Origin of the sequence: Streptomyces sp. NPDC057253 (assembly GCF_042669125.1) — a bacterium.
Lineage (GTDB): Bacteria > Actinomycetota > Actinomycetes > Streptomycetales > Streptomycetaceae > Streptomyces.
This window is the reverse complement of the sequence record NZ_JBHUXV010000065.1, coordinates 1-53,731: the sequence shown is the minus strand read 5'-3', so window position 1 is coordinate 53,731 and position 53,731 is coordinate 1. Positions and strand designations below refer to the sequence as shown.

Annotated in this window: 41 protein-coding genes and 5 tRNA genes; 28 read left to right on the top strand and 18 right to left on the bottom strand. The window is 71.0% G+C overall.

Annotation, left to right across the window (positions count from 1 at the left end; translation table 11 throughout):
* Positions 1-17: 17 nt before the first annotated feature.
* Positions 18-1,448: a cytosine permease gene (locus tag ACFULQ_RS29945; protein ID WP_383549777.1), complete on the bottom strand. Its 1,431-nt coding sequence runs from the start codon at positions 1,446-1,448 to the stop codon at positions 18-20.
* Positions 1,449-1,562: 114 nt separating this feature from the next.
* On the opposite strand from ACFULQ_RS29945, the gene ureA reads away from it, so the two are divergent.
* The 8 genes from ureA (at position 1,563) to cimA (ending at position 11,128) form a co-directional block, all read left to right on the top strand.
* On the top strand, positions 1,563-2,294 hold the full coding sequence (gene ureA / locus ACFULQ_RS29940; protein ID WP_383549774.1) for an urease subunit gamma: 732 nt from the start codon (positions 1,563-1,565) through the stop codon (positions 2,292-2,294).
* Positions 2,291-4,000 (top strand): urease subunit alpha, encoded by a 1,710-nt coding sequence (locus tag ACFULQ_RS29935; RefSeq protein WP_383549771.1) that lies wholly within the window; start codon positions 2,291-2,293, stop codon positions 3,998-4,000. Before ureA ends, ACFULQ_RS29935 begins: the two co-directional genes overlap by 4 nt.
* A gap of 16 nt (positions 4,001-4,016) precedes the next feature.
* On the top strand, positions 4,017-5,042 hold the full coding sequence (locus ACFULQ_RS29930; protein WP_383549768.1) for an agmatine/peptidylarginine deiminase: 1,026 nt from the start codon (positions 4,017-4,019) through the stop codon (positions 5,040-5,042).
* A 9-nt stretch (positions 5,043-5,051) separates the two neighbouring features.
* Positions 5,052-5,213 (top strand): hypothetical protein, encoded by a 162-nt coding sequence (locus ACFULQ_RS29925; protein ID WP_383549766.1) that lies wholly within the window; start codon positions 5,052-5,054, stop codon positions 5,211-5,213.
* Positions 5,214-5,266: 53 nt separating this feature from the next.
* Positions 5,267-5,812 carry a TetR/AcrR family transcriptional regulator gene (locus ACFULQ_RS29920; protein ID WP_383549780.1) on the top strand — a complete coding sequence of 182 codons (546 nt, stop codon included), beginning with the start codon at positions 5,267-5,269 and terminating at the stop codon, positions 5,810-5,812.
* A 123-nt stretch (positions 5,813-5,935) separates the two neighbouring features.
* Positions 5,936-7,972, top strand: coding sequence for a hypothetical protein (locus tag ACFULQ_RS29915; RefSeq protein WP_383549762.1), 2,037 nt, complete (start codon positions 5,936-5,938; stop codon positions 7,970-7,972).
* Between the two features lie 48 nt (positions 7,973-8,020).
* A complete protein-coding gene (locus tag ACFULQ_RS29910; protein ID WP_383549760.1) occupies positions 8,021-9,214 on the top strand; it encodes a TolB family protein in 1,194 nt (397 codons plus the stop codon).
* Positions 9,215-9,523: 309 nt separating this feature from the next.
* Positions 9,524-11,128, top strand: a complete 1,605-nt coding sequence (gene cimA, locus ACFULQ_RS29905; RefSeq protein WP_383549757.1) for a citramalate synthase — start codon at positions 9,524-9,526, stop codon at positions 11,126-11,128.
* A gap of 22 nt (positions 11,129-11,150) precedes the next feature.
* On the opposite strand, the gene ACFULQ_RS29900 is transcribed toward cimA, so the two are convergent.
* Positions 11,151-11,642, bottom strand: a complete 492-nt coding sequence (locus ACFULQ_RS29900) for a hypothetical protein (protein WP_383549755.1) — start codon at positions 11,640-11,642, stop codon at positions 11,151-11,153.
* A 183-nt stretch (positions 11,643-11,825) separates the two neighbouring features.
* On the opposite strand from ACFULQ_RS29900, the gene ACFULQ_RS29895 reads away from it, so the two are divergent.
* Positions 11,826-14,840, top strand: coding sequence for a glycoside hydrolase family 3 N-terminal domain-containing protein (locus ACFULQ_RS29895; protein WP_383549753.1), 3,015 nt, complete (start codon positions 11,826-11,828; stop codon positions 14,838-14,840).
* A gap of 92 nt (positions 14,841-14,932) precedes the next feature.
* Positions 14,933-16,315, top strand: coding sequence for a hypothetical protein (locus tag ACFULQ_RS29890; RefSeq protein ID WP_383549750.1), 1,383 nt, complete (start codon positions 14,933-14,935; stop codon positions 16,313-16,315).
* A gap of 152 nt (positions 16,316-16,467) precedes the next feature.
* Here ACFULQ_RS29890 and ACFULQ_RS29885 read toward each other — a convergent pair whose 3' ends face one another.
* A complete protein-coding gene (locus tag ACFULQ_RS29885) occupies positions 16,468-17,250 on the bottom strand; it encodes a serine protease (RefSeq protein ID WP_383549748.1) in 783 nt (260 codons plus the stop codon).
* Positions 17,251-17,393: 143 nt separating this feature from the next.
* Positions 17,394-18,701 carry a glycosyltransferase 87 family protein gene (locus tag ACFULQ_RS29880; RefSeq protein ID WP_383549745.1) on the bottom strand — a complete coding sequence of 436 codons (1,308 nt, stop codon included), beginning with the start codon at positions 18,699-18,701 and terminating at the stop codon, positions 17,394-17,396.
* A 252-nt stretch (positions 18,702-18,953) separates the two neighbouring features.
* Between ACFULQ_RS29880 and ACFULQ_RS29875 the strand changes: the two genes are divergently transcribed.
* Complete coding sequence (locus tag ACFULQ_RS29875; RefSeq protein ID WP_383549742.1) at positions 18,954-22,787, top strand: DNA-binding protein; 3,834 nt, start codon at positions 18,954-18,956, stop codon at positions 22,785-22,787.
* A 16-nt stretch (positions 22,788-22,803) separates the two neighbouring features.
* Here the strand turns inward: ACFULQ_RS29875 and ACFULQ_RS29870 are convergent, their stop codons facing one another.
* Positions 22,804-23,358, bottom strand: a complete 555-nt coding sequence (locus ACFULQ_RS29870; protein WP_383549739.1) for a YceI family protein — start codon at positions 23,356-23,358, stop codon at positions 22,804-22,806.
* A 135-nt stretch (positions 23,359-23,493) separates the two neighbouring features.
* On the opposite strand from ACFULQ_RS29870, the gene ACFULQ_RS29865 reads away from it, so the two are divergent.
* From ACFULQ_RS29865 to ACFULQ_RS29855, 3 genes are all read left to right on the top strand, one after another.
* Entirely contained in the window at positions 23,494-25,821 is a 2,328-nt protein-coding gene (locus ACFULQ_RS29865) for a polysaccharide lyase 8 family protein (protein ID WP_383549736.1), read from the top strand.
* A gap of 151 nt (positions 25,822-25,972) precedes the next feature.
* Positions 25,973-27,568: an acyl-CoA carboxylase subunit beta gene (locus ACFULQ_RS29860; protein WP_383549733.1), complete on the top strand. Its 1,596-nt coding sequence runs from the start codon at positions 25,973-25,975 to the stop codon at positions 27,566-27,568.
* A gap of 57 nt (positions 27,569-27,625) precedes the next feature.
* Positions 27,626-27,817, top strand: coding sequence for an acyl-CoA carboxylase subunit epsilon (locus ACFULQ_RS29855; protein ID WP_383549730.1), 192 nt, complete (start codon positions 27,626-27,628; stop codon positions 27,815-27,817).
* A gap of 57 nt (positions 27,818-27,874) precedes the next feature.
* Here the strand turns inward: ACFULQ_RS29855 and ACFULQ_RS29850 are convergent, their stop codons facing one another.
* The 9 genes from ACFULQ_RS29850 to ACFULQ_RS29810 form a co-directional block, all read right to left on the bottom strand.
* Positions 27,875-31,039 carry an NACHT domain-containing protein gene (locus tag ACFULQ_RS29850; RefSeq protein ID WP_383549728.1) on the bottom strand — a complete coding sequence of 1,055 codons (3,165 nt, stop codon included), beginning with the start codon at positions 31,037-31,039 and terminating at the stop codon, positions 27,875-27,877.
* A gap of 106 nt (positions 31,040-31,145) precedes the next feature.
* Entirely contained in the window at positions 31,146-31,727 is a 582-nt protein-coding gene (locus tag ACFULQ_RS29845; RefSeq protein WP_026248371.1) for an ATP/GTP-binding protein, read from the bottom strand.
* Positions 31,708-32,280 (bottom strand): DUF742 domain-containing protein, encoded by a 573-nt coding sequence (locus tag ACFULQ_RS29840; RefSeq protein WP_383549725.1) that lies wholly within the window; start codon positions 32,278-32,280, stop codon positions 31,708-31,710. Before ACFULQ_RS29840 ends, ACFULQ_RS29845 begins: the two co-directional genes overlap by 20 nt.
* A gap of 96 nt (positions 32,281-32,376) precedes the next feature.
* Positions 32,377-32,790, bottom strand: a complete 414-nt coding sequence (locus ACFULQ_RS29835) for a roadblock/LC7 domain-containing protein (protein ID WP_004983065.1) — start codon at positions 32,788-32,790, stop codon at positions 32,377-32,379.
* 10 nt (positions 32,791-32,800) lie between these two features.
* Positions 32,801-36,088 carry a nitrate- and nitrite sensing domain-containing protein gene (locus ACFULQ_RS29830; protein WP_383549722.1) on the bottom strand — a complete coding sequence of 1,096 codons (3,288 nt, stop codon included), beginning with the start codon at positions 36,086-36,088 and terminating at the stop codon, positions 32,801-32,803.
* A gap of 401 nt (positions 36,089-36,489) precedes the next feature.
* Complete coding sequence (locus ACFULQ_RS29825) at positions 36,490-37,065, bottom strand: ATP/GTP-binding protein (RefSeq protein WP_007384912.1); 576 nt, start codon at positions 37,063-37,065, stop codon at positions 36,490-36,492.
* A complete protein-coding gene (locus ACFULQ_RS29820) occupies positions 37,046-37,444 on the bottom strand; it encodes a DUF742 domain-containing protein (protein WP_003973454.1) in 399 nt (132 codons plus the stop codon). Before ACFULQ_RS29820 ends, ACFULQ_RS29825 begins: the two co-directional genes overlap by 20 nt.
* A 110-nt stretch (positions 37,445-37,554) precedes the next feature.
* On the bottom strand, positions 37,555-37,968 hold the full coding sequence (locus tag ACFULQ_RS29815) for a roadblock/LC7 domain-containing protein (RefSeq protein WP_003993189.1): 414 nt from the start codon (positions 37,966-37,968) through the stop codon (positions 37,555-37,557).
* Between the two features lie 9 nt (positions 37,969-37,977).
* Complete coding sequence (locus tag ACFULQ_RS29810; RefSeq protein ID WP_383549719.1) at positions 37,978-41,787, bottom strand: nitrate- and nitrite sensing domain-containing protein; 3,810 nt, start codon at positions 41,785-41,787, stop codon at positions 37,978-37,980.
* Between the two features lie 566 nt (positions 41,788-42,353).
* Between ACFULQ_RS29810 and ACFULQ_RS29805 the strand changes: the two genes are divergently transcribed.
* Positions 42,354-42,539 carry a hypothetical protein gene (locus ACFULQ_RS29805; protein WP_020138705.1) on the top strand — a complete coding sequence of 62 codons (186 nt, stop codon included), beginning with the start codon at positions 42,354-42,356 and terminating at the stop codon, positions 42,537-42,539.
* Between the two features lie 60 nt (positions 42,540-42,599).
* On the opposite strand, the gene ACFULQ_RS29800 is transcribed toward ACFULQ_RS29805, so the two are convergent.
* Complete coding sequence (locus ACFULQ_RS29800) at positions 42,600-43,508, bottom strand: hypothetical protein (protein ID WP_383549716.1); 909 nt, start codon at positions 43,506-43,508, stop codon at positions 42,600-42,602.
* Between the two features lie 123 nt (positions 43,509-43,631).
* Positions 43,632-43,994, bottom strand: coding sequence for a hypothetical protein (locus ACFULQ_RS29795; RefSeq protein WP_383549713.1), 363 nt, complete (start codon positions 43,992-43,994; stop codon positions 43,632-43,634).
* Between the two features lie 331 nt (positions 43,995-44,325).
* On the opposite strand from ACFULQ_RS29795, the gene ACFULQ_RS29790 reads away from it, so the two are divergent.
* The 8 genes from ACFULQ_RS29790 to ACFULQ_RS29755 all read left to right on the top strand — a co-directional run bounded on the left by ACFULQ_RS29790 (position 44,326) and on the right by ACFULQ_RS29755 (position 48,051).
* The gene (locus ACFULQ_RS29790) at positions 44,326-45,111 is read left to right on the top strand and encodes a fumarylacetoacetate hydrolase family protein (RefSeq protein ID WP_383549710.1); all 786 of its coding nucleotides are present in this window, start codon (positions 44,326-44,328) and stop codon (positions 45,109-45,111) included.
* On the top strand, positions 45,095-46,582 hold the full coding sequence (gene gltX / locus ACFULQ_RS29785; protein WP_383549707.1) for a glutamate--tRNA ligase: 1,488 nt from the start codon (positions 45,095-45,097) through the stop codon (positions 46,580-46,582). The genes ACFULQ_RS29790 and gltX overlap by 17 nt, the downstream gene beginning before the upstream one ends.
* A gap of 102 nt (positions 46,583-46,684) precedes the next feature.
* Positions 46,685-47,416, top strand: a complete 732-nt coding sequence (locus ACFULQ_RS29780) for an HAD family hydrolase (RefSeq protein WP_383549704.1) — start codon at positions 46,685-46,687, stop codon at positions 47,414-47,416.
* Between the two features lie 92 nt (positions 47,417-47,508).
* Positions 47,509-47,580 (top strand) — tRNA-Gln (locus ACFULQ_RS29775).
* 56 nt (positions 47,581-47,636) lie between these two features.
* Positions 47,637-47,709: transfer RNA gene (locus ACFULQ_RS29770), tRNA-Glu, on the top strand.
* Positions 47,710-47,771: 62 nt separating this feature from the next.
* Positions 47,772-47,844, top strand: a tRNA-Glu gene (locus tag ACFULQ_RS29765).
* Positions 47,845-47,864: 20 nt separating this feature from the next.
* Positions 47,865-47,936, top strand: a tRNA-Gln gene (locus ACFULQ_RS29760).
* Between the two features lie 42 nt (positions 47,937-47,978).
* Positions 47,979-48,051 (top strand) — tRNA-Glu (locus ACFULQ_RS29755).
* Between the two features lie 49 nt (positions 48,052-48,100).
* On the opposite strand, the gene ACFULQ_RS29750 is transcribed toward ACFULQ_RS29755, so the two are convergent.
* Positions 48,101-48,745, bottom strand: coding sequence for a MerR family transcriptional regulator (locus ACFULQ_RS29750; protein WP_383549701.1), 645 nt, complete (start codon positions 48,743-48,745; stop codon positions 48,101-48,103).
* 79 nt (positions 48,746-48,824) lie between these two features.
* Between ACFULQ_RS29750 and ACFULQ_RS29745 the strand changes: the two genes are divergently transcribed.
* Complete coding sequence (locus tag ACFULQ_RS29745) at positions 48,825-49,331, top strand: DUF4188 domain-containing protein (RefSeq protein WP_383549698.1); 507 nt, start codon at positions 48,825-48,827, stop codon at positions 49,329-49,331.
* Between the two features lie 141 nt (positions 49,332-49,472).
* Here ACFULQ_RS29745 and ndgR read toward each other — a convergent pair whose 3' ends face one another.
* Positions 49,473-50,189 (bottom strand): IclR family transcriptional regulator NdgR, encoded by a 717-nt coding sequence (ndgR, locus tag ACFULQ_RS29740; protein WP_015036427.1) that lies wholly within the window; start codon positions 50,187-50,189, stop codon positions 49,473-49,475.
* Positions 50,190-50,379: 190 nt separating this feature from the next.
* Here ndgR and leuC point away from each other — a divergent pair, with 190 nt between their 5' ends.
* From leuC to ACFULQ_RS29720, 4 genes are all read left to right on the top strand, one after another.
* Positions 50,380-51,804, top strand: a complete 1,425-nt coding sequence (gene leuC / locus ACFULQ_RS29735; RefSeq protein ID WP_383549696.1) for a 3-isopropylmalate dehydratase large subunit — start codon at positions 50,380-50,382, stop codon at positions 51,802-51,804.
* 6 nt (positions 51,805-51,810) lie between these two features.
* Positions 51,811-52,404 carry a 3-isopropylmalate dehydratase small subunit gene (gene leuD / locus ACFULQ_RS29730; protein ID WP_383549693.1) on the top strand — a complete coding sequence of 198 codons (594 nt, stop codon included), beginning with the start codon at positions 51,811-51,813 and terminating at the stop codon, positions 52,402-52,404.
* Between the two features lie 300 nt (positions 52,405-52,704).
* Entirely contained in the window at positions 52,705-52,935 is a 231-nt protein-coding gene (locus tag ACFULQ_RS29725; protein ID WP_028809826.1) for a hypothetical protein, read from the top strand.
* A gap of 136 nt (positions 52,936-53,071) precedes the next feature.
* Positions 53,072-53,722, top strand: coding sequence for an HU family DNA-binding protein (locus tag ACFULQ_RS29720; RefSeq protein ID WP_383549690.1), 651 nt, complete (start codon positions 53,072-53,074; stop codon positions 53,720-53,722).
* The last annotated feature ends 9 nt before the right edge of the window (positions 53,723-53,731 follow it).

Here is a 53,731-nt window from a genome sequence, read left to right as displayed (position 1 = left end):
GCCCCCCCTTTCGGGGCCTACCGCTTCGTCCGGGCCGCGGCGGCCACGGGTTCCGCGGCGGCCCGCGGGTGTTCCCCGCGCGACAGCAGCAGATACACGGCCCCGCCGACCAGCCCCGACAGCAGGAAGCTGCAGTCCACCCCGCCGGTCAGCGACAGCAGCGGCCCCTCGTACGACGGCAGCGAGACCGCCAGCAGGCCCACGCCGGCGCCCAGCGCCCAGGACACCGTCGCCGGGAGGTTCCAGCCGCCGCGGTACCAGTAGATCCCGCCCCGGGAGCGGCGGTTGAAGACCTGGAGGGCCTCCGGGTCGTAGACGCCCCGGCAGCGGGCGAAGCCGATGAGGGTGACGACGGCCCAGGGGGTGCCGATCGCCGTCAGCAGCAGCACGAAGGACGTCATCGCGTCCTGCGCCGACGACCGGTAGTGCCCGACGAAGACACAGGCCGTCGCGACCACGGCGACGGTGTACGTCGCGGTCGCCCGGGACGCGCGCGGCAGGATCGCGTCCAGGTCGAGGCCCATGGAGTAGAGCATCAGCCCCGCGTTGCCGACCGACCCTGCGGAGGCGGCCAGCAGCAGCGGGACCAGGTACCAGGCGGGGGACGCCGACACCAGGGGGCCCGCGTAGTCCGCCGCCGCGCGTGCCGCGTACGCCGTGAAGGTGCCGAAGAGCTGGGGGACCAGGAGACCCGCGACGAGGCCCAGCCAGGTGGCGTGCAGGACGCGGCGTGAGGTGTGGCGGGCCGGGGAGATGTAGCGGGTGTAGTCGCCGAGGAGCGTGATGAAGGCGACGGGACCGGACAGCCCCGCCGCCACCAGCGCCAGCAGCCAGGTAGGCCAGAAGCCGCCCAGCAGGTACCCGCCTGCCTCCGGCAGCGCGGCGGTGGTGAAGTGCGGGGCGTAGGCGAGGACACCGAGGACCAGCAGGGCCGTCATCCCGACCGCCAGCACCCGGGACATCGCCAGCAGCACGCGGTAGCCGTACACCGCGCCCGCGACGGTCGCCGCGGCGAGCAGCCCGTAGACGACGCCGTACGACCATCCGCTCGCCGGGAGCCCGGTCAGCCGGCCCAGCGTCCCCACCATCACGTCGCCGCCGATCCACACCGTCAGGGCGGTGTAGCCGAGGGCCAGCAGGAGGCCGACGACCGAGCCGACCAGTCTGCCGCGCACGCCGAACTGGGCGCCGGAGGACGTCGACAGGTTGGTCGCCGTGCGCAGGGAGATCAGGGCGAGCGGGGCCGTGAGGGCGGTGCCGAGCAGGGTGCCCGCCACGATCGCGCTCACCGAGGCCCACCAGCCCAGGCCGAAGGACGGCGGCAGCCAGCCGAAGACGATCACGCCCAGGCAGAGGTTGGAGCCGAGCAGGATCGAGACGAGGTCGCGGGGGCCGCTGGTGCGTTCCTCCTCGGGGACGGTGTCGACTCCGCGCTGTTCCATCGGCATGCTGGTCTCCCTTTGTTAGAGCGACGTTCAATGTGGGGCGCTTCTGGCTCTGCCGTCAACCTTTCCGTCGAGGGATTTTTATGTTTAGAGTGATGCTCTAAAGAAGGGAACGGCATGCGGCTGACCCCTACCGAACGCGACCGGCTGCTGCTCTTCGGCGCCGCCGAGCTGGCCCGGGCCCGCAGGGCGCGCGGACTGCGGCTGAACGTCCCGGAGGCGACCGCGCTCATCGCGGACACCGTCTGCGAGGCCGCCCGGGACGGGGTGCGGCTGGCCGAGGCCGTGCAGCGGGCGCGGTCGGTGCTCGGGCCGGACGACGTGCTGCCCGGCGTCGCGGACGTCGTCACCGAGGTGCATGTCGAGGCGGTCTTCGAGGACGGCTCGCGGCTCGCGGTCGTGAGCGATCCGATCGGCGGCGGGCTCGGCGACACGGCCCCGGGCGCGCTGCTGCCGGGACCGGTCCACCAGGAGCCCGAGCCGGTCGTACGGCTGACCGTCACCAACACGGCCGGCGTGCCCGTCTCCGTGACGTCCCACTTCCACTTCTTCGAGGCCAACCCCCGGCTCGACTTCGAGCGGGCCGCGGCCTACGGCATGCGGCTCGCCGTCCCCGCCGGGTCCTCGGTGCGCTTCGGTCCGGGCGAGAGCGTCGAGGTCGGCCTGCTGCCGATCGGGGGCGAGCGGATCGCCATCGGCTTCGCCGGACTCGTGGACGGGGCGCTGGACGCCCCGGGCGCGAGGGAGGAGGCCCTGCGGAGGGCCGCCGCCTGCGGATATCTGGGGGTTCGCGACGAGGACGACGAGGACGACGAGGACGACGAGGACGACGAGGAGGCCGTGCGATGAGCCGTCCTGGAGGGCACCCCGCCGAAGCCCGGCGGCTCACGCCCCACGAGTACGCCGCCGCTCACGGCCCCCGTGCCGGTGACCGGATCCGGCTCGGGGACTCCGGGCTGGTGGTCCGGGTCGAGGAGGACTCGCAGCGGTACGGCGACGAGTTCCTCGCGGGGTTCGGGAAGACCGCGCGGGACGGGCTGCACCTCAAGGCCGCCGCCGTGCGCGAGACCTGTGACGTGGTCGTCAGCAATGTCGTCGTGATCGACGCCGTGCTGGGGATCCGCAAGGTCTCCATCGGCATCCGGGAAGGGCGGATCTGTGCCGTCGGGCGGGCCGGGAACCCCGACACCCTCGACGGGGTGGACGTCGTCGTCGGCACCGGCACGTCGATCGTGTCCGGCGAGGGGCTCATCGCCACCGCCGGAGCCGTCGACACCCATGTCCATCTGCTCTCGCCGCGGATCATGGAGGCCTCGCTGGCGTCCGGGGTGACCACCGTCATCGGGCAGGAGTTCGGGCCCGTGTGGGGCGTCGGGGTCAACTCGCCCTGGGCTCTGCGGCATGCCTTCAGCGCCTTCGACGCCTGGCCCGTCAACATCGGCTTCCTGGGCCGGGGTTCGTCCTCCCACGAGGCGCCCCTCATAGAGGCCCTCGCGGAAGGCGGCGCCTCCGGCTTCAAGGTGCACGAGGACATGGGCGCCCACACCCGCGCCCTGGACACCGCCCTGCGCGTCGCCGAGGAACACGACGTCCAAGTCGCCCTGCACAGCGACGGGTTGAACGAGTGCCTGTCCGTCGAGGACACCCTGCGCGTGCTGGAGGGCCGCACCATCCACGCCTTCCACATCGAGGGCTGCGGCGGCGGTCATGTGCCCAACGTCCTGAAGATGGCAGGCGTCCCGAACGTCATCGGCTCCTCCACCAACCCGACCCTGCCCTTCGGCCGGGACGCCGTCGCCGAGCACTACGGCATGATCGTCTCCGTCCACGGCCTCAAGCCCGACCTGCCCGGCGACGCCGCCCTGGCCCGTGACCGCATCCGCGCCGGGACCATGGGCGCCGAGGACGTGCTGCACGACCTGGGCGCGATCGGCATCACCTCGTCGGACGCGCAGGGCATGGGACGCGCGGGGGAGACGGTCCGCCGTACCTTCGCGATGGCCGGGAAGATGAAGACCGAGTTCGGCGCGCCCGACGAGCACGACAACGAACGCGTCCTGCGCTACATCGCCAAGCTGACCATCAACCCGGCCATCGCCCACGGCCTCGCGCACGAGGTGGGGTCCATCGAGGTGGGCAAGCTGGCCGACCTCGTGCTGTGGCGACCGGAGTACTTCGGCGCCAAGCCGCAGCTGGTCCTGAAGTCGGGCTTCCCGGCCTACGGCGTGGTCGGCGACCCCGGTGCGGCCACCGACACCTGTGAACCCCTCGTCCTGGGACCGCAGTTCGGGGCGCACGGTGCCACCCCCGCCGAGATCTCCGTCGCCTTCGTCGCGGGGGCCGCCCTCGACCAGGGCCACGACCTGATGCCGACCCGCAGGAGAAGGGTCGCGGTCCGCGGCACCCGGGGCATCGGTCCGGCCGACCTGCGCCTCAACTCCCGTACCGGAGCGGTGGACGTGGACCAGCGCACGGGCCTGGTGACGCTGGACGGCGAACCGATCCGCTCCGAACCGGCCGAGTCCGTCTCCCTCAACCGCCTGTACTTCCTCTAGGACCCGTGGACCTGTGATGACCTACCGCATGCCCCCCGAGTGGGCCCCGCACGAGCGCACCTGGATGGCCTGGCCCGGCCCCAACCCCACCTTCACCGACGACGAGGAGCTGGCCGCGGCCCGCACCGCCTGGGCCTCGGTCGCCCGCGCGGTGCGCCGCTTCGAACCGGTGACGATGGTGCACGGCCCCGGCCACGCCGACTCCGCGCGCGAACTGCTCGGTCCGGACGTCGAGTTGGTGGAGCGCGAGCTGGACGATGCGTGGATGCGGGACATCGGCCCGACCTTCGTCCATGACGAGGAGGGGCAACTGGCCGCCGTGGACTGGGTGTTCAACGGCTGGGGCGGCCAGGACTGGGCCCGCTGGGAGCACGACTCCAAGATCGCCCGGCAGGTCGCCGACCTCGCCGGGGTGCCGGTGCTGAGCAGCGCACTGGTGAACGAGGGCGGCGCGATCCACGTCGACGGCGAGGGCACCGTCCTGCTCACCGACACCGTCCAGCTCGGCGCCGGGCGCAACCCCGGCTGGACCCGGGAGCGGGTCGAGGCGGAGATCCACGCCAGGCTCGGCACCACCAAGGCGATCTGGCTCCCGCGCGGCCTTTCCGGCGACTACGGCAGGTACGGCACCCAGGGCCACGTCGACATCGTGGCCGCCTTCGCCCGGCCGGGCGTGGTCGTGGCCCACGTCCAGCCGGACCCCGCGCACCCGGACCACGAGGTGACCAGGGAGGTCGTAGGCCTGCTGAAGTCGGCGACCGACGCGCGGGGGCGGCGCCTGGAGGTCGTCGAGGTGCCCGCCCCGACCGTGCTGGAGGCCGACGGCGACTGGGTCGACTACTCCTACATCAACCACTACCTCTGCAACGGCGGTGTGGTGCTGTGCGGTTTCGACGACCCCCGCGACGAGCTCGCGGTCGGAATCTTCCGGCGGCTGTTCCCCGAGCGGACGGTCACGCTGGTCGACGCGCGGACCGTCTTCGCGGGCGGGGGCGGCATCCACTGCATCACTCAGCAGCAGCCGAAGGCCGCGGTCAGGTAGAACGTACGCGTGAACGTACTGCTCTGCGCCACCTGCGGAACCCGGCCGACCGAGCCGGTCCGGCGGCTCGACGCGATGTCCGAGTACCCCGGCCGGGACGGACTCCCGGGCTGCAGCCGCTGCGAGACCCGGCTCGTCGCCGGTGCCGTGCGGGTGGAGGGTGCCGCGTGAGCACCCGCCGCCGCACGCCCGCCCCGCCTCGCGAGGACGTCCTGGCCGCCGCCATGGGGATGATCGCCGAGCGCGGACTGGAGAAGCTCACCATGGCGGCCCTCGGGCGGGCGGTCGGCATGAGCAGCGGCCACCTTCTCTACTACTTCCGCTCCAAGGACGAGCTGCTGCTCCAGGCCCTGGAGTGGAGCGAGGGACGGCTCGGCGCCGAGCGCGGCCGGCTGCTCACCCGCACGGCGACCGCCCGCGCCCGGCTCGACGCGTACGTCGACCTGTACGTCCCGGACGGCCACCGCGACCCGCACTGGACCCTCTGGCTGGAGGTCTGGAACCGCTCGCAGAACGCCGACGCCGACGCCCGCGACCGGCAGGCCGCCATCGAGGGCGCCTGGCACCGCGACCTGGTCGCGCTGCTCGCGGAGGGGATCTCGCGAGGGGAGTTCCGGACCGTCGACCCGGACCGCTTCGCGAGCCGGCTGCGGGCCCTGCTCGACGGTTTCTCCATCCATGTGGCGATCGGGCTGCGCGGCACCGACCGGGGGACGATTCTCGGCCACGTACGGGAGTTCCTCGACGAGAGCCTCCTCGCGGACGCGTGACCTCGCGCCCGGGTTGTACGCAATAAGGCCGATTGACCCTGTGGTCGGTGGTGCGTTTGCCTCGTGGGGAGCCCTCGGCGCGGGGCCGGGGGTAATGCGTCAACGGGGATCACAGGGGGGAACATGTCCAGAGCCGCCGTATGCCTCTTAGGCGCGGCCCTGCTCGTCACGCTCACCGCACCCACCGGGACCACCGCATCCGCACCGCGGGGACCGCACGGCCCCCGGGTGGACCGGGTCAGCACCGCCGCCGACGGCGGCCAGGCCGACGGGGCCTCGGGCGACGCCTCGATCAGCGCCGACGGCCGTACCGTCGCGTTCGTGTCCACCGCGGCGAGCTTCGGCTGCGGCCACTTCACTCCGTGTCTGCTGGTGAAGGACGTGCGCGACGGCGGGCTCACCCGGATCGACCTCGGCGACGGCCACACGTACGACTCGCCGGCGCCGAGCGCCGACGGCGGCCGTGTCGCCTTCTCCGCCGGCACCCGCTTCCTGGCCCCCTACCTGTACGACCGTGCCACCGGCCGCGCGGAGAAGCTGTGGCCCCAGGATCCGCCCGGCTTCAACGAATTGGGCCGGGCGCAGTCCATCAGCCCGGACGGCACGCACGTCGCGTACACCCTCGGCAACCGCAACGGGGATCAGAGCAGCCGCCTGCTGTACGTCCGCGACACGGCCACCGGCACCGACACCCTGATCTCGGCGGCCGAGGAGGGCCAGAAGAACGGGGCCTCGGTGAGCGGTGACGGCACGCGGGTCGCGTACGGACTCCGGGTCGACGACGAGCAGGATCCCGCCGACGTCTACGTCAGGGACCGCCGGACGGGCGAGCGGACCCAGGTGGACACCGGCCTCGGAGCCGCCACCCTGGTCCGCGTCACCGCGGACGGCCGCCGGGTCCTCCTCCACGCCGAGGGCGGCCTGTACGTCCACGACCTGCGCACGGGCCAGTCGCGGCGGGTGGCCGACGGGATCCCCGGCGCGGCCACGGCGGACGGCCGGTACGTGGTCGTCGACGGCGAGGACGGCACGCGCGTGCGTGATCTGCGCACCGGGGCCCGCGGGGCCGCTCTCCCGTGGGCCGCGCAGGTGCTGGACGACGCGCTGGCCGCCAAGGGCCGTGCGGTGGTGTTCGGTTCGGCCGCCTCCCACCTGGTGCCGGGCGACACCAACAGGGAGTCCGACGTGTTCGTGTTCTCCGGCGAGCTGGGCAGGAACCCGGCGCCGGTGCCGTCCGTCACCGAGCGGGTCGGCGGGCCGAGCGGCGCCTCCCGCGACCCGGTGATGGGGGAGAACAAGGTCGTCTCCTTCACGTCCGAGGGCGATGTGTTCGTGAACACCCCCGTGGGCGTCTCGCAGGTCAACTCGGCCGGGCAGAGGCCTTCTTCCGAGGGCAGCCCCTGCTCCAGCGGGCGCATGGTCGGCTATTCGGGACCGTACGGCCCCGACGGCGGCCCGGCGGTCCACGTCCGCAACCGCGCGGTCGGCAAGCTCACAGGCATCGCCTCCTACCAGGGCGTCCGCTTCACCCGGGTGGGACAGCCCGTGGTCGACCCCAGCTGCCAGTGGCTCACCTACGTGGCGACCCTGCCCGCGACCGACGCCGACCCGCACCCCCGACCCCGCGTCTACCGCTTCAAGTTCAACGGAGGCGACACCGACGTGGTCAGCGCCCCCACGAACGAGCCGGCCGGCAACCCGGCCATCACCTACGACGGCCGGTACATCGCCTTCGAGCAGGGCGACCGCGTCCACGTCCGCGACCTCGACACCGGGGCCCTGACGGAGCTCGGTCCCGGCTCGGCCCCGTCGATCAGCGCGGACGGCCGCAAGGTGGCCTTCCAGCAGGGCTCCCGGGCCGTCGTCCGCGACCTGGACACCGGCACCACGATCCGGGTCAAGGGCACCCAGCCCTCGCTCGCCGGAGACGGCACGGCTCTGGCGTACACCTCGGGCCGCTCCGTGTACTGGCTCCAACTGGCCACCGGAAAGCGGCAGTTGATCAGCGTGGACCGCTGGGGCGGTCGGAACGACCTCCCGGCCGGGCACCCGTCCGTCAACGCCGACGGCACGGTCGTCGCGTTCGAGTCGGCCTCACCCGATCTGGTGGAAGGGGACACGAACGGGGTGACGGACGTCTTCCTGCGGACAGTGCAGTGACCAGCAGCGACAGCGATGACCAGCAACGACCACAACGGGGGAACAACCATGCACAGCAAGAAGCACCTGGTGGGGATCGCCGTCGCGGCCCTCGCCGTCGCGGCGCTCAGCGCGCCGGCCGCGAGCGCCGGGCCCACGGGCCCGTACACCGAGCCGGTCAGCGTGACACCGGAGGGCAGGGCGGGAGGCGGTGCTTCCCACAACGCCGTCATCAGCCGCAACGGCCGCTACGTGTTCTTCACTTCTGAGGCCGAGAACCTGGACCCGGCCGTGGCGCACGGCGGGATGTACATCCGCGACCTGCGCACCGGGAAGGTCAGGTTCTCCGGGTTCGGCGGTGTCGTGGCGGTCCTGAACGACGGGCGCTATGCCTACACCTGGGCCGACGACGTCGTGCTCAACGACCCGCGCACGGGCAAGGAGGAGAAGTTCGGCATCGAGATCCCCGAGGGGTACGAGGGGCTGATCGGCGAGGTCTCCATCAGTCCGAACGCCCGCTACGCCGTCTTCACCCTCCAGGAGACCGGCGCGGGCCCGGTCGTCTTCCTGCGCGACCGGATCGCCGGCACCACCGAGCGGATCAGCCAACCGAAACCGACCTGGGAACCCCGCGCGGCCGGCTCGCCGACGGTCAGCGACGACGGGCGGCGGATCGTCTACCAGTACAACTACAGCAACGGCCCGCGCGGCGACGACTGGGGCGACATCTGGATGTACGACCGCACCACGCGCGCGTACACCCAGATCGACCGTTCCTTCGACGGCTCGGGGACCCAGCGGGAGTCGCTGGAGCCGTCCATCAGCGGCGACGGCCGTACGGTCGTCTTCGAGTCGGCGGACACCCACCTGGTGCCCGGCGACACCGACGGCAGTTGGAACGTGTTCGTGCACACCGTCGCCACGGGCGCCAACCAGCGCCTCCAGGCCCCCGGTGACGCCCCCGCCCACGTCTACACCCGGGACCCGGCCGTCAGCGCGGACGGCCGGTACGTCACCTTCACGGGCCGGGTCGACGGCCTGCCCGGCGGCACCCGCAACCCGGTCCACCTGCGGGACCTGAAGAAGGGGACGACGGTCCTGGTCGCCCCGGGCCCGTCCGGCGATCCGGTATCGGCCCAGGTCGAGCCGGGGGGCATCGCCGACGGAGGCCGACGCGTGGCGTTCGTCTCCTGGGACGGGACCCTGATCCCGGGCGGGGACACCAACGACGAGCGGGACGTGTTCGTACGACACCTGCGATGACCAGCACAGTGTTCGCATCCTGAGACGGAGGGTGAGCACGGGGGCGGTCTGTGCCAGACTGCCCCCGTGCTCTCGTTCGCCATGATTATTGGCAGCAGGCGCGCCGGTCCGCAGTGACCACCACGTACGACCAGGTACGGGTGGACACCGTCGTCCTCGACCCGCGCGCAGACCTCTCGCACCCGCGAGGGGTTTTTCGCTTTTTCTGGCCCACCCGCAGCCGGAGGCGAGAGCGCGAGGGAGTATGTGGGGCGGTGGAGCCGGTCATTCCGGTACGACCGAGATCCAATCCTCAGGAGCCTTCAGACCATGACCGCAACCAGCGAGCTCGACGATCAGTTCCACGTCTTCGACACCACCCTGCGCGACGGCGCCCAGCGGGAGGGCATCAACCTCACTGTCGCGGACAAGCTGGCCATCGCACGGCACCTGGACGACTTCGGCGTGGGCTTCATCGAGGGCGGCTGGCCCGGCGCCAACCCGCGGGACACCGAGTTCTTCGCCCGGGCCCGTCAGGAGATCGACTTCAGGCACGCCCAGCTGGTCGCCTTCGGCGCGACCCGCCGGGCCGGGGCGAAGGCCTCCGAGGACCCGCAGGTCAGGGCGTTGCTGGACTCGGGCGCCGAGGTGATCACCCTGGTCGCCAAGTCCCACGACCGGCACGTGGAGCTCGCGCTCAGGACCACCCTGGACGAGAACCTGGAGATGGTCCGGGACACGGTGTCCTTCCTGACGGCCGAGGGCCGCCGCGTCTTCGTGGACTGCGAGCACTTCTTCGACGGCTACCGCGCGAACCCCGAGTACGCGAAGGCCGTCGTACGGGCCGCCTCGGAGGCCGGCGCGTCCGTCGTGATCCTCTGCGACACCAACGGCGGCATGCTCCCGGCCCAGGTCCAGGCGGTCGTCGCCACGGTCCTCGCCGACACCGGCGCCCGCCTCGGCATCCACGCCCAGGACGACACGGGCTGCGCGGTCGCCAACACCCTCGCCGCGGTCGACGCGGGCGCCACCCACGTCCAGTGCACGGCCAACGGCTACGGCGAGCGGGTCGGCAACGCCAACCTCTTCCCGGTGGTCGCGGCCCTGGAGCTGAAGTACGGCAAGAAGGTCCTCCCCGACGGCAGGCTCCGCGAGATGACGAGGATCTCGCACGCCATCGCCGAGGTCGTGAACCTGACCCCCTCCACCCACCAGCCCTACGTCGGCGTCTCGGCCTTCGCCCACAAGGCGGGCCTGCACGCCTCCGCGATCAAGGTCGACCCCGACCTCTACCAGCACATCGACCCCGAGCAGGTCGGCAACACCATGCGGATGCTGGTCTCCGACATGGCGGGCCGCGCCTCGATCGAGCTCAAGGGCAAGGAACTCGGCGTCGACCTCGGCGGCGACCGCGAGCTGGTCGGCCGGGTGGTGGAGCGGGTCAAGGAGCGCGAGCTCAAGGGCTACACGTACGAGGCGGCCGACGCCTCCTTCGAACTGCTGCTGCGCGCCGAGGTCCAGGGCAAGCCGCTGAAGTACTTCGCCGTCGAGTCCTGGCGCGCGATCGTCGAGGACCGCCCCGACGGCACCCACGCCAACGAGGCCACGGTGAAGCTCTTCGCCAAGGGCGAGCGGATCGTGGCCACGGCGGAGGGCAACGGCCCGGTCAACGCCCTCGACCGCGCCCTGCGCGTGGCCCTGGAGAAGATCTACCCGCAGCTCGCCAAGCTCGACCTCGTCGACTACAAAGTCCGCATCCTGGAGGGCGTGCACGGCACCCAGTCCACGACCCGCGTCCTCATCTCCACGTCCGACGGCTCGGGCGAGTGGTCGACGGTGGGCGTCGCGGAGAACGTGATCGCCGCGTCCTGGCAGGCGCTGGAGGATGCCTACACGTACGGCCTGCTGCGGGCCGGGGTGGAGCCGGCGGAGTAACTCCGTCGGTTCGGCAGTCGATTCAGCACGAGTCCTCGGCGAGCTTCTCGAACTCGCCGAGGCTCATCGCCCGCCCGTCGGCCCAGACCTGACGGGGTTTCAGTGCGGCGAGGTCGGCGGCCGTGAAGGTGACGATGCCGGTGTACTCGTAGTTGAACTCGTCCTTGCCGAACGCGAGTTGGTACGTGTGGCCGGGCAACAGCCGCTGCTCGCCGACCGGGAGGACATGCCAGTCGGCCGGCGGGGAGAACAGCGGAAACCCGGCGTCGACGAGTCGCCGGCTGCCCCGGGCCTCCCAGCCGGACACGCTCCGCTCGGAGTCCTCCTGACCGGAAGGCATGCCGTCCAGGGACGGCCCCCGCACCAGATCGTCCCCGCACGGCCGCAGCAGGACCTCCACGGCCCCCGCGTCATCGACCCGCACCGCGACCAGCGGCAGGTCCTCCGCACCGCACCCGCTCAACAGCCCCATGGCGGCGACCGCACCGGCCACCGCTGCCCATCCCCGTCTCATCGGTCCAGCACACCAGCGGCCGTGCCGCCGTACGACCACCGTTGCGCACCGATCGCATCGCGGTCCCGCAACGCTTCCGGCACCCAATGGCTGACGCGGTGTCTTGACGGACCTGCGTGGCCTCAGTTCACTCACGCCGTGAGGTAAGTCCTGTGTGAACACCTGAGAGTCGAGGGAAGGTCCATGCGAAGAACCGCCCTGCTCGTCTCCGCCGCGTTGCTCACCTCCCTGCTGCCCATGGCGGTCGCCCGCGCCGCCGCCGACGATCCGCCGCCGATCCCCGTCGACCGCTTCGAGGGCGAGGTCCCCTTCGCCGACCCGCCCGCGGGCGGCCTCTTCACCTGGGGCAGCGACAACGACGACCGGCCCGCCCTCCAGTTCACCGCCCGGCCGGACGCTCCCGAGGGCGACAAGGTCCTCGCCGGCACCTACGACATCAGCGGCTACGGCGGCTTCACCCACGACTTCGCCTTCGCCGAGCCCGCCCACGACTGGTCCGCCCGCAAGGGCATCCGCTTCTGGTGGGACGGCCAGAACAACGGCAGGACGACGGCCTTCGAGCTCAAGGACGGCGGCGCCGACGGCGAGGCCTCCGAGCTGTGGACGACCTCCTTCGTCGACGACTTCACCGGCTGGAAGCGGATCGAGATCCCCTTCACCGACTTCGTGTACCGCACCGACTACCAGCCCGTCGGCGGCATCGACCACGTCCTCGGGCTCACCGAGACCTGGGGCTACGCCGTCACCCTCCCCGTCGGCGCACCCGGCCGATTCGCCATGGACGGCGTCGAGTTGTACGGCAGGGCCGACCAGTCCCTGCGCGCGAGCGTGACCACCGACTCCGCCGTCCGTCCGGTGCGGGAGGGCGGGACCGCACAGATCGAGGTCACCGTCGCCACCACCGGTTCCGCCCCCCTCGACGAGCCCGTGACCGTCGCCTACGAGACGGCCGGCGGCACCGCCACTCCCGGCAAGGACTACACCCCCGTCTCCGGCACCCTCACCTTCCCGGCCGGCACGGCCTCCGGCGCCACCCGGACCATCCAGGTGCCGACCCTCGGGGACAAGGGCGCGGAGTCCGCCGAGACCATCCCCGTCAAGCTCACCGTCACCGGCGCCAAGGCCCCCGCCGAGACCCCGCAGGTCGTCATCGACGCGCACGGGCTGCCGTATCTGAACAGCAGACTCCCCGTGAAGAAGCGCGTCGCCGACCTCCTGTCCCGGATGAGCCTCGAGGAGAAGGCCGGCCAGATGACCCAGGCCGAGCGCGGAGCCGTCGGGACCGGCGCCGACGTCACCGCCCAGGATCTCGGCTCGCTGCTCTCCGGCGGTGGCTCGACCCCCACGCCCAACACCCCCGAGGCCTGGGCGAGGATGATCGACTCCTTCCAGCTGCGGACGCGGGCCACACGGTTCCAGATCCCGCTCATCTACGGCGTCGACGCGGTCCACGGTCACAACAACCTGGTCGGCGCCACCGTGATGCCCCACAACATCGGTCTGGGCGCCACCCGGGATCCCCGACTCGTCCAGCGGACAGGGGCCGTCACCGCCGCCGAGGTCCGCGCCACCGGCGTCCCCTGGGACTTCGCGCCCTGTCTGTGCGTCACCCGCGACGAACGCTGGGGCCGCTCCTACGAGTCCTTCGGCGAGGACCCGGCCCTCGTCGAGTCCCTGGAGACGGTCATCCAGGGCCTCCAGGGCGCCAGGAACGGCACGGATCTCGACCGCAACGACAAGGTCCTCGCCACCGCCAAGCACTTCGTCGGCGACGGCGGCACCGCCTACGGCTCCTCCACGACGGGGACGTACACCATCGACCAGGGCGTCACGACGGTCACCCGGCAGCAGCTCGAAGCCGTCCATCTCGCCCCGTACCAGGAGGCCGTGGAGCGTGGCGTCGGCACGGTCATGCCGTCGTACTCCTCGCTCGACGTCGTCGGCGACGGCCTCGGCCCGGTCAAGATGCACGCCCGGGCCGACATGATCAACTCAGTCCTGAAACAGAGGCTGGGCTTCGACGGCTTCGTCATCAGCGACTGGAACGGCATCGACCAGATCCCCGGCGACTACGCCTCGGACGTCCGGACCTCGGTCAACGCCGGCGTCGACATGGTCATGGCGCCCTACAGCTACAAGGACTTCCACACCGCGCTCGTCGCGGAGGTGCGGGCCGGGCGGGTCGGCGAGCAGCGGATCGACGACGCCGTCTCCCGCATCCTCACGCAGAAGTTCCGCCTCGGCCTCTTCGAGAAGCCGTACGCCGACACCAGCGGCGCCTCGAAGATCGGTTCCGCCGGGCACCGGGCCGTGGCGCGCGAGGCGGCGGCCGCGTCGCAGGTGCTGCTGAAGAACTCGGGGAACGTGCTGCCGCTGAAGAAGTCCCAGAAGGTGTACGTCGCCGGGTCCAACGCCGACGACATCGGCAACCAGTCCGGCGGCTGGACCGTCACCTGGCAGGGCTCGTCCGGCGACATCACCCCCGGCACGACCGTCCTGGAGGCGATGCGCGCGAACTCCCCTTCCCTGACGTACTCCAAGGACGCCTCCGCCCCGCTGAGCGGCTACGACGTCGGCGTGGTCGTCGTCGGCGAGACCCCGTACGCCGAGGGCGTCGGGGACGTGGGCAACGGCCACGACCTCGCGCTGTCCGCCGCCGACCGGGCCGCTGTCGACAAGGTGTGCGCGGCGATGAGGTGCGCGGTGCTGATCGTCTCCGGCCGGCCGCAGCTCGTCGGCGACCTGCTCGGCGACATCGACGCCCTGGTCGCCTCCTGGCTGCCGGGCACCGAGGGCGACGGCGTCGCTGACGTCCTGTACGGCAGGCGGCCCTTCACCGGCCGGCTGCCCGTCACCTGGCCCAGGTCGCAGGCCCAGCTGCCGATCAACGTCGGCGACCCGTCGTACGACCCTGAGTTCCCGTACGGCTGGGGCCTGACCACGCTCACCCAGGTCCCGCGGGGCGGGGAGAGCACGCTGAAGGCGCTCGGGGCAGCGGCGCGGGCGGCCGAGCGGGCCGGGGCCGACGGGACGGGCCGGGCGCTGGTCGCCGAGGCCCGGCTGATCGTCCAGCAGAGGGCGGAGCGGCGGATGACGGCCGCGGTGGCGGGGCCCTTCGCCGACGCCGAGCACCTGCTGCTGACCGGACGTTACGCGGAGGCGGTGGCGAAGCTGACGCAGGCGTACCGGGCGGCCTGAGAGGAGGCGGCCGGAGAGGAAGGGACCCGCGGTCCGGGCGGCGGGTCCCTTCGCGGAGGTCTCTTTCGGGAGGCTTCGGGTAGCGTCGAAGTATGAAGGCCAGCGCGCAGGCCGCAGTACGGGCCCGAAGCCTCCCGGGGCTGCTCCTCACCCTGGTGGTGGCGGCCCTGGCCGTCCTGTCGACGGCCGCCCCCTCGGCCTCGGCCCCGTCCGTCACCAGTGTCTCGGAGATCGGCCAGGCCCTCCGCAAGAACCCCGTCTACGTCGATCCGGCCGCCGCGGCCCAGCTGTCCGCCAAGGACGCGGACGCCCTGGCGGACCGGATCGCCAAGGCGGACCGGCCGCTGTTCGTCGCGGTGCTGCCCGCCGACTACCCGAAGCAGGACCTCTTCACCAAGCTGCGCACGGCGACCGGCATCACCGGCCTGTACGCGGTCCGCCTGGGCGACGCCTTCGACGCCCGGGCCGACTCCGTGGTCCTGCCGAACGCGGCCGTACGCAACCTGGTGACCACCGTCAAGGGCGAGGACACCCGTACCCAGCTGACCGACTTCACCGCCGCCGCGCTCACCAACATGGGCGGTTCGGCCCCGTCGACCTGGGGATCCGCGCAGGACGACGGCGGCGGGGTGTCCAGCGCCGCGCTCATCACCGTCGGCGCGGTCCTGGTGGCGGGCGGCGCCGGCGCGTACACGCTGGTGCGCCGCAACCGGCGCCGGCACGCCGAGGAGCAGCGGGCCGCGCTGGAGAAGCTGAGCGTGGTGGTGGACGAGGACATCACGGCGTTCGGCGAGGAACTGGACCGCCTGGACTTCCACCCGGCCGAGGCGGGCGCCGACGACGCGATGCGCGCCGACTACGAACGGGCGCTGGACGCCTACGAGCAGGCGAAGTCGCTCATGGCGGCGGCCGCGCGACCCGAGGACGTGCGGGCGGTCACCCAGGCCCTGGAGGACGGCCGCTTCTCGCTGGCCCAGCTAGCCGCCCGCCGCGAGGGCCGTCCGCTGCCCGAGCGCAGGGTGCCCTGCTTCTTCGACCCCCGCCACGGTCCCTCCGTCACCGACGCCACGTGGACACCGCCGGGCGGCGCCGCGCGCGAGGTGCCGGTCTGCGCGGCCGACGCGACGCGCCTGGCCGACGGCCGCGACCCGGTGATGCGCGAGGTCGACACCGACCGGGGCCGCCGCCCGTACTGGGACGCGGGCCCGGCCTACGGCCCCTGGGCGGGCGGCTACTTCGGCGGCGGCATCCTCCCCGGCCTGCTCTTCGGCACGGTCCTCGGCTCCATGATGGCCACCCCGGCCTACGCGGCCGACTACGGCTCCGGCTACGGCGACTTCGGCGGCGGCTACGAGGGCGGCGACCTCTCCGGCTCGGACTTCGACACGGGGGACTTCGGAGGCTTCGGGGGAGGGGACTTCGGGGGTGGCGGGGACTTCGGCGGGGGCGGGGATTTCGGCGGTGGCGGCTTCTGATTTCAGCCCCTCCGGCGTTTGAGGAGCGGGGGCCCGGGGGCGGCGCCCCCTGGAGGACGGGACGGGACGGGTAGGGGCGGCGGGGGCGAAACCCGCAGGCCCGGCACACCACGCACCGGACCCGCGGACCGCCGTACGAGAACCCCGTCACCTCACAGCGACGCCGCCGCGGAGGCGATCGCCGAGGCGAACGTGGACACCTCGGTGTAGACCCCGGGCGCGTTCGGCCGAGCACAGCCGATCCCCCAGCTCACGATCCCGACCTGGATCCACGCGTTGTTCGCGTCCCGCCGGAACATCGGCCCGCCGGAGTCCCCCTGACAGGTGTCCACCCCACCGGCCGCGTACCCCGCGCAGATCTCCTCGCTCGCGATGAGCCCGCTGTACCCGCTGTAGGACCGGCACGTGGCGTCGCTGACGAACGGCACGGTCGCCTTGAGCAGGTACCGCTGCTGGGCACCGCCCTGCGTGGCCGCGCCCCAGCCGGCGACGGTGAAGGTGCCGGTGTTGTACTGCGTGGTGGTGGCGATGTTCAGCGTCGGCAGGTTGATGGGCTGGGCGAGCTTGATGAGGGCCCAGTCCTTGCCGTCGCCGTTGTAGCCCGGGGCCTGGTAGACGTACGTCGACCTGACCTGGACCCGGCCGCTGGTGGACTGGAGGTCCACGACACCGGCGGTGGCGGTGATGCTGGTGTTGGCGCCGGTGCCGTTCACGCAGTGCGCGGCGGTCAGCACGATCTGCTGGGTGTACAGGGCTCCGCCGCAGCCCATGGAGAGCCGGACCATGAACGGGAACTCGCCCTGCGCGGCGCGGGTACCGCCGACCACGGGCGAGGGGGCGGCCTGCGCGGCCGAGACGGGCTGGAGACTGGCGATCGCGAGCGCGGCGGCTCCGACCGCCAGACATCTCTTGAGAGCCGTGACGAGTTTCTTCACCGTGATGCCTTCCAGGTGGGGGGTGGCATGACGAGCTCATGCCAAATCTGGGCAGCAAAGCGATGCCCAATTTCTGACATGGGCCGGTCAAATCTGCTGATGGATTATGAGAATCCTGTGAACTCACGCACAAGGGGCGCGATTCAGCCAAGCGCCTCCGCGTCGAGCCACCGGTCTTCGCCGTGTGCCGGACCCAGCGCCGTGTACCGGAACCAGCCCGCGAGGACCAAGGGCAGGACGAGGTAGCCGAAGCGGGTTGCCGGGAGGAGGCAGATGGCGAGGGTCAGGCCCACGGCCAGCCGGTTCGCCGCCGCGCGGACGGTCCGGGGTGGCCGTATCAGCAGCGACACCGTCACCCCCACGGCGGCGGCGACGAGTCCCGCCGTCGCCAGCGCGGTGCCGTCCGGGGTGTACACGGCCAGCAGACGGCCCGGCAGCGGGCTGGTCGCCGGTGAGCGGACGCCGCCCTCGCCCAGCGGGAAGAGCACCACGTGCTCGACGAAGGCATGCGGGTCGGCGAGGGCGACCGGCACGACCGCCGCGGCCGCGACCGACAGCGCGGCCACCGCCGCCCGCAGCGCCGGGCCGCGGCCCGCGGTGACCGCGAGCAGCACCAGCCCCACCGGCAGCAGCGGCCAGGCCGTCCACTTCAGCGCGGCCGCCGCGCCCATCGCCACCCCGGCCGCCGTGCCCGAGCCGCCCCGGCCCGCCAGCGCCAGCCCCAGGCACATCAGCCCGACCACCGGCAGATCCACCCCGCCGACGGCCAGCGGCAGGGCCACCGCGGGGAAGGCGGCGAGCAGCAGGACGGAATGCACCGGGGCGGGGCCGGAGCCCGCGGCGAGACGCCACCGTACGGCGTCCCCGGCGGGCCGCCGCCCCGCGAAGCACATGCAGGCCACGAAGGCGAGGCAGAACCAGACGCGGGCATCGGTGAGCGGACCGTCCCCGAAGAGCGCGCGGGGGACGCCGAAGAGCGCCATGCCGGGCAGGTACGGGTCGTAGTCCACCGTGTGGACGGGGTGCGGGAGATAAGGGCTGCCGGAGTGCAGCAGCAGCGCCCCCGAGCGTTCCACGACCCCGACCTCCGACTGCGCCGCACCCGAGACGACGAGCACCCCCAGCGGCACCAGAACCGCGCCGAGCAGCGCCGCCCAGGCCGCGGCCCGCCTCCAGCCCGGCGAGTTCCGTACGGCGAGCGTCGCCGCCGTGCCGTAGCCCACCGTCGCGCAGGCGCCCCACATCCGGTGCGGGCCCAGTCCCGTCGTCGTCGCCAGGATCAGGGCGAAGACCGCGCAGCCCAGCCAGTAGGCCCACGTCCGGCGAGCGAGAAGGGCCCGTCGCCCGGCCGCAGCTACGGGCGGGGAGGTCTGCCCGAGGTGTCCCACCCCCGTGAGGACACCTCGGGCAGGGCGCGAGGCCGGCGTCGCCGCCGTCTTCGTGATGGTCATGTCGCCTCTCGTGGCGTCTGTGCGCAGGGACCGCACGCTGCGGTACGGCCCCCGGAACAAGGCCCGTGACCACGAGTCCAGCGGGCCGCGCGTTGTTCAGCAGCCACCGCACGCCACCCTGAACAAAACGAAAGTGCCTGGTGGGGGGCGCCCGGGAACCTTGCGGGCGGTCCGGACGGTTCCTTAGGGTGGCCGCGGCGTACAGGCGGCCACGTCAGGGGGCGTGGGCGGACACGGGGGAGACGAGCGCACATGGGCCGTCGGGAGACCCCGGTCGATCCGGCCGCGGGACCGGTGCCGAGGTTCGCGTACGACCTGCGCAAGCTCCGTCAGGAGGCCGGCGGCCCCACCTACCGCGAACTCGCCCGCCGCGCCCACTTCTCCGTGACCGCGCTCTCCCAGGCCGCGGCCGGCGAGCACCTGCCCTCGCTCCAGGTGACCCTGGCCTACGCCACGGCCTGCGGGGGCGACGCGGGGGAGTGGGAGCGGCGCTGGAAGGAGGCCGAGCGGGAGGTCCGCGAGGCCGCCGCCGACCAGGACGACGACACGGACCCGCCCTACCAGGGCCTGGCCCGCTTCGAACCCGACGACCACGACCGGTACTTCGGCCGCGACCGACTCGTCACGGCCTTGCGGCAGCTGGTCCGCGACCGGCGCTTCACCGCGGTCTTCGGCCCCTCCGGCAGCGGCAAGTCCTCACTCCTGCGGGCCGGACTGATACCCGCCCTGCGCGCCGAGCGCGAACTCGCCGCGATCCGTGTCCTCACCCCGGGCGCCCACCCGGCCCGCACCCACGCCGCGGCGCTCGGACCGGTGACGAAGGCCGGGGTGGGCGACACCCTCGTCGTCGTCGACCAGTTCGAGGAGGTCTTCACCCTCTGCCGGGACCCCGAGGAGCGCCGCGCCTTCCTCGACCTGCTGCTCGCCGCCCGGGAGCCGGGAAGCGGACTGCGGGTCGTCATCGCCGTACGGGCCGACTTCTACGGCCGCTGCGCCGAACACCGCGCTCTGGCGGACGCGTTGGGCGAGGCCGGTCTGCTGGTCGGCCCGATGGACCCGGCCGAGCTGCGCGAGGTGATCGTCAAGCCGGCACAGAGCGCCGGGTACATCGTCGAACGGGCCCTCACCGCCCGCCTGGTCGAGGAGATCGCCGACGAGCCCGGCGGACTCCCGCTGCTCTCGCACGTCCTGCGCGAGACCTGGCGCCGCCGCCGCGGCCGGGCGCTGACCGAGGAGGCGTACGAGGCCGCGGGCGGCGTCCACGGGGCCATCGCCCAGAGCGCGGAGGAGGTCTGGGCGGACCTCTCCCCGGACCTCGCGGACCTCACCCGGCTCGTCCTCCTGCGGCTCATCACCCCCGGCGAGGGCTCCCAGGACACCCGCCGCCCGATCGACCGCTCGGAACTCGACTTCACGGAACTCGGCCGCAGGCAACCCGACTTCACGGAACTCGGCCGCAGGCAACCCGACTTCACGGGCCCCACGGAGCATGCGCCCGCCCCGGCCCCCGACGTCTCCCACGTCCTGGACCGTCTCGTGCGCGCCCGTCTCGTGACCCTCGACCACGGGACCGTCGATCTCGCGCACGAGGCGCTGATCACCGCCTGGCCCCGGCTGTCCGGCTGGATCGAGCAGGAGCGCGAACAGCTGCGGGTGCACCGCCGGTTGACCGAGGCGGCCCGGACCTGGGACGACCTCGGCCGGGACCCGGGCGCCCTGTACCGCGGCACCCGGCTCGCGACGGCGGAGGAACAGCTGGCCGGGGCCACGCTCACCGCACCGGAGCGGGCGTTCCTGACGGCGAGCAGTGCCGCGCGCCGGGGTGAGCGCCGCCGGCGCCGGGGACTCGTCGGGGCCCTTGCCGCCCTGCTCGTGCTCGCGCTGGTCGCCGGGGCCGCGGCCTGGCAGCAGAGCCGCACCAGCGATCGCCGTCAGGTGGAGTCCGAGGCCCGGCGGGTCGCCGCCGTCGCGGACGGCATGCGGTTCTCCGACCCGCGCACCGCGATGCGGCTGAGCGTCGCCGCCGCGCGGCTCGCGGACACGACGGAGACCCGGTCGGCGCTGATCGGGGCGATGGCCCAGCGGGACGAGGACGTGTTCGCGGTGCCGGGCGCGGACGCCGGTTTCGACGGCTCCGGCAACGACGTGCACCAACTGACATCGGACGGCAGGTCCGTGGTCTCCGTCACCGCGGACCGGGTCCGGATCTGGGACCTGCGCACCCGGCGGCTCACCCTCTCCGCGCCGGGCCCCGGCAAGCTGATGGACGGCGTCCCGGCCGCCGTGGCCCCGGACGGCCGCACGCTCGCGCTGCTGGCCGGGGACCGCGTCGAGCTGTGGGACGTACGGACCGGTCGGGTCACCAGGACCCTCCCCGGCGTCGACGCGATGCAGACTCCCTTCGCCTACACCGCACGCGCCATGGTCGCCGTCGACTGGGACGACGGCAGCGTGCACGCCTTCGACCCGCGCAGCGGACGCTCCACGCTGCGACTCCCCGAGCCGGCCGGGGGCGTGAGCGGTGTCGCCGCCAGCCCGGACGGCCGGTGGCTCGCCCTGTGCACGGGCGACGGCCACGCCGTGGAGCTCTGGGACGTCACGCACCGGCGGAAGATCTCGGCCGCGTGGCAGGCGAAGGCGCGGGTCGCCGACTGCCGTGACCACGCGCTCGCGTTCACCTCGGACAGTCGCGCGCTCACCGTCGCCGCCGCCGACGGGATCCACGGCTGGGAGCTGCGCACCGGACGCGCGACACCGTCCTTCCCGGGCGAGGGGCTGACCCAGGTGTGGCCCGGCGGGGACGGCACCTTCCTCGTGGCCACCGGCCCCCACCGGCTCGTGGTGCTGCGGGCCGCGCATCCGCAGGTGCCCGTGCTGAGCCGGCGGATCGTCGCGGACGAGTGGGACGACATCGCCTACGACCGGGCCGCGGGAGCGGTGCGCTATCTCGGAGGCTCCGCGACCGTCGTACGCTCACTGGCCCTCGGCACCGCCGCGGCGGCACCCTGGCGGGAGTCCACGGCGTACCGGGCCGAACTCTCCGACGACGGCCGGGTCCTGGCCCGCTCCGTGCAGACGGGTGGCGAGCGGCGGGTGCAGGTGCTGGACACCCGCGAGGGCGGCGCGGGACGCGTGGTCTTCGAGCCGCCGGTCCGGCCGTGCCCCGGCGCGGAGTCCTGTGCCGACCTGATGGCGCTCAGCGGTGACGGCGGATACCTGGCGACCGCCCTCAACCCCTACCACCGCGCGGAGGGCACGACACCGGACCGGACCCGGATCACGGTGTGGGACCTCAGGGCCCGTCGCGCCCTCGCCACCGTGGACATCGGCGCCGCCCACGACGGCTCGCTCGCCGTGGACGGCCTCGCCCTCGACACCCACGGCCGCACCCTGCTGGTGTACCGGTCCATGGACCGGCCCGCCGTCGAGGTGTGGGACGTGGCTGCTCACAAGCGGGTGAAGACCGTCCACAGCGTCCGGGTCGCGGACTCCGTGAGCAGCGATGCGGAGGGTGTGCGCCTCGACCTGCGGCCCGACGGGGCGGCCCTGGTGACGCAGGAGGGGCTGGTGGCCGATGTGCGCGCCGGCCGCATGGAGCCGCGGGTGCTCGGCGAGGACCTGATCAGCGCCGCGGCCTATGGCCCGGACGGCTCGCGGCTGGCCGTGGGGGACGTGCTGGGCCGGGTCACGCTCTGGGACGGTGCCGCGCGGGCCCGCCTCGGCGTGCTGGACGGCACCACGTCCGACCCGACGACGGACGCCACCGGCGCGGTGACCGCGCTCGCCTTCTCCCCCGACGGACGGACACTCGCCGTCGCCGGATCGACCGGCGGTCTCCAGCTGTGGGACCTGGCGTCCCAGACGCTCCTGGGGACGGCCCTGCCCACCCCGGGCGACGAGATCCGCGCCCTCGCGTTCGGCGCCGACGGCTCGCTCCACGCCTCCGGCACCCACGTCCCGGTGCAGCGGTACGAGCTGAACCCGCACCGTCTGATCACCGAGGTCTGCCGGCGCGCCGGTTCGGGGCTTCCCGAGTCCGCCTGGAAGACGTATCTCCCGGATCTCCCCTACCGGCGTACCTGCTGATCCCGCGGCGACCGGGTCACGCGTTCTTGATCGCGGAGATGTCGAAGTGCAGCTTGATCTTGTCGGAGACCAGGACACCACCCGTCTCCAGGGCGGCGTTCCAGGTCAGGCCCCACTCGGAGCGCTTGATCTCGGCCTTGCCCTCGAAGCCCACGCGCTCGTTGCCGAAGGGGTCCTTCGCGGCGCCGTTGAACTCGAGGTCGATGGTGAGCGGCTTGGTGGTGCCGAGGATCGTCAGGTCGCCGGTGATGCGGTAGTCCTCGTCGCCCAGCGCCTCCGCCTTGGTGGAGCGGAAGGTCATGGTCGGGAACTCGTCGGTCTTGAAGAAGTCCGCGCTCTTGAGGTGTCCGTCGCGGTCCGGCGACCCGGTGTCGATGCTGTCCATCTTGACGTCGATGGAGGCCGTCGACGCGGACGGGTCGCTGCCGTCCAGGTGCAGCGAGCCGCTGAACTCGTCGAACTTGCCCTTGACGTTGGTGACCATCGCGTGCCGGACGGTGAAGCCGATCGTGGAGTGGGAGGGGTCGATCGTGTAGTCGCCGGTCAGTGCGGTCAGGTCGGTGTTCGCCATGACGGAACTCCTTGAAGTGAGGATGTTGAATCTTGAACCACTCAACACAGAGGACCGTAGACCTATTCCGCGCGCCTTTCAACATCATCCGGCGACGTGTTGGCGGGCCACCGCGGCGGTGGTAGATGCCCTCCTATGAACCCGCAGCGCAGAGCCCCCCTACGCCCCACCCGCAGAGCGGTCTTACTCGCGGCGGCGCTCCTGGCCACCGCCGCCCCGCCCGTCCGCGCCGCCGCAGCCGACCCCTACGACACCCTCCGCCGACGCTGGCTCGACATCGCCCTGGGTACCGGCTACGACCCGGCGGCCGAGCCCTACGCCGGCCGCCTCGCCGAGACCGGCGACCTCGCCCGCGGCTTCCGCGCCACCATGGCCCCGACCCCCACCTCCCTGTGGCCCGACGCCCCCTTCGACCCCCCGGCCGGCATCACCCAGAGCTACGGCCGCCTGTGGACCATGACCCAGGCCCACTGCCGGCAGGGCACCGGCTCGACCGGCGACGAGGGCCTCCTCGCGGACGTCCTGCGCGGCCTCGACCATCTCTCGGCCACCGTCTACAACCCCTCCACCACCCGGTACGGCAACTGGTGGGAATGGCAGATCGGCAGCCCCCGGCTCCTGATGGACATCACGGCCGCGCTCCACGACCACCTCACCGACGCCCGGCGGGAAGCGGCCTGTGCCGCCGTGGACCACTTCATCCCCGAGACCATGCTCACCGACTACTCCGGCACCTCCACCGGCGCCAACCGCGTCGACCTGTGCCGCTCCGTCGCCCTGCGCGGCATCCTCGGCCGGGCCCCCGACCGGATCGCCCTGGCCCGCGACGCCCTCTCCCCGGTCTTCCCCTACGTCACGAAGGGCGACGGCCTCTACGCCGACGGGTCCTTCGTGCAGCACACCTGGGTCGCCTACTCCGGCACCTACGGCCAGGTCCTGCTGGACGGCCTCGGCCGCCTCCTCACCCTCCTCGCCGGCTCCGAGTGGGAGGTGACCGACCCGAACCGGCGCACCGTCCTCGACAGCGTCGAGCACGCCTACGCCCCGCTGATCCACGACGGTCTGGTGATGGACAGCGTCAACGGCCGTGCCATCAGCCGGGGCTACCTGAAGACCGACGACCGGCACGTCCCGCGCGGCGACCACTTCCACGGCCACGGCATCATCGCGGCCGTCACCCTGCTCGCGGGCGGCGCGAGCCCGGAGCAGCGGCAGCGCTGGTACGGCCTGGTGAAGGGCTGGATCGAACGGGACACCGTCACACCCGTCCTGACCTCCCCCCAGTTCGACGTCGCCGACCTCGCCCGTCTGCACGCGGTGGCCGCCTCATCCGTCCCGGCCGCGCCCGAACCCGTCGGCCACCGCCTCTTCGCGGCCATGGACCGGGCCGTCCACCGCCGCCCGGGATTCGTCGCGAACATCGCCATGGCGAGCGACCGCATCGCCGCCTACGAGTGCGGCAACGGCGAGAATCCGCGCGGCTGGCACACCGGCGCCGGAATGCTCTCCTGGTGGGCGGGGGAGCGGAGCGACCAGTACACCGACTGGTACTGGCCCACCGTCGACTGGTACCGCCTCCCCGGCACCACCGTCTCCACCCGCCGCCTTCCCGACCGGGCCGGCGGCGAATGGGGCGAGCCCAAGCCCGACGTCCGCTGGGTCGGCGGCACCACCGACGGCGAGTACGCGGCGATCGGCCAGCACCTGAAGGGGCTGGGGTCGACGCTCCAGGCCCGCAAGTCGTGGTTCTGCGTCGCGGACGCGGTGATCTGCCTCGGCGCCGGGATCACCTGCACGGACGGGGTCCCGGTCGAGACGGTCGTCGACAACCGCAACCTGGGGGAGGGCGGGACGCAGTCCTTCGTACGGGGGCGGGGCTGGGCGCATCTGGAGGGACACGGCGGCTGGCTCGTCCCGGACGGGGTGCGCGCCCTGCGGGAGGACCGCACCGGCGCCTGGTCCGACATCAACACCGGCAGTACGAGCGAACGCCGCACCCGGCGCTGGCAGACCCTCTGGCTCGACCACGGCACCGACCCCGTCGACGCCACGTACGCCTACGTCCTGCTGCCCGGAGCGGCCCGCAGTGCCGTCGCCGCCCGGGCCGCCGACCGCCACTGGCTGTCGGTCCTCGCCAACGACAGCGCGTGCCAGGCGGTCCGTGTCGACCGACTCGGCCTGACCGCCGCGAACTTCTGGCAGGGCGGCACGGCGGGACCGCTCACCGCGTCGGCCCCGGCGAGCGTGCTGGTCCGCCGCAGGGGCCGTACGGCTACGCTCTGCGTGGCCGAACCAACCCGAACGGGTGAACCCCTGGAGATCGTCTGGAATCGGCCGGTGCGCTCGGTGATCCGGGCCGACGACACGGTCGAGGTCCTCGCCACGGGCCGTCTGCTGCGGCTGCGCGTCACTCCGGGGGAGGCATGCGCCACGCAGGTGTGTGAGGTGGCTCTCACCCCCTGACTTTGTACGACCCCTACAAGCGAGAGGCCCCCTGAGCAGTCAGAAGGCCTGCATGGCTCCAGGGTTCTGTTCAGTGGCACCAGGAAAACGGGCCGGAGACTGTACGGAGTCGACGGCTCGCTTTCCTTGCGGGTCTTCGTAAGGTCGCTACATGACCGTTTTGGATGAGGCGCCGAGTGAGTCGACGGGCGAGCCGACGGACGCGCGCGGGCGAGTGGCGGAGCTGCACGAGATCCGTGCGACGGCCCTGGCCGGCCCCAGCGAGAAGGCGACCGAGGCGCAGCACGCCAAGGGCAAGCTGACCGCACGGGAGCGCATCGAGCTGCTCCTCGACCCGGGTTCCTTCCAGGAGGTCGAGCAGCTGCGCCGGCACCGGGCGACCGGGTTCGGCCTGGAGGCCAAGAAGCCGTACACCGACGGTGTGATCACCGGCTGGGGCACGGTGGAGGGCCGTACGGTCTTCGTCTACGCCCATGACTTCCGCATCTTCGGCGGCGCGCTGGGCGAGGCCCACGCCACCAAGATCCACAAGATCATGGACATGGCCATCGCGGCCGGTGCCCCGCTGGTCTCCCTGAACGACGGCGCGGGCGCCCGGATCCAGGAGGGCGTGAGCGCCCTCGCGGGGTACGGCGGCATCTTCCAGCGCAACACCAAGGCCTCCGGGGTCATCCCGCAGATCTCGGTGATGCTGGGCCCGTGCGCGGGCGGCGCGGCCTACAGCCCCGCCCTCACCGACTTCGTGTTCATGGTCCGCGAGACCTCGCAGATGTTCATCACCGGCCCGGACGTCGTCAAGGCGGTCACCGGCGAGGAGATCACCCAGAACGGTCTCGGCGGCGCCGACGTGCACGCCGAGACCTCCGGGGTCTGCCACTTCGCCTACGACGACGAGGAGACCTGCCTCGCCGAGGTGCGCTACCTGCTGTCGATGCTCCCGCAGAACAACCGGGAGAACCCGCCGCGGGTGGAGTCCTCCGACGCGGCCGACCGGCGCGGTGACGTCCTGCTGGACCTGGTGCCGGCGGACGGCAACCGGCCCTACGACATGGCCAAGGTCATCGAGGAGATCGTCGACGACGGCGACTACCTGGAGGTCCACGAGCGCTGGGCCCGCAACATCATCTGCGCGCTGGCCCGCCTGGACGGCCAGGTCGTCGGCATCGTCGCGAACCAGCCCTCCACCCTCGCCGGTGTGCTGGACATCGAGGCGTCGGAGAAGGCCGCGCGCTTCGTCCAGATGTGCGACGCCTTCAACATCCCGATCGTCACCTTCCTGGACGTCCCGGGCTTCCTGCCGGGCGTCGACCAGGAGCACGGCGGCATCATCCGGCACGGCGCCAAGCTGCTCTACGCCTACTGCAACGCCACCGTGCCGCGGATCTCCCTGATCCTGCGCAAGGCCTACGGCGGGGCCTACATCGTCATGGACAGCCAGTCCATCGGCGCCGACCTCACCTACGCCTGGCCCACCAACGAGATCGCCGTGATGGGCGCCGAGGGTGCCGCGAACGTCATCTTCCGCCGCCAGATCGCGGAGGCGGAGGACTCCGAGGCGATGCGGGCCCGCATGGTCAAGGAGTACAAGTCCGAGCTCATGCACCCGTACTACGCGGCCGAGCGCGGCCTGGTCGACGACGTCATCGACCCCGCGGAGACCCGCGAGGTCCTGATCAAGTCCCTCGCCATGCTCCAGTCCAAGCACGCAGACCTGCCCTCCCGCAAGCACGGCAACCCCCCGCAGTAACCCGGCGGACCCTCCGCGTCACTCTCGCGGAAACCTCTCTCACGGAGACTGTGACCTATGAACACCCCTGACATCCGCGTCGAGAAGGGCCACGCCGAGCCCGAGGAAGTCGCCGCCATCACGGCGATCCTCCTGGCCCGCGCCGCAGCCCGGCCCTCCGAGACCCCGTCCCACCCCGGCCGCCCCAAGGCCCGCTGGCGCCGCCTGGAGCGCGAGGGCGGCTTCAGGGCCCCGCACAGCTGGCACTGAGCCCCACCGCTCGCCTGGCCCCGTTGCTCCCGGAAGGGAGTGCGGGGCCTTCGCCGTTCAACGACGTCTCACCCGGACGCCGGGGACCGGGGCGGTCGGCGGACGAACACTTGAGTCGACTGTCACGGTCAGCCGCGTCTGCTGCGGGCCACGGGCCAGGGGCGACAGCTCCAGCGGTTGGTCGTCGTCCGTGTGGCAGGCACGCAGGTCCAGCCGCCGCAGTCGATCCAGAGCACCGATCGGCCCCAGGTCACTGGGCAGTCGGCAGTTGAACAGATTCAGCACGCTCAGCCGGGGCGGCGGGCTCTCCAACGTGGGCAACCACGTGCGGAGATCGAAGTGGTACAGCGTCAGATGCGTCAGCTGGGTCAGGCACGCCAGTCCGGACAGACCTCGCGGGGTGCCGCCGCTCTGGAGCGCCAGGGACGTCCAGTTCGTCCGCTCCAGCAGCGGTCCCAGATCGGTGTCCTCGTCCAGCCTGCCGAGCCCCAGCCCCACCAGACCGGCCGGCATCGGGAGGGTTTCGAGTGGTGGCACGGACGCCCAGTCCTGGAGCTGCAGGTTGTGCAGCGAAGCCAGACCGTGCAGCGGCCCGAAGTCCAGAAGCGGGAGATGCTCGCCACCGCCCACGACCAGATTGCGCAGCCCCGGCCGTCGACCCAACGGGGAGAGGTCGTTGTCCCCGAGCAGCCGCGGAACCCACAGCCAGTCCAGTTCCCCCAATGCCGAGGTGGCGGCCAGCCCGTCGCTGAACTCGTAGTCGAGCCACACCCGTCGGGCCTCCTTCAGCCGCAGCACCGCGGGCCACTGGGCCGGGTGTGTCACCTGCAGGAGCAGCTCCTCCAGGGGGAGCCGGAGCAGCACCCGTGCCGCGTACTCGTCCGGGTCGAAGTACTCCCAGACGTCGACGAGTTCCTTCTGCACGTCCTCGTTCGCACCGTCCGCGTACCCGGCCAGCAGGCCGAGCGCCGCCTCGCCGCCGACCAGGGCAGCGGTCCGCACGGTCGTACGCGCCGCCCGCTCCGACAGGCCGTCCAGGGTGTCGGGCAGCCGACGCACCAGCGCGGGCCCGACCGAGGCGAGCGACCCGGCCTCGGAGCTTCGCCGGGGCGGCACCAGGGCGTCCAGGGCGGCGTCCAGGCGACGTGCCAGGTCGTCCGGCACGGTGCTCATCGTCTCGAGACAGGCAGCGGCCAGCAGGCGCAGGCGCCGGGTGTACCGGTGCTCGACGTCGGCCCGGTCCAGGATGCCCTGGACGAGCTCCTGCCGCTGACGCAGGTTCGCGTGCCCCGCCGCCATGATGATCGTCTCGTGCCACAGATCGAGGTGGGCCCGCTCGACGAGGTTGCCCATGTTGTCCTCGTCGGCGGCGTCCTGCGCGGCGAGGTACTCCTGGAAGGTCCGGTGCACGAAGTCGACCCGGCCTTCCACGGGCGAGCGCAGCACCCCCGACCTGGCCACCAGATGGTCCAGGACGGCTGCCCTGTCGACCCCGTCCAGATGCCGCATCGACGTCATCCGGGAGGTCACGAACCGACGGGCCTGGGCGGTCGGGATCTCCGTGCGATTGTTGTCGGACAGCCGCCAGGCCAGATCGCGCAGCACGCACAGCTTGTCCGGCAGGGTGAGCGGACCGGCCTCGGCTGTGGGCACCCGCCGCTCCGCGTCCCGGTGCTGGACCAGCGTCTCCAACGCGATCTTGTACAGCTCCATGCGGTTGCGCGGCAGCTGCTGGCCCTTGCTCAGGTGCAGGGCGCAGATCAGCGCGGCCAGCAGGGGATTGGTCGCCAGGGACTGGAGGTGCGGTCTGTCCTGCAGGCTCGTCAGAAGCGAGCGTTCGTACTGGGGGAGCTCCTCGACGGAGCAGGGGAGCTCGTCTCCCTGCTCACGTACCGCCGCGTGCCACTGCCGGACGAACGCGGTGAGGTCGGCCGGGGCCATCCGCTCCAGCTGGTAGACCGTGAAGCCCTCGGTGCGCAGCCAGTCCACCCGTGCGGCCGCAGGGCGCGAGGTGACGACCACGCGCACGTCGGGGTACGCGTGCAACAGCCGGCGAAGCCAGTCGCGGACCGTACCGCGCTCGACGGCCAGCAGTTCGTCCACTCCATCGACCAGGAGCAACACCCTGCCGTCCCGCAGCATCCGGTCCATCCACCCTTTGGGCATGTGTCCGGTGAGCGGGCCCGCCACCCCGTCCAGCAATGCCTCGGGCAACGGCAGTCCCCGTCCGGCGTACCGACGCAACTTCACCAGGACCGGGATGAGTCGGTTCCACTCCCTCAGCGGCCCCCGGAAGGCGCTGCGCGCCGCCATCACTGCCAGCCACTGCATCAGGGTGGTCTTGCCGGACCCGGCCTCGCCGCGCAACAGGACCCGGGAGGCGCCCCCGAGGGCCTTCTCCACACGGGTCCCGGTGCCCTCGGACTCCTCCCAGGCGCGCAGCCCGCGTCGCAGTGGTGGGCGGCCCCCGGCTGCCCTGCGCCGCCGTCCGTCGTCCGACGTGGCCCGCATGCTCACGTACGCCACCGACAGCTTCGCCCGTGTCACCTGTTCGGAGGCGAGCCGGAACAGCTCGACCTCGTCCAGCGAGCGGCTCACCAGTTCCAGGTACTCGCGCAGAAACGCGGTGTCCTCGTCCGTGCCCTCGGGTGCGTACAGTGACCGGGTCGGTAATCGCTCCAGCACCCGGGTCAGCTCGGTGCCCAGGGAGGTCGTGCGGCCGAGCAACTCGGTCAGCGCGCGCTCGGAGTAGACCGGCAGGCGGCGCAGAACACGTACGTAGCAGTCGCAGCACTCTGAGAACAACAGGTCGTAGTAGCGCTGGGCAGCTTCGGCCAGGCCGAACGGCTGCGGTGCCTCACGACGGATCCGACGAGCCAGCTCCGCCGCGTCGGCGTCCGATCCGAGCACCGACTCGTCCGACAGATCCGCGTTGCGGAAGGTGTCCATGACGCCGTGCGCGGCTGCTAGCCGTTCGTTCTCGGCCAGCCCCTGGAATTCGTGCGCCAGCAGGGGCTCCAGACGGGCCGCCACCGCGTCCGCGATTTCCTCGAACTGCCGCTCCACACTGCGTTGAGGGCGCAGTCCCGGGATGCGGAGCCGCACGAGCTCGGACATCCCAGCCTGGCGTTCCTGCTCGCTTCTGCGGCCGCCCAACCACAGTCGTACCGCACTCGTCGCGACTGTCTGCCCCAGCCGTAACGCAGCCAATTCGACGCTCATGCGCGCCCCCGTCGTCCCCGACTCCTGAAGGATTTCAGTGTGGCAGCGAGGTGCGACAAAGGGGCCCTCTCCGTATGGAAAGGGCCCCTGGAAGCTGTCGCGTCCGCTACCGCAGACGGGCCATCAGCGCGTGCTCCACGAGCGTGATAAGAGCCGACTTCGCGTCCGCCCGATGCCGCGCGTCCGTCGTGATGATCGGCGTGTCCGGACCGATCTGCAGAGCCTCCCGCACCTCGTCCGGGTTGTACGGCTGGTTCCCGTCGAACCCGTTCAGGGCGATCACGAAGGGGAGCCCGGAGTTCTCGAAGTAGTCGACGGCCGGGAAGCAGTCGGCGAGGCGGCGGGTGTCCACGAGGACGATCGCGCCGATGGCACCGCGGACCAGGTCGTCCCACATGAACCAGAAGCGGTCCTGACCGGGCGTACCGAAGAGGTACAGGATCAGGTCCTGGTCCAGGGTGATACGGCCGAAGTCCATCGCGACCGTGGTGGTCGTCTTGTCCCCGGTGTGGGTGAGGTCGTCGATGCCGGCCGACGCGGACGTCATCACGGCCTCTGTGCGCAGCGGGTTGATCTCCGAAACGGCCCCGACGAACGTGGTCTTGCCCACGCCGAAGCCACCCGCCACCACGATCTTCGCCGAGGTGGTGGAGCGGGAAGGACCGCCGCTAGAGCTTGCGAAGTCCACTGAGCACCCTTTCGAGCAGTGTCACGTCTGGCTGGCCGCCGGCGTTCTCGTCGCCGCCGGGCTGATGGATGGCGACCAGGCCCGCCTCCGCCAAGTCGGCGACGAGGATCCTGGCCACGCCGAGAGGGATCGTCAGGAGCGCGGAGATTTCCGCCACCGACTTGATTTCCCGGCAGAGGTTGCAGATCCGCTGATGCTCGGGCAACTGGCCCTGCATCTGGTGCGGCTGCGCGGTGGTGTGCACCAGCGCCTCGATGGCGAGCTGGTAGCGCGGGCGGGTCCGGCCGCCGGTCATGGCGTACGGACGCACCAAGGGGTTGTTCGACGCCCCCGCGGGCGCCGGCTCAGAGCGTCGCTGCGGCTGCACGGGCTGGATGCGCGGGGTCGGCGGCTGGTCGTACGGCGACGGACCGGGGCCCTGGGGCGCGTACGGCTGCTGCCGATGGCTGGGTGCGGAGGGGAAGTTGTAACGGTTCGGGTTCTGGCCGTCGTTCGGACCCTGGCCAGGTCCGTACGACCAATTGCCAGATGAACCGCCTGGGGGTGTTGCCACTTTCTCTCCTCCTCCGACTGCGCCGGGCACCCATCACTGTGGAGCCGCGTCCCGAAACCTTACGGCCCCGGGACGCCAAAACGCACCGTCTGTCTGTCAGTTGAGCAGGCTGCCCTGGAGCTCCGCACGCAGATCGGGCGTCAGGACCGTTCCGGCACGGTCCACCAGAAGAGCCATCTCGTACCCGATGAGGCCGATGTCCGCCTCGGGATGTGCGAGAACCGCGAGCGAGGAACCGTCGGAGATGGACATGATGAACAGGAATCCCCGCTCCATCTCCACAACGGTCTGGTTCACGCTGCCGCCCTCGAAGATGCGCGAGGCACCCGCGGTCAGCGAGGTCAGACCGGAGGCCACGGCCGCAAGCTGGTCGGCTCGGTCGCGCGGAAAGCCTTCGGACATCGCCAGAAGGAGTCCGTCGGCGGAGACCACCACCGTGTGGGACACCCCCGGGGTGTTGTCCACGAAGTTGGTGATCAACCAGTTCAGGTTCTGCGCCGCCTGGCTCATCGGGCTCACACTAACGCTCCTGGTTGTAGGTGCTGTCAGAACCGAAGCCCTGACCGTTCGTTTCACTGCCTGCGTTGCGGCCCCGCTGGACTCCGCGACGCAGGTTGCTCAGCCTGCCCCGGACGTCCTCGGGGGCGCGGGAGACCGATGGGCCCCCCTGCGGGGTGGATTCGGCGGCTCCCTCGACCAGGTTGGCCTTGGGTACCCGCCGCGGCAGACCGGAGGAGGTGACCCCGCCCGCCTTGGGCTTCCGGAGCTGGGAGGCCTGCTGCCACCGCGCGTCGTTGGCCGAGCGCCAGATGTCGCCGCCGCCGTTGCTCTCCGGCGCGGAGGCCGCCGACTCCTGGTTCGCGTGCCGCGTACCGTTCGAGCCGTTCGCGCTGCTCCCGGTGGAGCCACGGCGGGGGAGCCCGGCGTCGGTCAGCTCGTGACCCACGGTGGCGGGGGCCGGCCCCGGACGGTCGAAGCCTACGCGGTCGCGCTCACTCACGTCAGCGGCCTGCACAGATTCCGTTTCCGGAGCGTACTGGTCCGCGTAACCGCCCCGGTAACCGTCCGGCTGCGGCCAGTCATCCTGGTAGCGGCGCTCCTCGAAGCCCGAGAAGGTCTCCGGGGCGGCCGCGTGCACCGCCGCGGGCTCCTCCTGGACCGGCTCCGCATACGCGGGCTCGGGGTAGCCGCCGTTGGTGGAGAACAGGTCGTTCTGCGGCAGGCCGCCGTTCTGCGCGAAGTACGGCTCGTCGTACGCCGGGCGCTTCGGCTCCTCGTACGACGTCTGCCGCTGCTCCTCGTACGGAGCCTGCTGCGCCTCCTCGTACGACGTCTGCTCGTCGTACCCGGCGGGCTGCTGCTCCGGGAAGCCGTTCCTGCTGCTGTCGTAACCGGTCTGCTGGGCGCTCTGCGGGCCGTCGAACGCCTCGGTGTACGACGGGTCCGGGCCCTGCAGGGCGGCCGGCTGGTCGTGGTTCTGGGCCTCCAGGGCCGCGCGGCGCTCCTCACGCATCAGGGAGCGGCCGACCGGGTCCAGTTCGCGTATGTCGTCCGGGACCTCGGAGTAGCGGCTGTCGTCGAAGCCGAGTTCCGCGGCCGTACGCATCGGCAGACCGTTGTTGAAGTTCTCGCCCTGGAACTGCTGCTCCGGGATGATCTGCGAGACGGTGAACTCGTCGGCGGCCGGCTGCTGCTCGCCGCCACCGCCGTGGGTGATCGCGTCGGGCAGCATGACCAGCGAGGTGGTGCCGGCCTGCTCGCCCGAGGGGCGCAGCTGGACCCGGATGCCGTGCCGGTCGGACAGCCGGCCGACCACGAACAGACCCATGCGCTGGGAGATCGCGGCGTCCACGGTCGGCGGGTTGGCCAGCTTGTGGTTGATGTCCGCGAAGTCCTCGGCGGTCAGGCCGATGCCCTTGTCGTGGATCTCGATCATGATGCGGCCGTCGGGGAGGCGGGTCGCGGTGACGCGGACCTTGGTCTGCGGGGAGGAGAACGTGGTGGCGTTCTCCAGCAGCTCGGCGAGCAGGTGCACGAGGTCGGTGACCGCGCGGCCGTGGATCTCGGCCTCCGGGACGCCGGACAGCTCGATGCGCTCGTACTGCTCCACCTCGGAGGAGGCGGCACGCAGCACGTCGACCAGCGGGACCGGCTGGTCCCAGCGGCGGCCGGGCTCCTCGCCGGCGAGGACCAGGAGGTTCTCGCCGTTGCGGCGCATACGGGTCGCGAGGTGGTCCAGGCGGAAGAGGTTCTCCAGCTGGTCCGGGTCGGCCTCGTTGTTCTCCAGGTCGGTGATCAGGGTCAGCTGGCCCTCGATCAGCGACTGGTTGCGCCGCGACAGGTTGGTGAAGATCGCGTTGATGTTGCCCCGCAGCAGGGCCTGCTCGGAGGCGAGTCGTACGGCCTCGCGGTGGACCTGGTCGAAGGCGCGGGCCACCTCGCCGATCTCGTCCTTGGTGTTGATCGGGATCGGCGCGACCCGGGTGTCGACCCGGCCCGGGTCGGTGCGGGAGAGCTGGTCGACCAGCATCGGCAGGCGCTGCTCGGCGATGCCGAAGGCGGCGTTGCGCAGCTGGCGCATCGAGCGGGACATCTGGCGGGCGACCGCGCCGGCCAGGATGAAGGCGAGCAGCAGGGCGACCACGACGGCGGCACCCACGATGAAGGCGTCCCGCTTGGCGGCGTCGGCGATGCTCGCGGCCTCGTCCACCGCGGTGTCGGCCAGGTCGGTCTCGATCTGCCGGTACGCGTTGTACTTGAGGGTGTTGACCGCCCACCAGTTCTCGGCGGTGATGCCGTCCTTGGCGAGCGACTCACGGGCGCTCTGGTCCATCGACGGCAGCTGGGCGAGGCTGGAGACCATGTCCACGGGGTTGGACGGCGGCGGAACGTAGTTCGGGTTCTTGGCGGCGGCCTCCTTGGCCAGCGCCGTGCCCTCCGTCTGGATCTGCTTCTTGGCCGCTTCAAGCTTGGCCGCGTCGGCCTCGGTGCCACCGCCGACGTACTCCTCGACGGCGATGCCCTCCAGGTACGCGTACGAGGACAGGGCGACCTTCTGGCTGGCGAAGCTGCTCAGCCCGGGGCCGGGCTTGATCAGCAGGTGCATGCCGATGGAGCGCTGGAGCGACAGGGCCGCCTTGGTGAGCTCGATCGCGTAGACCGTACGGCCGTAGCTGGTGATGTTTCCGGTGCCGAGACCGAGCTCGTTGGCGAACTCCGTCAGCGGGTGGGCGACCTGGGTGTAGCCCTCCTCGGTCTTCACCCCGGTGAGCTTGGAGGAGGTGTAGGCGCCCGCGCGCAGCGTCTGGAGCGCTCCCTCGCCGTCCCGGAACAGCTTCAGGCGGCGCTCGAGGCCCGCCTTCTGCGGCATGTTCTGGGCGGCCGCGTCGAAGGCGTCGGCGGCCTCGTCGGTCTTCTTGCGGGCGGCGACGACCGTGGCGTTGTCCTGGCCCTGGCCGCTCAGCAGCGGGGCGGCGGTGCTGTCGCGCTCGTTGTAGAGGGCGTCGGCGTAGCTCAGGGAGGCGCGCACGAGGCGGGCGGTGTTCTCCGCGTCCTCGGCCTCCCGCCAGGTGTCGATCGAGCTCTTGACCTGGAAGCCGCCCATGACGAGGCCGACGATCACGGGTATGAGCAGGATCGCGTTCAGCCGGGTCGGCACCCGCCAGTTGCGCGGGGAGAAACGGCCGCCGCTCGACGGCGGCGCGGCCGTCGGTTCCGGACCGGACACAGGGGCGGGCGCCGCTCCGCGCGGCGGCGGGGTGAAGTTGCCCCGGGCCGACGGCTCGGGACCGTTCTTGCTTCGCCTCACTCGACCAACAACCTCTCGGAGGGGTCGGCACCTACGTTGTGCCGCAGTCTCTCAGAGCCCAGTACGTCATCGACTGTGAGTACGTCTTTGACTATTGGGCAGTTCAGGCATTCCAGCACGACGGCCTGCGCACCTCCAAACAGTGGTACGCGGGGATTCCGAGTGATGTAAGCCCCAGATAAAACGGTCATAAAGAACGAGCCCCGTCAAAAGACGGGGCCGTTGTGAGCGCAGCGAGACCGGTCGGCAACCACGCGTGGCCGTACCACCCGATTCCTCTGCCGAAACGTTATGAACGCCAGGGCCGGCCGTGGCCAAGGCCACAGCCGGCTCCGGTACATCTACGACAACTGGCGTATGACGCTGTTGATTTGAGTGCTGGACGAGATGCCCTGGGGGCGTTACCGCAGACGTGCCATCAGGGCGTGCTCGACCAGGGTGATCAGGGCGCTCTTGGCGTCCGACCGGTGCCGGGCGTCCGTCGTGATGATCGGGGCGTCCGGCCCGATCTGCAGGGCCTCGCGCACCTCCTCGGGAGCGTACGGCTGGTGTCCGTCGAAGCCGTTGAGGGCCACGACGAACGGCAGACCGCTGTTCTCGAAGTAGTCGACCGCGGGGAAGCAGTCGGCGAGCCGGCGGGTGTCCACCAGGACCACCGCGCCGATGGCACCGCGGACCAGGTCGTCCCACATGAACCAGAAGCGGTCCTGACCGGGCGTACCGAAGAGGTACAGGATCAGGTCCTGGTCGAGCGTGATGCGGCCGAAGTCCATGGCGACCGTGGTGGTCGTCTTGTCCCCGGTGTGGGTGAGGTCGTCGATGCCCGCGCTCGCGGACGTCATCACGGCCTCGGTACGCAGCGGGTTGATCTCGGAGACCGCTCCCACGAACGTGGTCTTGCCCACGCCGAAGCCACCCGCGACCACGATCTTCGCGGAGGTGGTGGCCCGCCCCGCGTCAGAGCTTGCGAAGTCCACTGAGCACCCTTTCGAGCAGCGTCACATCGGGCGCGCCGCCGTTGTTCTCGTCGCCGCCCGGCTGGTGGATGGCCACCAGGCCGGCCTCGGCGAGGTCCGCGACGAGGATCCGAGCCACACCGAGCGGCATGGCGAGCAGCGCCGAGACCTCGGCGACCGACTTCACCTCGCGGCACAGGTGGCAGATGCGCTGGTGCTCGGGGAGGAGCCCCATCAGCGCCGCCGGGTCGGCCGTCGTGCTGATCAGGGCCTCGATGGCGAGCTGGTAGCGCGGCCTGGTCCGGCCGCCGGTCATCGCGTACGGACGTACCAGCGGCTGGTCGCCCTCATCCTCGTACGGCTCCGCGTACGGATCATGAGAGGCGGTGGGCGGGGTCATGAATCCTCCGGGCGGGACAGCAAGTCGGTCGGGCAAGCCGTCTGAGGGGCCGGTGGGGGGATTGTGGCGGCCGGACGGTTATTTGGTGAGGCGGGTGGTGCCGGTGAGGGTCAGTGGAGCAGACTGCCTTGCAGCTCGGCTCGCAGATCGGGCGTGAGCACGGCGCCCGCGCGGTCGACCAGCAACGCCATCTCGTATCCGACGAGACCGATGTCGCACTCGGGGTGGGCGAGGACCGCGAGCGAGGAACCGTCCGAGACGGACATGAGGAAGAGGAATCCCCGCTCCATCTCCACGACGGTCTGGGCCACGCTGCCGCCCTCGAAGATCCGTGAGGCACCCGCGGTCAGCGAGGTGAGTCCGGACGCGACGGCCGCCAGCTGGTCGGCACGGTCGCGCGGGAAACCCTCGGACATCGCCAGCAGGAGGCCGTCGGCGGACACGACGACGGTGTGGGACACCCCGGGGGTGTTGTCCACGAAGTTGGTGATCAACCAGTTGAGGTTCTGTGCCGCCTGGCTCATCGGGCTCAACTAACGCTCCTGCTGGTGAGTGGGGTTCGGGAAGCTGCCCGTCTGGCCGTTGCCGCCGACCTGACGACCTTGCGCGATACCCCGACGGAGATTGGTCAGCCGACCGCGTACGTCGTCAGGCGCACGCGAGACCTGCGGACCGGTTTGGTGCTGTTGCTGCTGTGCAGTACCCGGGACGAGGTTCGCCCTGGGTACCCGGCGCGGCAGACCGGAGGTGGTGACACCGCCCGCGGCCGGCTGCCGGACGCGCTCCGCCTGCCGGACGAGGTCGTCGTTGGGCGAGGAACGCCAGGCCGCGGAGGCCGTGGGCCGCTGCGGGGCCGCAGCGGAACTCTGGGGTGCCGGAGCCTGCTGCGGAGGCCGCGGGGCCGAGGCGGGGGCGGAGCCGTTGCTGCCACCCGCCGGCTGTCCCTGACCCTGGCCGCCGTGGAACCAGTTGGTCTCCAGCGTGTCGTACAGCGGGGTACGGCCGTCACCCGGGCCCGAGGCCGGGGGCAGCGCCTCCGGCTCCTGGCGGACCGGCCGCTGCTGCGGACGCGGCGGCACGGGCGGCCGCGGAGCGCCGTAGTCCTGGCGGCCCGGCAGGGAGTGCTGCCCGGTGGAGCTGCCGTCGAAGCCCGGCACGGCGAACTGGCCCGTCGAACCGCTGTCGTACGCCTGCGGACTCGGGTACTGGCCGGTCGGCGCGCCGCCGTTCTGGCCTGCCGGAGTGCCGAAGACGTCCGAGCGGACGAACTGGCCCGTGTTCTGCTGGGAGTTCATGTCCGGGCGGGGGAACTCGCCCGTGTCCTGGGGGCCGTTCGCACCGGGGCGCGGGAACTGGCCAGTGTTCTGCGGGCCGTTCGCACCCGGCCGCGGGAACTGCCCGGTGTTCTGCGGCGCGTCGAAGTCCGGACGGGGGAACTCCGAGGTGGCCGCCGGGGACGAGTGGTCCTCGATCCGCGGCATCCGGGAGGTGGCCGCCGGGTCCTGCTCGTCATGGCCGCGCGGGACGTCGAGGGAGGCACGCGGCACCGGCGGCTGCGCGTTCTCGTCGCTCCAGCTGGGCGTGCGCGGCTGGTTGCCGCCCGGCAGCTCGGCGCGCGGACCACCGCGACCCGGCAGCTGCGGCCGACGGCGCCGGCCCTGCTCGGGAGCCTGGCCGCCCTTCGGGGCCTGCGCCTGCGGGGGTACGGGGCTCCGGGAGCCGAAGGCGTCCTGGCCGCCGCCGAACGAGTTCTGTCCGCCGAACGAGTCCTGGCCGCCGAAGGCGTTCTGCGTGTTGAAGGCGTCCTGGCCCGGCCCACCGGTGCCCGCGGCCTGCAGGCCCTGCGGGGCACCCGGCGCCTGACCGCCGAACCCGGCACCCGCCGAAGCTGGCCGGCCCTGCGCGGGGACACCCGGACCCTGCGGTCCGCGCGAGCCGCCCGGCGCACCGGGACGACCGCCCTGACCACTGCCGGGCAGCGCGGCCCGCGGTCCCTGGCCGGCGTTGAGGCGCCCACCCGAGGGGGCACCGGCACCGAGGGCACCGCCGCCCGGACCACCGGGCGCACCGCCGAGGGCGCCGCCGCCCTGACCGTTGCCGCCACGGCGGGCCGCGGCCACACCGGCGGCGGCCTGCGCGGCGGCCGGAGCGGCGGGAGCACCCTGACCGGGCTTCGGCTGGGGCTTCTTGCCGCCCTGGGCGACGTCGACGGGCAGCATGACCAGCGCGGTCGTACCACCGGAGTCGGACGGGCGCAGCTGAATGCGGATGCCGTGCCGCTGCGACAGACGACCGACCACGAACAGGCCCATGCGGCGGGAGACCGAGACGTCCACGGTGGGCGGCGAGGCGAGCCGCTCGTTGATCGCGGCGAGGTCCTCGGGGGAGAGGCCGATGCCGGTGTCGTGGATCTCGATCAGCACGCGGCCGTCGGGCAGCGCGTGACCGGTGACCTTGACCTTGGTCTGCGGCGAGGAGAACGAGGTCGCGTTCTCCAGCAGCTCGGCGAGCAGGTGCACGAGGTCGTTGACCACGCGGCCGGCCACTTCGGTGGTCGGCACGGCGGCCAGCTCGATGCGCTCGTACTGCTCCACCTCGGAGGCCGCGGCGCGGAGCACGTCGACCAGCGGGACCGGACGGGTCCAGCGACGGCCGGGCTCCTCACCCGCGAGGACGAGGAGGTTCTCACCGTTACGGCGCATGCGGGTCGCGAGGTGGTCGAGCTTGAAGAGCGAGGACAGCTGGTCCGGGTCGGCCTCGCGGGACTCCAGTTCGGAGATGAGCGAGAGCTGACGCTGGATGAGGCCCTGCGAGCGGCGCGAGAGGTTGGTGAACATCGCGTTGACGTTGCCCCGCAGAAGGGCCTGCTCGGCGGCGAGGCGGACGGCCTCGCGGTGCACGTCGTCGAAGGCCGCGGCCACGCGGCCGATCTCGTCCCGGGAGTGCACACCGACCGACTCGACGGAGGTGTCGACGTCCTGCGGGTCCGACTCGGAGAGCTGCTTGACCAGCTCGGGCAGCCGGTCCTGGGCGACCTTGGTGGCGGTCTCCTGGAGGCGGCGCAGCGAGCGGATCATGGACCGGGCGACGACGAAGGCGCCGACCAGGGAGACACCGAGCACGATCAGGATCAGCGCACCGGCGATGATCGCGTCGCGCTCGGTGGCGCTGCGCAGCTCGCGGGCCTTCTGCTCCATGTCCTCGAGCAGCGTGTGCTCGATGTTGCCCATCTGCTGGATCTTGGTCGAACTGTCGTCGACCCAGTCCTTGTACGAGCGCCGGTCCAGGTCGGCCAGGCCCTCCGGCCGGCCGAAGGCACGGCTGGCGTACTGGTCGGAGGCCTCGATGGTGGAGTTGCCGTCCTCGATGGGCTTGAGGAGCGTTTCGGCGTCGTCGTCGCCGTAGATGCTCCGGAAGCTGCTGAGGTCGGACTCCTCGCTGTCGAGGGCGCCCTGGGCGTAGAGCCGGTCGTTCTCGGTGAGGTTGCCGAGGGAGGTGTTGTTGGCCGGCAGGGCCGCGGCGAGGACCGCGCGCTGGATGGACGCGTACTCCTTGGCGGAGGAGAAGGCCGCCAGGGCACGCGTGCGCTGGATCATGTCCGGGTTGCTGGTGGCCTCGGCCATGTCCTGGGAGAGGTCCAGCAGGTGGGTGATCAGCCGGTGGTAGGACTCGACCGTCTGGGTGGCGTTGCCCTTGGTGTCGTAGGCGTCGCTGCGGATCTTGTTCAGCGTGTCCAGGTCGCGGACCAGGCCGACGAGGCTGTCGCGGACGCCCTGGAGGTTGCCGTCCTTGCTGGAGGTGTCGATGTCCTCGGCGGCGTTGATGAAGTTGGTCGCGGCCCGGTCCGTCTTGTCCCGGTAGCCCTTGACCGTGATGTTGCTCGCCGTGGAGTCGTGCGCCAGCGGACCGGCCGACTGGTCGCGCTCCTCCTGGAGCGCGGCGGCCAGTTCGGTGGCCTGCTTGGTCATCTCCGTCAGCAGCTTCATGTTGTCGAGCTGCTGGATGTCGTCCATGGAGTCGTTGATGCGCAGCGCGCCCAGCGAGGTGGCCGCCACCACGGGGAGCGCGAGCAGCGACACCAGGCGTGTGGAGATACGCCAGTTGCGCAGGGCTATTCGCGATCCCGGGCCGGTCGGGCCCTTCACCGTCGGTGTGGCCGGGGCCGCCGGGCCCGAGGACGCCGACGAGCCGAGGCGGCCGGGGCCGGACGCACCGTCGACGGACGGGGTCGGGCCCTGGTTCTGGGCGTGCTGGGGGGAGGAACTGCCGACATTGGGGCCAGTCCCGCCGTGCCGCTCCGGCTCGGCCGAAGCGCTGCCATCCCTCTTGAAACGTCCCTGCACTAGCGTCGCAACCTCTGGACCAGGCGCTCCTCCGCAGGACGGCGGAGCACGGTGTCGGCGTTGTGGGGAGCGCCCTGAATACGCGCCCCGGGTGATCGTGAGTGACCGGCGCTGGCTCCCCCTTCTCACCGCCGCTCGGCGCTTCTCTGCGCCCCCTGTGCGCCGGCTCGATCCCGCGGCGGTCCGTGGAATTCCAGCACAGTGCCGGATCTCCAACAAGGTCCGAGGGTCAGACCGTGACCTACGTGACACCAAGTTAGGGGTGAGTCACCGGGCGTGGACAGCGTTCCGGTGGAAAACGGACATGCCTCCGCGAGTCACCTCACGGTCAAGGGTGTCCCAGTCGCCATGATCAGGAGCGGAATGATGGCTTCAGGGAGTCAATGTCCGTTTCGTTGGGGTGGGTCGAGGTTCCCAATTGTCCGCTTTACCCGCACGTCAGTGAGCAAACTCACATGCCGATCATTGAGTCTTCGCGACTTCTGCGGGGAATGGCGCGCTTAGCCTGACGCTTTACAAGAGTGACACTTCTGTCGAACCCACCACATCCGAGGTCGAGTACAACCGTGAAGACGACGATGATGTTCCGCAACATTGCCAACCCGCGGCGCACGACGCTGGTGCACGTCAAGGACGCCGGTGAACTGCACACCCCGGAGCAGCCGGAGCACACGCTCGATCTCCCGGCCCAGACCGCCAACCCGCGGCGGACGGTCCTGATGGAGATCCCGGTCTCCGCAGCCGCAGAGTAGTCGACGAGGCCCAGAGGCCCGCGCAGGGGCTCCCCGGTGACCCGGGGAGCCTTCTTCGTGTCAGGACCCGGCCAGGATCTTCCGGGCCGCCCGCAGCTTCCGCTCGTGAAGCTCGCCCAGTTTCCGCAACGCCTTGATGTCGGCCTTGATCATGTCCTTCTGGATCGAGGACTCCGCGGCGAACCAGACATCCGGAAGCCCGGTCTTCTCCTTGCACGACACGTCGGCCTCGGCGGTGTCCTTCTCGACGGCCGACACCTTTCCCCGAAGGAATGCGGGCGCCGCCATCGCCTCCATGGGGGAGGCGTAGTCGTACCCCTGCTGTTTCATGCAGGAGGACCATTTCCCGAAGACCGCCCGGACTTCCGGAACCTTCTGCGAATTCTCGTAGCTCGCCGTCGAAATGCGACTCGCCACCTGCGCCCCGGCCTCGTCCTCGTAGGGCTTGCGGAATCCGAGCACCGCCGCCCCGAGGCAGCCCTGGTCCGGCACTTTCTTTCCGCGGTATCGCAGTTCCGCGTTCTTCGCCGCAGCCGCCGGGGCGGACCGGTTTCCGTAGAGGACCTTGATCTGGTCCTTGGTGAGTTTCGCCTCCGGTGCACTCTGCTGCGGCGGCATCCGGTATCCGTAGCGCTTCGCACTCGCCATGTCCGTCAATCCGTACCGACGATCCTGTGTCTCGGCCGGGGCCGGATTCTTCGCGGGCCGATAGGCGAGCCCGAAGTCCTTCATGCAGTCACGGGCGAGGACCTGTTCGGCCGATTGGATCACCGCGTAGTCGGCGTCGCTGTAGCTGTACACGGCGAGCGGCAGCCGGAAGGTGTAGCTCTCCCGCCCCGGTGACGACGGGCTCGTACCGGCCTCCGGTGCCGAGGGGGAGGCGCTGGAGGAGCCCTCGGCCGACGGCTCGGGCGAGGTGCAGCCGGCCAGCAGCGTGAGGAACAGGACGGGGATCGCCAAACGTCTCATGAGTCCAGATGTCTTGGGAAGGTACGGCTCGGACTTCCTGAAACAGCGGATCCCCGCGCAGGGCTGATCGCTCCGCGCGGGGCCGTGTGCTGTTGCGTGAGCTGTTTCTCTACAGGTGGCGGGTCAGTTCCACTTGTAGCAGTTCGTGCCGTTCCGGTTGAAGTCGAAAGAGGCGTTCTCGTTGTACGTCTTGGCGAGCTTGTTGGTGTCGGCCAGCGGGGCGAACGTGTCGCAGGCGCCGCCGTAGTTGCTGTTGAAGAAGACCGTGGCGATGTGGTCGACGCTCGCGTTCCAGAACGATGCCGCGTTGTTCTTCACGGTCTGCCCCTTGCCGCTCCCGGAGGACAGGTACGTGTAACCCGCGAGATTGGAGACGCCGTCGTCCGTGAAAGCGGTGTGCGACCCCGAGAGGCCGCTGTTGTAATAGAAGACGGCGCAATCGTTCGCCCAGGTGGGACAGCTCTCCCTGGCCTCCGCGTGCGCCATGGGAGCCACACCCAGAACCGCTGCGGCCGCAGCGGGAACTGCCATTGCGAGAGAAAGAACCTTACGCTTCGACTTCATGGGATCCCCTCGTTTGTGAATGCGCTGAGCGGCATTCGCGGAGATCACCCTAAAGAGGATGAAGCGATCACGACAAGCGATTTCTGGCCAGGGGGATGGCCGGGGAGCGACGGGTGTGCCCGGCCCGGACACCCGCCCCGCCGCCCGACGGCGAAGAGCCCGGACCGGTTAGCCTGGAGCGTCCAGCGTCGGCTGTCGCACCCACCAGCCGGCCCACGCACGCACAGTTCTCAGTGAGGGGCGCCCAGATCCCGTGCGCATCGCCAGATTCTCCATCGACGGGAACGTCGCCTTCGGCGCGGTCGAGGGCGACAAGCCGGACGAACTCGTCCTCGACATCGTCAAGGGCATCCCGTTCGCGGACTTCGAGCTCTCCGGTACGAAGGTCCCGCTGAGCAAGGTGCGGCTGCTGCCCCCGGTGCTCCCCAACAAGGTCGTGGCGTACGGCCGTAACTACGCCGACCACGCCAAGGAACTGGGCAACGAGGTCCCGGACGTCCCGTTCGCCTTCTTCAAGCCGTCCACCTCGGTGATCGGCTCCGGCGACGAGATCCAGTACCCCTCCTTCTCCGCCGACGTGCACCACGAGGCCGAACTGGCCGTCGTCATCGGCCGTCTGTGCCGCGAGGTCCCCCGTGAGCGCGTCAAGGACGTGATCTTCGGCTACACCTGCGCCAACGACATCACCGCCCGTGACGTCCAGAAGCGCGAGAAGCAGTGGGCGCGGGCCAAGGGCTTCGACACCTCCTGCCCGCTGGGCCCCTGGGTGGAGACCGGCCTGGACCTGGAGACGGCCGCCGACCTGACGATCCAGCTCACCGTCAACGGCGAGCAGCGCCAACTCGGCCGCACCAGCGAGATGATCCACTCCATCGAGGACCTGATCGTCAACATCTCCGAGGCCATGACGCTGCTCCCCGGCGACGTGATCCTCACGGGCACCCCGGCAGGCGTCGGGCCGCTCACCGTCGGCGACGAGGTCGCCGTCACCATCGAAGGCATCGGCACTCTCACCAACAAGGTTGTCAAGCGTGGCTAGCGCACCCGTCCGCGTACGTTTCTGCCCCTCGCCCACCGGTAACCCCCACGTGGGCCTGGTCCGCACCGCCCTGTTCAACTGGGCCTTCGCCCGGCACCACCAGGGCACGCTCGTCTTCCGCATCGAGGACACCGACGCGGCCCGCGACTCCGAGGAGTCCTACAACCAGCTGCTCGACTCGATGCGCTGGCTGGGCTTCGACTGGGACGAGGGCCCCGAGGTCGGCGGCCCGCACGCGCCGTACCGCCAGTCGCAGCGGATGGACCTCTACAAGGACGTCGCCGCCAAGCTCCTGGATGCCGGTCACGCGTACTACTGCTACTGCTCCCAGGAGGAACTGGACACCCGCCGCGAGGCCGCCCGCGCCGCCGGCAAGCCGTCCGGCTACGACGGCCACTGCCGCGCCCTCACCGAGGAGCAGGTCGCGGAGTACCGGGCCCAGGGCCGCACCCCGATCGTCCGCTTCCGCATGCCCGATGAGACGATCACCTTCAACGACCTGGTCCGCGGCGAGCTGACCTTCACCCCGGAGAACGTCCCGGACTACGGGATCGTACGAGCCAACGGAGCCCCGCTCTACACGCTCGTGAACCCGGTGGACGACGCCCTGATGGAGATCACCCACGTCCTGCGCGGCGAGGACCTGCTCTCCTCCACCCCGCGCCAGATCGCCCTGTACAAGGCGCTGATCGAGCTGGGTGTCGCGAAGTCGGTGCCCGCCTTCGGTCATCTCCCGTACGTCATGGGCGAGGGCAACAAGAAGCTCTCCAAGCGTGACCCGCAGGCCTCGCTCAACCTCTACCGCGAGCGGGGCTTCCTGCCCGAGGGACTGCTCAACTACCTGTCCCTGCTGGGCTGGTCGCTCTCGGCCGACAAGGACGTCTTCACCACCGAAGAGCTGGTCGCGGCCTTCGACATCGCGGACGTGAACCCCAACCCGGCGCGCTTCGACCTGAAGAAGTGCGAGGCGATCAACGCCGACCACATCCGGATGCTGGACGTGAAGGACTTCACTGAGCGCTGCGCACCCTGGCTGAAGGCCCCCTTCGCGCCCTGGGCGCCGGAGGACTTCGACGAGACGAAGTGGCAGGCGATCGCCCCGCACGCCCAGACCCGCCTCAAGGTCCTCTCGGAGATCACCGACAACGTCGACTTCCTCTTCCTTCCCGAGCCGGTCTTCGACGAGGCGTCGTGGGCGAAGGCGATGAAGGAGGGCAGCGACGCGCTGCTGAGGACCGCCCGCGAGAAGCTGGAGTCCGCCGACTGGGCCTCCCCGGAGTCCCTCAAGGAGGCCGTCCTGGCGGCCGGCGAGGCCCACGGCCTCAAGCTCGGCAAGGCCCAGGCCCCGGTCCGCGTGGCCGTCACCGGCCGCACGGTCGGCCTGCCCCTCTTCGAGTCCCTGGAGGTCCTGGGCAAGGAGAAGACGCTGGCCCGCATCGACGCGGCGCTGGAGAAGCTGGCCCAGGCGTAACGCACGCACGCGTGAGGGGCGGCGACCGGGACATCCGGTCGCCGCCCCTTCGCCGTCCACGGCCCCGGTGTGCCGGCGCCCGCCGCAGGCTACCGTCGGCACATGAGCATTCGGGCCGTGGTCTGGGACGTCGACGACACCCTCTTCGACTACACGGGGGCCGACCGCGTGGGGATGGGGCTGCATCTGAGCACCGAGGGGCTGCTGGAGGCGTACGAGAGCGTCGAGCAGGCCATCGCGCGGTGGCGGGCGATCACCGACGCCCAGTGGGCGCGCTTCTCGGCGGGGGAGGTCGACTTCCAGGGGCAGCGGCGGGACCGGGTCCGGGTCTTCCTGGGCGAGGAGCTGACCGACGCCGAGGCCGACGCCTGGTTCCGGCGTTACATCGCTCACTACGAGACCGCCTGGGCCCTCTTCCCGGACGTCCTGCCCGCCCTGGACGCCCTCGCCGCCAGCCACCGGCACGCGGTGCTGTCCAACTCCAGCATCCACGTGCAGGACCACAAGCTCCGCGTCCTCGGCGTCCACGACCGCTTCGAGGTCATCCTGTGCGCCGCCGAACTGGGCGTCTCCAAGCCCGAGGCGGGCGCCTTCCTCGCGGCCTGCGACGCCCTGGAACTGGACCCGCACCAGGTGGCGTACGTCGGCGACCACCCGGAGATCGACGGGCGGGGCGCAGCCGACGCCGGACTGCTCTCGGTGTGGATCGCCCGCGAGGGCCCGTACGCGACCGTCGAGGCCCCCGACGGCACCCACCGCATCGCTTCCCTCGCCGAACTCCCCACGATCCTCGGCGCGGATACCCGTTTTGGAGCCCCGTCCACCTTCGGGTAATGTTCTTCCTGCGCCGCCGGGGAGCGGGCCGAAAGGCCGGGAACCGGAGGAGCAGAACTAGAACAAGAACCCCTCAGGGGCTTGCGTTCCGGTGGCCTATGGTGTAATTGGCAGCACGACTGATTCTGGTTCAGTTAGTCTTGGTTCGAGTCCAGGTAGGCCAGCTCGCAGATGCTTTGAATTGAACACAGTATCTGCAAGCGGAGATCAACTCCGCGAAGCCCCCGTTGTGTAGCGGCCTAGCACGCTGCCCTCTCAAGGCAGTAGCGCCGGTTCGAATCCGGTCGGGGGTACAGATCCTTCCCGGAGGGTCAGTCAGGGTCGCACCCGCTGACTCTCATGCAGGATCGCTAGGGCCCCCGTTGTGTAGCGGCCTAGCACGCCGCCCTCTCAAGGCGGTAGCGCCGGTTCGAATCCGGTCGGGGGTACGCACTGGTCTAAACCACATTGGTCTATGGTGTAATTGGCAGCACGACTGATTCTGGTTCAGTTAGTCTTGGTTCGAGTCCAGGTAGACCAGCTCGGACCTGCGGTGGTTGGTATCAAGCACCTCAGGCTCCTCGCCCCCGTTGTGTAGCGGCCTAGCACGCCGCCCTCTCAAGGCGGTAGCGCCGGTTCGAATCCGGTCGGGGGTACGAGACGAAGGCCCTCCGCTCAGGCGGAGGGTCTTCGCTGCGTCCGGGGTCACTCGAAGCCGTACCTGCGGGCCGACTCCTCTTCCTGGGCCAGTCGGTGCAGCGCCTGGAGGGCCGGTTCGTTGAGGATCGCCCCGAGGACCGCGAACTCGACCCGCTCCGTCCCCGACGGAAGCGCCTCCAGATTGTCCAGGTCCAGGACCGCCGTCCGGTGCATCAACTCGGCGTACGGCGTGAGCTGTTCGGCGCCCCAGTCGTAGCCGAGCCGGCGGAACGCGGCCAGTGCCGTCACCAGTGAGCGGTACGCGGGGGAGATGGTCGTGAGCTGCTTGGCGTTCTCCCAGCCGAGCCGGTCCAGGAGTGCACCGACCTCCCGGTGCGCCGCCTGTACGTACTCGTCCTCCGTGTCCGGCTCCGGGACCTGCGGCAACGCCCACAGGGCCGCGCCGAGCCGGATCGTGGGGCCCAGCGAGTCGTCGTCGACGTGCCCGAGGACCTCGCGGACCGTCGCCACCGGGAGGCGGCCCACCTGGATCATCGCGCGCACCAGCCGCAGCCGCCGTAGATGCTCCTCGTCGTACTCCGCGGTCGTCGCGTTGATCTGGCGGCCGGGGGCCAACAGGCCTTCGCGCAGGTAGTACTTGATCGTCGCGGTGGACACCCCGCTGCGTTCGCTGAGTTCGGCCAGCCGCATCTCTTGCGCCCTTCGTCGGATACCGGCACTATCCAAGCATGCCGGGTTCGGATAGTGCCGCTCACCAATAGGGGGTCCCGTGTTCGGGAAGAAGGTCGTTGCCGGTCGTACCACCGCGGCAGCCGAGGGAGACGTGGTCGTCCTGCTGATCGGGATGCGGATCAACCACTTCTGGGCCGTGCACCACTGGGGGCCGGTCCTGCTCGCGATGCCGAGGATGCTGCGGGAGCTGGCGCGGGCGCCGGAGCGGGGGCTGCTGTCCCATGTCCTGCTGACGGCTTCACCGCGGACGTACTACGTCGTCCAGTACTGGGAGTCGAAGGAGAAGCTGTACGCCTACGCGCACTCGCCGGAGATGTCCCACCACCGGGCCTGGTCGATCATCAACCGCAAGGAGAGGGCGGGGAAGGTCCGACAGCACGTGGGGCTGTGGCACGAGGCGTACGTGGTCCCGGAGGGCGCGTACGAGTCGATCTACGCGGACATGCCGACGTTCGGGCTGGCGGCGGCGCACGGTCAGGTGCCGGTCGCTGCGCGCGGGCGGTACGCGAAGGAGAGGTTCGCTTATCGGGCTGGGAGTATGTGACCTACTCAGGGGCGCGGGGAACTGCGCGACCAGCCACGACGGCGAGTCAGTCGACAGTCGACAGGTGCGACCAGACGCGTCCCGTCGGTCCGGAACCTGCCGCGGCGTTGAGGCCGGCCCGGTTCCGACAGGACCCCGCCCTCAACCCGTCCGGCGAAGTGCCTCGGAGAGGCGGGCCGCTGCGTCGATGACCGCCTGGGCGTGCATACGGCCCGGGTGGCGGGTGAGGCGCTCGATGGGGCCGGAGACCGACACCGCGGCCACCACGCGGTTGGACGGACCGCGCACGGGCGCCGAGACGGACGCGACGCCCGGCTCGCGCTCGCCGATGGACTGGGCCCAGCCGCGGCGCCGTACGCCCGACAGGGCCGTCGCCGTGAAGCGGGCGCCCTGGAGGCCGCGGTGCAGCCGCTCCGGCTCCTCCCAGGCCATCAGGATCTGGGCCGAGGAGCCCGCCTTCATGGTGAGCGTCGAGCCGACCGGGACGGTGTCCCGAAGGCCGGACAGGCGCTCCGCCGCGGCGACGCAGATGCGCATGTCGCCCTGGCGGCGGTAGAGCTGCGCGCTCTCGCCGGTGACGTCACGCAGGTGCGTGAGCACCGGGCCGGCGGTCGCGAGGAGGCGGTCCTCGCCCGCTGCGGCGGCCAGCTCGGCCAGCCGGGGGCCCAGAATGAAACGGCCCTGCATGTCGCGTGCCACCATGCGGTGGTGTTCCAGAGCCACGGCCAGCCGGTGGGCCGTGGGTCGTGCCAGTCCGGTCGCCGCGACCAGACCCGCGAGGGTGGCCGGACCGGACTCCAGGGCGCTGAGGACAAGGGCTGCCTTGTCCAGAACGCCGACGCCGCTACTGTTGTCCATGAAACGATACTCACGTCTCACTCTGTGAAACGCAAGTTCCTTTTTCCGTGAGACGCGCAACCCTTGTAGGCACAGCGGCCCGGTGACCGTACGGGCCTGGTGACGGGTGCCCGTGAACTGGGGCCGGGTGCCGTCTCCTCAAGATCTCTAGTTGGGCCGGTGGACGATCTCGCCGGCCGGAGGGAAAGCGATGGGTAGGACACTCGCGGAGAAGGTCTGGGACGACCATGTCGTCCGGCGCGCCGAGGGCGAGCCCGACCTCCTCTTCATCGATCTGCACCTGCTGCACGAGGTGACCAGCCCGCAGGCCTTCGACGGCCTCCGCAAGAGCGGCCGCCAGGTGCGCCGGCTCGACCTGACCATCGCCACCGAGGACCACAACACCCCGACCCTCGACATCGACAAGCCCATCGCCGACCCGGTCTCCCGCATCCAGCTGGAGACGCTGCGCAAGAACGCCGCCGAGTTCGGGGTGCGCCTGCACCCGCTGGGCGACGTCGAGCAGGGCGTCGTGCACGTCGTCGGCCCGCAGCTGGGGCTGACCCAGCCCGGGATGACCGTGGTCTGCGGTGACTCCCACACCTCCACGCACGGCGCCTTCGGCGGTCTGGCGTTCGGCATCGGCACCTCCCAGGTCGAGCACGTCCTGGCCACCCAGACGCTGCCGCTGGTCCGCCCGAAGACCATGGCCATCACGGTCAACGGCGAACTGCCCGAGGGCGTCACCGCCAAGGACCTGATCCTGGCGATCATCGCCAAGATCGGCACCGGTGGCGGCCAGGGCTACGTCCTGGAGTACCGCGGCTCCGCCATCGAGAAGCTCTCGATGGAGGCCCGGATGACCATCTGCAACATGTCGATCGAGGCCGGTGCCCGCGCGGGCATGATCGCCCCCGACCAGACCACGTTCGACTACCTGGAGGGCCGTCCGCACGCGCCCAAGGGCGAGGACTGGGACGCGGCCGTCGCGTACTGGAAGACCCTGAAGACGGACGAGGACGCCGAGTTCGACGCCGAGGTCGTCATCGAGGCCGCCGAACTGTCGCCGTTCGTCACCTGGGGCACCAACCCCGGCCAGGGCGCGCCGCTTTCGGCCCACGTCCCCGATCCCGCTTCGTACGAAGACGCATCGGAGCGCCTCGCCGCCGAAAAGGCCCTGGAATACATGGGGTTGGAGGCCGGACAGCCGCTGCGCTCCATCAAGGTGGACACCGTCTTCGTAGGTTCGTGCACCAACGGCCGCATCGAGGACCTGCGCGCCGCCGCCGAGCTCGTCAAGGGCCGCAAAGTCGCCGACGGCGTACGGATGCTGGTCGTCCCCGGCTCCGCGCGGGTCGGTCTCCAGGCCGTCTCCGAGGGCCTGGACGTCGTCTTCAAGGAGGCCGGCGCCGAATGGCGGCACGCGGGCTGCTCGATGTGTCTGGGCATGAACCCCGACCAGCTGGCCCCGGGTGAGCGCTCCGCGTCCACCTCCAACCGCAACTTCGAGGGCCGACAGGGCAAGGGCGGCCGTACGCACCTGGTGTCGCCGCAGGTCGCGGCCGCCACCGCCGTACTGGGCCACCTGGCCTCGCCCGCCGACCTGTCCGACGCCCCTGTCGCCGCTGGAGTCTGATCAGTCATGGAAGCATTCACCACGCACACCGGCCGGGCCGTCCCGCTGCGCCGCTCCAACGTCGACACCGACCAGATCATCCCTGCTCACTGGCTCAAGAAGGTGACCAGGGACGGGTTCGAGGACGGGCTGTTCGAGGCCTGGCGCAAGGACGAGAAATTCATCCTCAACCAGCCCGAGCGCAAGGGCGCCACGGTCCTGGTCGCCGGCCCCGACTTCGGCACCGGCTCCTCCCGTGAGCACGCCGTCTGGGCGCTTCAGAACTACGGCTTCAAGGCCGTGATCTCCTCCCGCTTCGCCGACATCTTCCGCGGCAACTCGCTGAAGAACGGCCTGCTCACGGTGGTTCTGGACCAGAAGATCGTGGACGCGCTCCAGGAGCTGAGCGAGAAGGACCCCGAGGCCGAGATCACCGTCGACCTTCAGGCCCGCGAGGTGCGCGCCGAGGGCATCACCGCGAGCTTCGAGCTGGACGAGAACTCCCGCTGGCGGCTGCTGAACGGCCTGGACGACATCTCCATCACCCTCCAGAACGAGGCCGACATCGCGGCGTACGAGGCCAAGCGGCCCTCGTACAAGCCGCGGACGCTTCAGGCGTGATGCCGGGGGCGCTCCCGGCGTGACGCCGCCCCTCCTTCGGAGCAACTGAACAGGTCGAGTTTCGGCCACCCCAACACCCCCGCCGTACCCCCGATCAGCCCGATCGGGGGTACGGCCATGTCTGCGCCCGAACGGCCCCGCGCGGTGCGACACGCCCGCTCAACTTCCCACGTTAAGACGGGTGTTGTCGGGGTACGCGTCCCTTGTAACCGTGGCTTCCGCATGTGCCCGGAAGGCCGTTTGAGGCGGCAGTTGCACCCCTAGCAGGCGACAACTCGCCCCAGATGGCACAATCTGTGCATGGAACACGACGGCCAACTCGAGCTCTATGCGGCAGTCGCGGACCAACTCAAGGAAGCGCACGCAAGAGTGCGCGCACTGCAAGTCCCGGAGGGCGTACGGATGGCGCTGACCCGGAAGCTGCTGGTCATTACGGCCGCGGCCAAGCACGACGTCGTCGAAGCGACAAGGCGTCTGGAGCGGTTCACCGCTGACCTCGACGCGGGTCGAATCCCGGAAGAGGAACGCTGAACAAGTCCAGAGCAGCCGAGTTCGTTGCGGCACAAGGGTGATAAGCCCGTTTCGTGTTTGATTTGCGGTATATATCTGCCTAACGTGCGAAAAGCTTGAACACTTTCGTTCTGGCAATGTCTCCGAAGGGGAAGACGTGAACAAGGCGCAGCTCGTAGAAGCGATTGCCGACAAGGTGGGCGGCCGCCAGCAGGCCGCCGACGCGGTCGACGCGGTCCTGGACGCCATCGTCCGCGCGACGGTCGCGGGCGACCGTGTCTCGGTCACCGGCTTCGGTTCGTTCGAGAAGGTCGACCGGCCGGCCCGTTACGCCCGCAACCCCCAGACGGGCGAGCGGGTTCGGGTCAAGAAGACCTCCGTGCCGCGCTTCCGCGCGGGCCAGGGCTTCAAGGACCTGGTGAGCGGCACGAAGAAGCTCCCGAAGAACGACGTCGCGGTCAAGAAGGCCCCCAAGGGCAGCCTGACCGGCGGGGCTTCGGCGACGGTCAAGAAGGCGGCCGCCAAGAAGGCGACGACCGCCAAGACCGCGGCCGCGAAGAAGACCACCGCGAGGAAGACGACGGCCAAGAAGACCACGGCCACCGCCAAGAAGACGACGGCGAAGAAGGCGCCCGCCAAGAAGGCGACCGGCACCGCCGCCAAGACCACCGCCGCGAGCAAGACCGCCGCGAAGAAGACGACGGCCAAGAAGGCCCCGGCGAAGAAGGCGACCGCCAAGAAGGCGCCCGCCAAGAAGTCCGCCGCTCGCACCACCACCGCCAAGAAGGCCACGGCCCGCAAGAGGTAAGGGCACAGG

Coding starts and splice junctions, on each gene's coding strand:
- ACFULQ_RS29935 (WP_383549771.1), top strand. CDS start 2,291: ATGAGCCGTCCTGGAGGGCACCCCGCCGAAGCCCGGCGGCTCACGCCC.
- ACFULQ_RS29870 (WP_383549739.1), bottom strand. CDS start 23,358: ATGGCGAACACCGACCTGACCGCACTGACCGGCGACTACACGATCGAC.
- ACFULQ_RS29795 (WP_383549713.1), bottom strand. CDS start 43,994: ATGGCGCACGCGGAGGCCAGGGAGAGCTGTCCCACCTGGGCGAACGAT.
- ACFULQ_RS29895 (WP_383549753.1), top strand. CDS start 11,826: ATGCGAAGAACCGCCCTGCTCGTCTCCGCCGCGTTGCTCACCTCCCTG.
- ACFULQ_RS29875 (WP_383549742.1), top strand. CDS start 18,954: ATGGGCCGTCGGGAGACCCCGGTCGATCCGGCCGCGGGACCGGTGCCG.
- ACFULQ_RS29915 (WP_383549762.1), top strand. CDS start 5,936: ATGTCCAGAGCCGCCGTATGCCTCTTAGGCGCGGCCCTGCTCGTCACG.
- ACFULQ_RS29780 (WP_383549704.1), top strand. CDS start 46,685: ATGAGCATTCGGGCCGTGGTCTGGGACGTCGACGACACCCTCTTCGAC.
- ACFULQ_RS29880 (WP_383549745.1), bottom strand. CDS start 18,701: ATGACCATCACGAAGACGGCGGCGACGCCGGCCTCGCGCCCTGCCCGA.
- ACFULQ_RS29890 (WP_383549750.1), top strand. CDS start 14,933: ATGAAGGCCAGCGCGCAGGCCGCAGTACGGGCCCGAAGCCTCCCGGGG.
- ACFULQ_RS29910 (WP_383549760.1), top strand. CDS start 8,021: ATGCACAGCAAGAAGCACCTGGTGGGGATCGCCGTCGCGGCCCTCGCC.
- leuC (WP_383549696.1), top strand. CDS start 50,380: ATGGGTAGGACACTCGCGGAGAAGGTCTGGGACGACCATGTCGTCCGG.
- ACFULQ_RS29800 (WP_383549716.1), bottom strand. CDS start 43,508: ATGAGACGTTTGGCGATCCCCGTCCTGTTCCTCACGCTGCTGGCCGGC.
- ACFULQ_RS29900 (WP_383549755.1), bottom strand. CDS start 11,642: ATGAGACGGGGATGGGCAGCGGTGGCCGGTGCGGTCGCCGCCATGGGG.
- ureA (WP_383549774.1), top strand. CDS start 1,563: ATGCGGCTGACCCCTACCGAACGCGACCGGCTGCTGCTCTTCGGCGCC.
- ndgR (WP_015036427.1), bottom strand. CDS start 50,189: ATGGACAACAGTAGCGGCGTCGGCGTTCTGGACAAGGCAGCCCTTGTC.
- ACFULQ_RS29820 (WP_003973454.1), bottom strand. CDS start 37,444: ATGACCCCGCCCACCGCCTCTCATGATCCGTACGCGGAGCCGTACGAG.
- cimA (WP_383549757.1), top strand. CDS start 9,524: ATGACCGCAACCAGCGAGCTCGACGATCAGTTCCACGTCTTCGACACC.
- leuD (WP_383549693.1), top strand. CDS start 51,811: ATGGAAGCATTCACCACGCACACCGGCCGGGCCGTCCCGCTGCGCCGC.
- ACFULQ_RS29725 (WP_028809826.1), top strand. CDS start 52,705: ATGGAACACGACGGCCAACTCGAGCTCTATGCGGCAGTCGCGGACCAA.
- ACFULQ_RS29835 (WP_004983065.1), bottom strand. CDS start 32,790: ATGAGCCAGGCGGCGCAGAACCTGAACTGGTTGATCACCAACTTCGTG.
- ACFULQ_RS29850 (WP_383549728.1), bottom strand. CDS start 31,039: ATGAGCGTCGAATTGGCTGCGTTACGGCTGGGGCAGACAGTCGCGACG.
- ACFULQ_RS29815 (WP_003993189.1), bottom strand. CDS start 37,968: ATGAGCCAGGCGGCACAGAACCTCAACTGGTTGATCACCAACTTCGTG.
- ACFULQ_RS29930 (WP_383549768.1), top strand. CDS start 4,017: ATGACCTACCGCATGCCCCCCGAGTGGGCCCCGCACGAGCGCACCTGG.
- ACFULQ_RS29865 (WP_383549736.1), top strand. CDS start 23,494: ATGAACCCGCAGCGCAGAGCCCCCCTACGCCCCACCCGCAGAGCGGTC.
- ACFULQ_RS29855 (WP_383549730.1), top strand. CDS start 27,626: ATGAACACCCCTGACATCCGCGTCGAGAAGGGCCACGCCGAGCCCGAG.
- ACFULQ_RS29750 (WP_383549701.1), bottom strand. CDS start 48,745: ATGCGGCTGGCCGAACTCAGCGAACGCAGCGGGGTGTCCACCGCGACG.
- ACFULQ_RS29860 (WP_383549733.1), top strand. CDS start 25,973: ATGACCGTTTTGGATGAGGCGCCGAGTGAGTCGACGGGCGAGCCGACG.
- ACFULQ_RS29945 (WP_383549777.1), bottom strand. CDS start 1,448: ATGCCGATGGAACAGCGCGGAGTCGACACCGTCCCCGAGGAGGAACGC.
- ACFULQ_RS29920 (WP_383549780.1), top strand. CDS start 5,267: ATGGGGATGATCGCCGAGCGCGGACTGGAGAAGCTCACCATGGCGGCC.